Raw genomic sequence first — 43,178 nt, forward strand, 5'->3', positions numbered from 1 at the left:
CCTGGCCGGCCTTGGCCTGGCCGGGATGGCGTACGCCCTCGTCCGGTTCTGGCGCGACCTCGGCCTGCTGCGCCGGGGCGTACGGACGCCGGGTGAGGTGGTGGAGCTGCGTCCGGTCATCCGGGGGAACGGTCCCCGCACCTACTACCCGGTGGTGCGGTACCGGCCGACCGACGGTTCCGTGGTGACGGCGACGCCGGGGCGCTTCCGACAGACCCCGCTGTCGGCCGCGCCGGGGCCGGTCACCGTGGTGTACGAACCCGAGCGTCCGAACCGGATCCTCGTCGAGTCGCCGAGCGCGGCGGGAACGTCCTCGGTGCTGGTCCCGTTCGTCTCGCTGCTCACCGTCAGCGTTGTCGTGCTGGTGGTCGGCATCGGGGTCTTCGTGAAACTGGGCTGACCCGCCCTCCACAATGGTCCGGCCCCCCAGCTCCGGTTCGCGGTGGGTACCGTCGGCCGGTCAGACCGACGACGGCGGGAGGGGCACGATGAGCGGGCCGATCGGCGACACACCGAACCCGGACGTGATGGCGCAGTTGGCCGCACGGATGCGGGAGCAGTTGGGTCGCGGCGAGGAACTGCGCGGCCGGTTGACCGGGTTGACCGGTCATGCGGAGAGCGAGAACGGGTTGGTCCGCGTCACCTGCACCGCCGACGACCCGGCCCGGGAACTCCACATCGACCCACGGGCCCTGCGCCTGCCCGCCGCCGAGCTGTCGGAACTGGTCGCCGGCCTCCTGCGCGAGGCGCGGGCCGACCTGGCACGGGCGACCAGCGAGGTGATGCGTGAGGTGGGTGGTCCGGCCGGTCCGGCGACGCTCGTGCACGATCCGGCGGCGGCTCAGGCGAAGCTGGCGCAGCTCAACGACATGGTCAGCGGACCGCTCCGGGAGAGCACGGACATGCTGGAACGACTGCGGCGCCAACTGGGGGTGTGACAGTCGCCGGCCCGGAGCGGGTCAGTGGCTGCGCCGCACCCGCTTCGCGGCCGCCCGCAGATAGACGACGGCGAGCGCCACCATGGCGGCCAGCAGGGCCGAGCCCACCAGCAGCGGGGCGATGAGCCAGGCCATCAGGCTGACGGTGGCCCGGTCGCCGTTGGCCCAGCCGTCGACCCGCTCGCCGGCGCGAAGCGAGCCGCCGCCCACCGGGCCGCTGACCACCCTTCCGTCGGACATGTTCCAGGTGCCCCGGCACCGCTGGGTCCCCTTGGGACCACCGTTGTCACAGGACTCGACCTGGATGCTCACCCGCTCGGCGCCGATCAGATTGCGGCCGAGGCCGACGGGCAGTACCAGGAGGGCCAGGAGCAGCACGATTGGTATCGCCACCCGCTGCCAGCGCGGCCGGCGGGCCATCCGGGCCGCGTAGTTGTCGGGGGGCGTCGACGCGGACGGTCCGGCTGGCATGGGTCGCAGGCTACCAGCGACGGGCACTCACGCCCATCCATGATCCTGTTAGGCTGTCCGGGCTCCGGCAGCATGAACATCGATCGCGTACACGGGGAGAGTCGATGATCGAGGTTGATCCGCCGGCGATCCGTGCGCTCGGCGACACGATCGAACGTCAGGTCGGGCCGCCCCTCGACGCCTGCGCCGAACTGCTGGCCTCCGCCCGCCTCATCGAACACAGCAACTTCACCTCGGTGGTGCCACAGCTCGCTGTCGCCTACGTGGGCGCGATCGAGTTCGTCGAGGAGCAGCTGCGCACCAAGCGCGAGCATCTCGCCGAGGTCCGGTCCCGGTTGGCCCGCACGGCGGACAACTGGGAGGCCGCGGAGGCCGCCAGCACGATCGCCCCCCGCTGAGACCGTCGGAGACCGACATGGCAAACCCCAGCTACCCCGCGGCCGCCGCGAAGATCGCGATGGCGGAGATCAGCGTGGCCGCCTCGGTCATTCCCGCCGCCTGGCCGATCGCCCAGATCGTCTACTTCAACCAGTGCGACCCCGAGGCGATCATGCGCAGGGGCGGCGACTGGCTGGCCATGTACGACCAGCTCGGCACCGCCCACGGCAACCTCGACGACGCCCTCGCGACCCTGACCCCGGCCCAGTGGAGCGGCAAGGACCGCGACGCGTTCGGGGCGCACATCAACGCGTACGGCGTCCAGGTCGTCGGCACCCAGGTGCTGACGGTCACCGTGGGCGTCACGATGCTCTGCGTCGGCGCCGCCCTGCTCTGCCTCGTCGTGGCGTACGCGGTGGTATCCACGATCCTGCTGGCCTTCGCCACCTTCATCGTGGCGGCCTCGGCGACCGTCGTCGGAGCGCCCGCCGCGGCGTCGGCCGAGGCCACGGCAGCCTCCTTCGCCGCCTCGGCGCTCAGTTTCCTGAAGGGGATCGAGACGATGGCCGAGGCGGTCGCCACCGGCGGAGCGGCGGCCATCGCGGGCGCCGCCTCGTTCGACGTCGGCACCCACCTGGGCAGCGGCGACGTCGGGGTGCTGAAGGACCTGGTCCAGGCCACCGTCGACGGGCTCGACAACGTGGCCGCCGGGTTCCTGTCCAAGTGGGAGCGCGACTTCGTGGGCTACGGCATCCACAGCGGCGCCCGCCACGCGGTCGGTTCCCCGACCGGACCCGGCTACCTGGTCTACGGAGGCGGCACCCAGGTCGCGCCAGCCGGAACGGACGGCGACGGGGACACCGTCTGGGGCACCTCGGGCGTGGTCGACAACCTGTGGTCGAGGTTGTTCGGCAACGACGCCTGGAACCACTGAGGGCCCCGGGGCGGCGCGGTCACTCCCAGCGGTTGCCGGTGAGCTTCTCGTACACCTCGACGTAGCGGGCGCGGGTCGCCTCGACGACCTCGGCGGGTACGTCCGGCGCGGGCGGCAGCTTGTTCCAGCCGCCGCCGGTGGCCCAGTCCCGCACGTACTGCTTGTCGTAGGAGAACTGCACGCGGCCCGGCTGGTACGACTCGGCCGGCCAGAAGCGCGACGAGTCGGACGTCAGCAACTCGTCGGCGAGTACCAGGGTTCCGTCCGGCGCCCAGCCCAGCTCGATCTTGGTGTCGGCGACCAGGATGCCCCGGTCGGCGGCCAGCTCCGCGCCGCGCCGGTAGATGTCGATGGTGATCTGCCGGAGCCGTTCGGCGGTCGCCTCGCCCACCTTGTCCACCACGTCGGCGTAGGTGATCGGCTCGTCGTGCTCACCGGCCGGCGCCTTGCTCGACGGGGTGAAGATCGGCTCGGGCAGGATCGACGCCTCGTCGAGCCCGCGGGGCAGCGATACGCCGGAGACCGCGCCGGTGCGCTCGTACTCCCGCAGGCCGCCACCGGTGAGGTAGCCGCGGGCGACGCACTCGACGGGAACCATGTCGAGTCGCTGGCAGCGGATCGCCCGGCCGGCGAACTCGGCCGGCACGTCGGTGGCCGAGATGACGTGGTTCGGCACCAGGTCGGCCAGTTGCTCGAACCACCACAGCGACAGCGCGGTCAGGAGCCGGCCCTTGTCCGGGATCGGCGTCGGCAACGCCACGTCGTAGATCGAGATGCGGTCCGACGCGACCAGGATCAGGTCGTCGCCGTCGGCGTACACATCCCGGACCTTGCCCGAGTGCAGAAGTTCCACGCGCCCTAGTACACCACGTGACCGGGCAGCGCCTGTTGCGGCCACCCATCCGACCGGGGTGACCGGACGGACGTTGACACCCTCGTGCGCCGCCTGCGTGAATGGTCCGGCCCCCGTCCGTTGGTGCCAGGAGACCCCGTGCCCGCTGTTCGTCCCACGCTCGACCGGTTTGGCGCCGACCCGGGCCGACGCCGGGTGCTCAGCGCGCTGCTCGGCGCTCCCCTGCTGGCCACCGGTGGGCTGGCCGGGTGCAGCGACGGCGCCGACACCTCGACCGGGAACGCGCCGGTGGAGCTGTCGGTCTTCTGGTGGGGCGGAGCGAAGCGGGCCGAGCTGACGGAGAAGGCCCTCCGGCTGTACTCGGAGCGCAACCCGGGGGTCACCTTCCGGGTCACCTGGCAGGGCGCCGACGGCTACTACGAGCGGCTGGCCACCCAGGCGGCCGGTGGCAACGTTCCGGACCTGATCCAGCTCGACGACTCGATGTTGGCCGAGTACACCCAGCGTCAGATCGTCCTGGATCTGACCGATGCGATCGGCGATCACCGACTGGACCTGCGTGGTTTCCCGGAGGGTCTAATCCGCTACGGCACGGTGGACGGGCGGACGACAGGGGTGGCCGCCGGGCAGACACTCGCGGCTGTGGTCTTCAACCGCGACCTGCTGCGCGAGCTGCGGGTACCCGAGCCGCGCAGCGGGACGTCCTGGGCGGACTACATCGCGTGGGCACAGCAGGTCACCGAGGCCAGCGACGGTCAGGTGGCCGGCACGATGGACGCGTCCGGCGACTATCGCGCCCTCTGGCTCTGGCTCCGGTCCCAGGGCGGCGAGTTCTACCGGGGGCGGGAGCTCGGCTTCGGCGCCGACGAGCTGATCGCCTGGTTCGAGCTGTGGCAGCGCGCCCGCGCCGGGCGGGCCACACCGGGCGCGGCTCTGGTCGAGCAGGCCGACAGCGGGGAGCCGTCCCGGCAACCGGTGGTCACCGGGTTGACGGCCGCCTCCTTCGCGTGGTCCCACCAACTGCCGGAGCTGCAACGACTCACCGACTCCGAGCTGGGTGTGGTGGGCTTCCCCGGTCCTGCGGGCGCCCAGTGGCCGCGGGCGTCGATGTACTGGGCCGGTTTCCGGGGCACCCGCCATCCGGACACGGTGGCCGACGTGATCAACTTCTTGACCACCAACGGCGAGGCCGGCACGGTCCTCGGCCACGAGCGCGGCCTCAACCCCAGCCTCGCCGTCCGCCGGTACGCCCAGGGCAGCATCACCGACCCGGCGCAGCGGCGCGCCGCCGCCCTCGGCGACAGCCTGGCCGACCAGCTCGGGCCGGCGCCGGAGCCACCGCCGAAGGGTCATGCCAAGGTGCGCACCCTGCTGGTCACCGCCGCCGAGCGCGTCCGGGTCAAGCGGGACGGCACCCCCGAGGCCACCGCCCGCTTCCTGTCCCAGGCCATCGGCGCCCTCGCGGGCTGAGCCCGCCGGCCGTTCCGCGCGGCGGTCACCCGTCGAACGCGGTCCTGCGCCGGACGGCGCCGCCGCTCAGCGCGGCGGACCGCCACGGCGGTTGCGCGTCAGTCGCAGCACCAGGAACACGATGATCGCCACCACCACGAGGCAGCAGAGCAGCCCGAGGAAACCGAAGCCGCCACCACGGGAGCGCCGCCGCGCGGCCTCCACCACCAACTCGCCGGTGCCCGTGGACGCCCAGGCCGCGACCGGCACGAAGACCGCGAGAACAACCGCACCGAGGACCGCGCTGAACCGGCCCCACCACCTACCGAAAGAAGACATGCGCCCATCCTCGCCGAAGGGCGCAACGTCGGCACGGCGGTCCACGCCAAATTCACGGGGACCGGGCCCGACCGCCCGCGCAATGTGCCCGCAACCGCACGGTAAAGACGATGATCTTTACATGAATCCATTGAGGTGATCAGATTCGGCAACTGGTCACCTCAGGAGGCACTGTGCGGTTCTCTCCCACCCGAAGATCTGCGGCAGCAGCGGTCGGCGTCACCCTCGTCGCCGCTCTCGTCACCCCGACGACGGCCCACGCCGCTCCGGCGGCCCCGGCACCGCCGGCACCACCCGGTCGGGCCGCTGACGCCCACGCCTCTCCCGTGACGGTCACCCTCATCACCGGCGACCGGGTGACCGTGACCCCCGGGCGCGACGGTGCCACGCCCACGGTGGACGTCGCGCGCGCGTCGGGCGCCACCGGCTCCGTACGCGTCGCCACCGAGGGCGGCGACACCTACGTGTATCCGGACGAGGCGTTGCCATACCTGGCGACCGGCCGCCTCGACAAGCAACTCTTCGACGTCACGCAACTCATCGCACAGGGCTTCGACGACGCACGGGCCAGCGCGCTCCCGCTGATCGTCACCCGCGCCACGGACTCGGCGACGCTCCGGACCCGCACCGACCTGCCGGGCGCGGAGACCACCCTGGACCTGCCGTCGGTCCGTGGCCAGGCGATCCGTGCCCACCGCCCGCAGGCTGCCGACTTCTGGTCGGCCCTCACCGCCGGACGTTCCGACACAGCGGCGTCCACGACCCGCTCGGCCGACGCCGCGACGCCCTCCTTCGCCGCCGGCGTCGACAAGGTGTGGCTCGACAGCAGGGCGAAGGCGGCCCTCGCCGACACCACCGCGCAGGTCGGCGCACCGGCCGCCTGGGCCGCCGGTGGAACGGGCAGCGGCGTACGGGTGGCCGTGCTGGACACCGGAGTGGACACGACCCACCCCGACCTCGCGGACCAGGTCGTGGCGTCCCGCAGCTTCATCCCCGGCCAGGACGTCATCGACCGCAACGGGCACGGCACCCACACCGCGTCCACGGTCGCCGGGACGGGTGCCGCCTCCGACGGCCGGGAGCGGGGGGTCGCCCCCGGCGCCGACCTGGTCATCGGCAAGGTCCTCGACGAGTTCGGGAGCGGATCGACCTCGGGGATCATCGCCGGCATGGAATGGGCGGCGCGGACCGAACACGCCAAGGTGATCAACATGAGCCTCGGCGTCAGCACCTGGCACAGCCAGGATGATCCGCTGAGCCAGTCCGTCAACCAACTGAGCGCCGAGACCGGTGCTCTCTTCGTCGTCGCCGCCGGCAACGGCGGCCCGGACCCGTACACCCTGGGAGCGCCGGGGACCGCGGACGCCGCGCTGACCATCGGCGCGGTGGACGCCACCGACCACCTGGCCGACTTCTCCAGCGCCGGACCCCGGATGATCGACGACGGCCTCAAACCCGACCTGACCGCCCCGGGGGTGGACGTGCTGGCGGCACGCTCGCAGCACATCGAGTGGGGCGAGGGCTTCTACCGGCTGGACAGCGGCACCTCCATGGCGGCGCCGCACGTCGCCGGCGCCGCCGCCCTGCTGGCACAGAAGCACCCGACCTGGAGCGCCGGGCAGATCAAGGACGCCCTCATGAGCACCACTGTGCCCACGCCCGACTACAGCGCCTACCGGGCCGGCACTGGCCGGTTGAACGTCGCCGCCGCCTACCACCAGGACCAGATCATCGCGACCGGATCGGTCGACGCGGGTCTCGTCCGGTGGTCGCCGCGTACGCAGCCGCAGCGCATCACCCGGAAGATCACCTACACCAACACCACGAGCAGCGCCGTCACGTTGGCGCTCTCCGTCGACGGCACGGACGCCCCCGCCACGACCTTCACGGCGGGCGCCACCCGGCTGACGGTGCCGGCACAGGGCACCTCGACGGTGGACGTGGTGGTGGACCCGAAGGGCCTCGCCCCCGGCCGGTACTCGGCCCGGGTCACCGCCCGCCACGCCGCCGGTGTCGTGCACACGGCCGTCGGGATCGCGGTGGAGTCCAAGAAGTACGACCTCACGATCCGACTGAAGGACCGCGCCGGCCGGCCCATGAGTGGTGAGGTCGAGGTCGTCGGTGCCGACGGCGTCTCGACCTTCATGTGGGTACCGGACGGACAGCTGATCAGCCGCTGGACGCCCGGCTCCTACACGGTCGTCGGCGCCGTCGACGTCAAGGGTCTGCACGGCGACCGTTCGCTCGGCCTCGCGCTGCTGACCGTGCCCGAGGTGGAGCTGACGGCCGACCGGGTCGTCGACCTCGACGCCTCGAAGGCACGTGAGGTGAAGGTGGCGACACCCCAGCCGACCGCCATCACCAACAGTCGCATCGACGTCTACCGCTCGTTCACCTCTCGCGAGCCGACGCCCAGCGACACGAGCGCCCTGCACGAGACGTTCTGGCCCGGCGCCACCTACGACAGCCTCTGGGCACTGCCGACCAGGGGCACGGTGCGACAGGGCAGCTTCGTCTTCACGACCCGCATCCGGGCGGAGCAGACACCGCTGGAGATCAGCCACGAGGGCCGTCGCATCGGTGACCCCCTCGCACAGCCGGGCGCCCACCCGCTGACCGACGGCACCACGCGCCTCGACGCCGTCTTCGCCGGCACCGGCTCGACGGCTGACTACACCGGGGTGTCGGCCCGTGGCAGGGCCGTCGTCGTCCGGCGGGACGACGCCGTACCCCCGTCGGAGCGGGTGAAGGCGGCAACCGCCGCCGGCGCGGCGCTGCTCCTGGTCGTCAACGACCGCGAGGGCCGCGCCAGCGAGTGGTACGGAAACTCCGACGGTACGACGAACGGACCGCTCCCGGTCGCGTCGCTGATCGCGGGTGCGGGCGAAGACCTGATCAGCAGGATCACCGCCGCCGGCCGCAAGGGGGTACGCCTCACGGTCACCGCCCATCCGTCGTCGAGATACCTGTACGACCTGGTCGACTACCACCGCGGCGGGGTACCCGAGGATCCGTCGCCCAGGACGGACCCGAAGCACCTCGCCCGGATCGACCTCGTGTTCGCCCCGCCGCCCGGGCAACAGGCTGCCGAGACGCGGACCGACCTCCCGCCGTACGAGTGGGCGGCCGCCCGCGGTTTCCGCTTCCAGCCGGTGGCCCCGGGGCCGCGTACCGACTGGGTCTCGGCCGGCGACGGTGTCCGGTGGAAGCAGTTCGCGGACGTCGTCAACTGGGGACGGTCGAACACCGACGAGATCGCCTACCGGCCGGGCAGCGTCCAGAAGGACCGCTGGTTCGGGCCCATCACACGACCGCGCCTGCTGACGTACGACATCCCGTTCCGCAGCGACTTCGGGATGAGCGCCTACATCCAGGGATTCGGTGACGCGGGTGCCGCGCACAGCGGCGGCGCGGCCATGCTGCAACGGATCTCGTTCTACCAGGGCGACAGACAACTCGTGCAGTTCGAGAACTGGCCGGAGCTGTTCGCCGGTGACCTGCCGGCGCAGACGTCGCCGTACCGGCTGGTCGTCGAGACGGAGACCAAGCCCGAGTACAGCCCGTACTCCTCGAGCACGCGTACCGACTGGACGTTCTTCTCCGGTGCCGTCACCGAGGTGCAGGCGATGCCGCTGGTCCAGTTGGACTACGGCACCGACGTGGACCTGGCGGGCCGCGCACCGCGCAGGAGCGACCTCACCATCACCCCGGTGGTGGTGGGCAGCACCGCCGCGAAGGACGGGGTCTCCTCGCTCGCTCTGGAGGTCTCGTACGACGACGGGCGCACCTGGCAGCGGCAGAGCCTCAAGGAGCGCAAGGGCACCTGGACGGCGGCCCTGAACGCGCCGGGCCAGGCCGGGTACGTGTCGATCCGCGTCACCGCGCAGCAGCGCAACGGCGGTGGCGTCACCCAGACCGTCATGCGGGCCTTCGGCCTGAAGTGACGTCCGTGCGGGGGCCGGTCTGCGCCGGCCCCCGCGCGCGACGGCGGCGCCGTCGCCGGAACCAGAAAACCCGGCCCCCCATCAGGGGAACCGGGTTCTGTCGTGCACTTTCCGTGGTAGCGGGGACAGGATTTGAACCTGCGACCTCTGGGTTATGAGCCCAGCGAGCTACCGAGCTGCTCCACCCCGCGTCGGCTGTTCAAGCTTAACCCATGCAACCCGGCGATGATCAGCGGGGGTCACCGCCGGGCAACCGCGCGAGCGGACGCGACAATGACGAAAGCCCGCCCCCGGAATCCGGAGGCGGGCTTTCTCTTTCGTAGCGGGGACAGGATTTGAACCTGCGACCTCTGGGTTATGAGCCCAGCGAGCTACCGAGCTGCTCCACCCCGCGTCGGCTCGTTAACCGTAGCGCACCGACCCGGGGCACCGCAAAACGACTCCGATACCGCCGTCAGCCGAGCCAGTTCTCGATCGCCGCGACAGCCCGTCGGCTGTCGGCGTCGACCTGCGCGCGCTCGGCCGCGGTGTACTCCCAGCCCTGCTCCCAGAGCACCGTCACCACGTCGTCGACCCGGAAGGCCCGGACCAGCCGCACCTCGTACGCGCCCGGGTCACCCATCCCCGGCGGGTACGGGGAGCGCAGCTCGAACAGCACCGACTCGTCGCCGTACACCCCCGGGTCCAGCAGGCGCTGCCGCCAGGTCCTGCTGTCGTCGGGCATCTTCTGCTCGGGGCAGGCGCGCACGGCCTGCCGCAGCTCCCGAATCGCGTCGTCGGCACGGCCGGGCCGGTAGATGGTGATGCTGTGCCGGTAACTGCCAGCCGGCACGCTCCCCGCCGGGGCCCCCGGCGTCTTGTAGGCGATCGACCTGGCGCGGCGCTGCACCACCGCCGACTCGCTGGCGTATCGGGTGTCGCACAGCGGCGGCAGGATCGGGCCGCCGGCGGTCGACTCCAGGCCCGTCCGGTTGGCGGCGGCCAGGGCGAAGAAGGCGCGGTCCGGGATCGAGGTCGGCGGGTGGGCGTTCACCGCGCCGGTGGGTGTGGCGGGCCGCGTACCCCCCGGGGTGGTGCGCGACGGCGTCGGACCCGACGACCCGGCCGCGGACGACGCGGACGGCACGGGGGTCGGGGTGGGAGTCACCCCGCTCGGTGTCGGGGCCGGCGTGCCGGCCGGTGGCGGCAGCGGCGCGGACCCGTCCGCGGTGAACATCAGGCGTCCACCGACGGCCACCCCGCCGAGCAGCACCGCCACCGCGAGCGCGCTGCCGGCCATCCGGACGCGCGCCTGCCGGTCGGCGTGCCGCCGGACCACCTCGGGACGTGCCACCGTCACCTCGTCCGCGCTGACGGTGAGCGACCGGTACAGGTCGGAGATTTCAGCTGACATCGTTCGCCTCCAGCTCGTCGATGTGGACGTCGGGCAGCAGCGCGGCCAGCCGGGACCGGCCGCGGGACAACCAGGACTTGACGGTGCCGACCGGCACGTCGGCCTCCCGGGCGATCTCCTCCACCGGCAGGTCGAAGAGGTAGTGCAGGGCCAGCGCCTGTCGCTGTGCGGGCGGCAGTTGGCGCAGCGCGCCCACGAGTAGCACCGCGTCCTCACCCGGAGGGGGCGCGGTCGGTGGCGGCCCGCTGCGGCTCAGCAGCACCCGCCAGCGGTGCAGGTGCCGCCAACGGTCGTTCGCCAACCGGGACACCACCAGCCGTAGCCACGCCTCCGGCGCCGGATGCTCGGCCAGCCGCCCCCACTGCCGCCAGGCCCGCGCGAACGCCTCCTGCACGACGTCCTGCGCCTCGGTGTGGTCGCCGGTCACCGCGTAGCCGTACCGCATCATCCGCCGCGAGGTGCCGCGGTAGAAATCGTCGAAGCTCTGTGCGTCCCTCACGACTGCCTCCCCCTTGTCCGCGCCCCGATGCATCAAGGACGGCGGGGAGCTGGTGTGGGTTGCGGGTCGGCCGGACAAACCGTGTCGGAGAGGCGACAGGCTGGCATACGGTACGGACGCGACGGAGCCCCCGGCGTCCAGACCCGGGTGGGTCCGACGACGAGGGCTCCGGTGTGCTCCGCAGGCGGCCGGTCAGCCGCCCGGGGTGGCCGACGGCGACGGGGGTGCCCCGCCGTTCGGGTTGGCCGCCTGCTGCGCCTGCTGGAACGCGGTAAGCGCCTCGTCCAGCGCCTTCAGCGCGCGACCGTACCGCTCGAAGTCCCCGGACGTCTGCGCGGCGCGGACCTCGGTGATGGCGGTCTGCACCCGGTCCGCGGCGGCGGCCAGCGCGCCGGTCGGCGGCGGGGTCGCACTGCCCGGCGCCGGGGTCGTGCTGCCCGGCGTCGGCGGCGCGCTCGGCGACGGGTTGGTCGGGTTACCTCCCGTGGTGGGCGGGGGCGAGGTGCCCTGCCCGGCCTTCTTACCCTGATCGACCAACTGCTTGATGCCGTCGTTGATGTTGTCGGCGAGCGCCACGAACGAGCCGCCGTCACCGTAGGAGAGCAGCACCTTCTGCAGCAGCGGGTACGCGTCCTGCTGGTTGCTCTTCACGTAGACCGGCTCGACGTAGAGCATGCCGTCGGCGAAGGGCAGCGACAGCAGGTTGCCGTACTGCACCTGAGCCTGGTTGCTGGAGAGCAGGTTGAGCTGCTGTCGGATGTTCGCGTTGTTGGTCATCTGCTGGTGCACCTGCACCGGCCCGGAGATCCGGGTCTGGTCCGGCAGCTCCAACACCTCGAGCCGCGGCTTGCCGTCGACGTACGACCCGGAGATCAGCGCGGCCAGGTTCTGCCGGCCGTTCGGGGTGACCGCCGAGGTGAGCTGGAAGCGCGGGCTCTCCTGCCCCGGGAACTGGGTGAAGAGGTAGTACGGCGGCTGCTTCTGGCCGCTGTCCGGCGCGTCCGGCACGTTCGGCACCTGCCAGAAGTCCTGCGCCGAGTAGAAGTCACCCGGGTTGGTCACGTGGAACTTGGTGAGCAGGTTGCGCTGCACCTTGAACATGTCCGCCGGGTAGCGCAGGTGCTCGGTCAGCTCGGGCGGGATGTCCGCCTTCGGCTTGATCAGGTCACCGCCGAAGGCCTTGTTCCATGCCTTGAGCACCGGGTCGGTGTCGTCGTACTCGTAGAGCGTCACCGTGCCGTCGTACGCGTCGACGGTGGCCTTCACCGAGTTGCGCATGTAGTTGACGTTCTCCCGGGCCAACTGGAAGGTGCCCCGGTTGGTCAGCTCGTCGGTCGTCTCGACCTGGAGGTTGACGCGCTCGGCGTACGGGAAGGTCGCGGCCGTCGTGTAGCCGTCGACGATCCACTGCACCCGGCCGTCGACCACCGCCGGGTACGGGTCACCGTCGAGGGTGAGGAACGGCGCGACCTTCTCCACCCGGTCCCGCGGGTTACGCACGTACAGCAGCTTGGAGTCCTTGTTGATCGCCTCGGTGAGCAGGAAGTTCGACTCCTGCTCCTTGATGGCGTACAGCAGCCGTCGGCTGAAGGAACCGATCTTGACGCCGCCCTCACCGGTGTAGGTGTAGGACTCGCCGCCACCCTCACCGACCGGCCTGTCGAACTCGGCCTTCTTGTTCGGGTCGGACTGCCCGACGATCGCGTAGTCGTCGGGCGCCATCCGCTCGCCGTAGTAGATGCGCGGCTGCTTGGCGGGAATCTGCTCGGTCTGCGAGGAGCACGCCTCCTGGGTCCGCTCGCCGAGGAAGCCCGAGACGAAGAAGGGCTGCCCGCCGCACACCACCTGGTTCGCCGGGGCGGCCACCAGGCCGTACCCGTGGGTGTAGACGGTGTGCCGGTTGATCCAGGTGTTCTGCTGGTCGGTCAGCTCACCGTAGTTGATCTCCCGTACGCCGACGACGTAGTCGGAGGTCTTGCCGTTGACCCCGTACCGGTCGATGTCCAGCTTGGGGCCGAAGTCGTAGAAGCCCCGCACCTGCTGGAGCTGGGTGTACGTCTCGCTGACCAACTGCGGGTCGAGCAGCCGCACGTTCGACACGACGGACGTGTCGGTGGCCAGGTTCGCCGGTGGCGTCAGGTTGTTCGCCGCGTACGGAGTGGTCTCGGTGCCGCCCAACCCGAACGCCACACGTGTCGCGTCGATGCTGCGCTGGATGTACGGCGCTTCCTTGTCCTTGGCGCTCGGCTTCACCTCGAAGGTCTGCACCGCCCACGGGTAGATGCCGCCGATCGCCACCGCGGAGACGCCCAGCAGTGCGAGGGAGATGCCCGGCCACACCAGGTTCCGCATCCAGGCGTTGGAGAACACGATGATCGCGATGGCCACCACGACCGAGATGTACGCCAGGATCTCCTTCGCCGGCAGCAGCGCGTTGACGTCCGCGTAGCCGGCACCGTACAGCTTGGCGCCCTCGTTGTACTCCAGCAGCATCGCCCGGCGGTCCAGCACGTACGCGAGGGCCTTGAGCAGGACGAACACCGCGACGAGGCTGCTCAGGTGCGCGCGCGCCGCGTTGCTCATCCGGTCGCCGACGCCCTGTAGGCGAACCCCGCCGAAGAGGTAGTGCACCGCCAGCGCGCCGATCAGCGCCAGCACCACGGCGGTGAAGCCGACACCGAGCAGGTAGCGCCAGAACGGGAGCTGGAAGACGTAGAAGCCGATGTCGACCCCGAACTCCGGGTCCTTGATCCCGAAGTCACCACCGTTGCGGAACAGCAGCCACTGGTTCCACCGGCCCTGCGCGGACAGGCCGGCGAAGAGGCCGATCACGGCGGCGGCCAGCGCGATCCACGTGCCGAGGCGTGGGCTCAGCGCCATCCGGTAGCGCTCCAGCGTGGCCTGCTCCACCGAGTGCGGTCGCAGCCGCGGCCGCAGCCGGTACGCCAGCCACAGGTTGCCGCCGACGACCACCGCCATGCCGACACCGATGGCGAGGAACAGCAGCAGTCTGGTGACGAGCACACCGGTGAAGACCTCGGTGTAGCGCACCTCGTCGAACCAGAGCCAGTCGGTCCACGCCTGTACGCCCCAGCCGAGCAGGGTGAAGAGCACGAACACCCCGACCAGGACGGCGATCGTGACCCTGCCGCGCCGGCTCATCCTCGGCAGAGGGCTGCTGCTACGCATTACCACTGTTGGCTCCGCACGCTCGATGTGATCGGCTCCGATCAGGCACCCAGAGTACGGGGTGTTCCTGAGCGTGTCGGGGCACGGTCACACGGGTCAGCAGCGGGTCGGCTGACCACCCGCGCGCAGCGTGTCCAACGCGGTCAGCGCCTCGTCCAGCGAGCCCACCTTCAGCAACGGCAGGTCGGGCTGTGGGTTACGGACCGCCTCGGCGCAGTTGTCCGCCGGCACCAGGAAGACCTTGGCCCCGGCCCGCTTCGCGCCGACCAGCTTCTGGGCGATTCCGCCGATGGGGCCGACGGTGCCCTCGTCGTCGATGGTGCCGGTGCCCGCGATGACCTTTCCACCGGTGAGGTCGGCCGGGGTCAGCTTGTCCACGATGCCCAGGGCGAACATCAGGCCGGCGCTCGGTCCGCCGATGTCCTCCAGGTCGATGCCCAGGGTGAACGGGTGCGGCTGCTGCTGGTCGATCTCGACCCCGATCCGCGGCCGGCCGTCCTGCTCCCGACTGGTCACCGTCGCGGTGGCCGCCGCGCCGTCGCGCGTGTAGCCGATGGTCAGCGCCGTACCCGCCGGCTTGGCCCGGATCAGCTCGGTGACCTTGGCGGCCACCGGCACCGGCTTACCGTCGACCGACGTGACCACGTCGCCGACCCTGAGCACCCCGGCGGCCGGGCCGTCCGCCGCCACCGTCTTGATCACCACCTGGACCGGAAAGCCCAGTTCCCGCAGCGCGGCGGTCTCGGCGCTCGTCTGCGACACCTTGAAGTCCTCGGCGTTGCGCTGCTCGACCTGCTCGGTCGACTCTCCCGGCGGGTAGACCAGCTCGCGCGGTACCACCGCCTCGTCGTCGGAGAACCAGCCGGCGATCGCCGAGCGGAGCCGCACCGTCGGCTGCACCCCCACGGTCGTCAGTCGGAGCTGGCCCGCGGAGGTGGAGGTCTCCCGGCCGGTGACCTGGATGACCTCCTTACCGTCGGTCGTTCCGAGGGTGTTGACCGTCGGACCCGGGCCGAGCACCACGTACGGGATCGGCACCCGGAGCACCCCGATGCTCAGCAGGGCGGTGAACAGGGCACCGAGCAGGACCGTCAGGCCGCGACGTCTCATGCGCCAGAGCGTACCGATCGCTGCCGACCCGTCCGACGGATGCGCCACGCGACTTCGCCCTCAGCGCAACGCCAGCGGCGGCTACCTGGGGCGCGGCCCGCGTACCGTAGACGTCGTGCCTGATATTCCGTTCGGTTTCGCGCTCCCGGGTGGGCAACCACCAGACCCCAACGATCCCGCGCAGATGCAGCAGTTCATGTCGCAGTTGCAGCACCTGCTCTCGGCGCCGGGCAGCGGGCCGGTCAACTGGGACCTGGCCCGGCAGGTGGCCGCCAGCCAGCTCGCCGCCAGCGGCGACCCGGCCGTGTCGCCGTACGAGCGTCACGCGGTCGAGGAGGCGTTGCGCCTGGCCGACCTGTGGTTGGAGCCGGCCACGGCGTGGCCGTCCGGCATCCAGTCCCCGGTCGCGTGGAACCGCAACGAGTGGATATACAAGACGCTCGACGTGTGGCGCAAGCTCTGCGACCCGGTGGCCAGCCGGATGGTCGGCGCGATGGGCGACCTGGTGCCGCCGGAGGCGCGCGCCCAGCTCGGCCCGATGCAGTCGATGGTGGCCACCCTCGGTGGCGCGCTCTTCGGTGGTCAGCTCGGTCAGGCTCTCGGCTCGCTCGCCGCGGAGGTGCTCTCCGCCGGTGACATCGGCCTCCCGCTCGGCCCGGCTGGCACGGCCGCGCTGATCCCGGCCAACATCCGCGCGTACGGCGAGGGCCTGGAACTCCCCGAGGACGAGGTACGCCTCTACGTGGCGCTGCGCGAGGCCGCCCACCAGCGGCTCTTCCAGCACGTTCCGTGGCTGCGCGGGCACGTGCTCAGCGCCGTGGAGATGTACGCCTCGGGCATCCGGGTCAACCGGGAGGCGATCGAGGAGGCGATGGGCCGGGTCGACCCGACCGACCCGGAGTCGATGCAGGCGATCGCCCTGGAAGGCATCTTCACCCCCGAGGACAGCCCGGCCCAGAAGGCCTCGCTGGCCCGACTGGAGACCGCGTTGGCCCTGGTCGAAGGCTGGGTGTGCCACGTGGTGGACAGCGCCGCCAGCGACCGGCTGCCCAACGTCGTCCGGCTCGGCGAGGCGTTCCGCCGCCGCCGTGCCGCCGGTGGCCCCGCCGAGCAGACCTTCGCGGCGCTCGTCGGCCTGGAGCTGCGCCCGCGCCGGCTGCGCGAGGCGGCGGCCCTGTGGGCGGCGCTCACCCAGCACCGCGGCATCGAGGGCCGGGACGCCGTCTGGGGTCACCCGGACCTGCTCCCGTCGGACGACGACTTCGCCGACCCGGTCGCGTTCGCCATGAACGACATGGACCTGAGCGAGCTGGACAGCTTCGACTTCACGGCCCCGGGCGGCGCGCACGAGAAGGCGCCGGGCGAGGCCGACGACACCGAGGACGAGGGCGGCAACGACGGCAGCGGCACGGACGGCGGCACCAGGAGCTGACGCGGCCAGGCCGGACGCACGCGCCGATCCGGTGGCGGGCGTCCGGCACAAGCCCGGCTCGGTGATCCACTCGGCTTCCGGAAAGGCGGCTCGTCCGCGCGGCCTGGACGGCGCGGTTTCCGGGAACCCGGGTGGATCACGTCCGCGACAGCCCCGAGGTGCGGCGGACGCGTCGACGGCGTGGCGATCAGGCCGGGCGGCCCGATCCAGACAGCAGTGAGCGGGTGGCCTCCCAGCCCTCGAAGGCCGGATCCAGGGTGGCCAGGTCGGCCGCCCCGCGCTGTCGTCGCCAGCCGGTCGTCACGGCGACGTCACCCGGCCCGGGGGCACCGGCCCGCACGCCCGCCGGCATGGCGGTGTCCAGGTCCAGCGGGGGCAGCCACTCGGGCACGGGCAGCCGCACGGCCACCCCGAGCAGACCCGGGCCGCCACCCTCGACCGGTGCGACGGCGACCGACCGGGTGGTGAGCGGGCGCAGCAGCTTGCCGACGGTCAGTGCGGGCAGGTCGGGTACGTCACCGGCCAGCACCGCCGCCTGGTCGTAGCCGTCCAACCTGGCGAACACCGCGTTCGGCGTCGGCTCGGACACCTCGTGGACGGCGGTGCCGGGCCACACCAGCGCGTCCGCCAACGGACGGTCGGCCGGGGTCACCGCGACGGCGACGTCCACCTCGTTGAGGGTCGCGACCAGGTCGATGACGTCCTCGGCGAGCGCCGCCCGCCACTGTTCCCGGTCGATTCCCGGCGGCGACCACCGCACCGGCCCGAGCATCACCACCACCACCCGCCGCGCCATGCCCCGACCCTAGCGCCCCGACCCACCGCCTCACCCACCCCGGCCACCCTCGCCGAGCCACCCCAGCCTGCCGAACCCGGCGATCCCGGCCTGGCAGCACGGCCGCTGATCCACACTCCAGGTCGGCGACCGCCACATCGGCGAGCTGGTGTCGATCAAGCCGGGCGGATCAGGTGGGTACGGGGGCGCACGATGCGGCGGCGACGCCTTCCAGATAGCCGCGGGCGCGCTCCGACTTGGGGTACCGGCCGACGAGCGCCCAGAAGCGGGAGTTGTGGCTGGGCACGATGAGGTGGGTCAACTCGTGCAGCAGCACGTAGTCGATCACCCAGTCGGGCATGTCCTGGACGCGGTGGGAGATGCGGATGCTGCGGTCGGCGGGGGTGCAGGAGCCCCAGCGGCCGTTCTGGTTGGTGACCCACCGGACGCTGGCCGGCACCGCCCTCTCGCCGTACCCGCCGAGGTAGAGGTCGATCAGCCGGTTGGCCCGGGCGACGAGTTCGTCGTCGGAGCGGGCCAGTCGGCCCTCGCGGGCGGCGAGCCGCGCCAGCATGCGGTCCACCCACTCGCTCTCCTCGGCACGGGAGAACTGGTCCGGGATGAGGACGACGACCCGCTCACCGTCACGGTACGCGGACACCGTGCGTCGCCGACGCTGGCTGCGCCGCACCTCGACGACCGGCTTACGCGTCCCCGCCATCACTGGCCCGCGCAGCCTCGGCTACGTGTCACGAGGGAAAGCTAATGCGTACTGACCAGGGGTCCGCAAGAGTCAACCGCACGACACGCGCCCAAAAAATGGTGATTGGTCGTCCGGCGTCCCGAAAATTTCTTGACTGGACCACCACTGGAGTGCCGTCGCGCCATCTCGTCACCCACCGTGTACGGCGATGGCGGCGTCGCACGGCCCTCTCCCACACGGTAGGTGATCACGGCGTCCGACGCTGCCGCGGGGGCACCCGCAGGAGTGGCTGGGAGGGTTTGGTCGGCGTGTCCCCGCCAAACTGACTTATCCGACCTAATTCGCCATGCACACTCTCGACGTCGACTTGCTCACAGTGACGATGCACAGCTGACATGGAACTGCCCAGACCTGGGTAGGGTCCGCGAACCAGCGGTCACGAAGGTGGCCGTGGAGTAAGACCCAGCGCCGGCGCCCCGTGTGGTCCGCCGCCGGGCATTCCGCCGGAACCGTATTGACCGGCGGACGAGACGAGGAGGGCACCGTGGCCGACCAGGCCCAGACCTACAACGGTTACTGCGTGAAGTGCAAGGAGAAGCGGGACTTCGAGGGGCACGTGGAGGTCTCGAAGACCGGCATGAACATGGCAAAGGGCAAGTGTCCGGTATGCGGCACAACAGTGAACCGGATTCTCGGTAAGGCGAAGGTCTGAACCGTTCGGATCTGCGGGGGCGGGACGGCCACAGGGCCGTCCCGCCCCCGTTGCCGTCCAGGACATAGACCGGCTTGTCGGGTGGCCGACAGTACGCGTCGTGGTCTGTGGATAACCCGGCAGAACCTGTGGACAAGGCTGGATACGGCCCCGGCCGCCTGTGGACAACGATCGACCCAGCGCAGGGAAGCGGTCACGATTCGTCACCATGAGTCGTACCCCGCTGCCTCGCCCCACGCTCCTCCCCGGCCTCAGCCGGCTCTGGCGGGATCGACACACGCTGCAGATCGGCCTGGGCCCCGGCCCCGCCGCGCTGGTGGAGCTGACCAATCCGCGTACCGCTCACCTGCTCGATCTGCTGGACGGCAGCCGCAGCGAGCGGGACGTGCTGGTCGAGGCCAGCGCCGCCCAGGTCCCCGTCGACGACGCGCGTACGCTGCTGGACGCTCTGCGCACGGCGGGCCTGTTGGTGCCGGCGCACACCCTGCTCCCACGCGACCTGACCGGGCCGGTCCGGACCCGGCTCGCCGCCGAGGCCGGAGCGTTGGCCCTGGTCGCGGCCCGGCTACCCGGCACCCCGGCCCAGGTCCTGCGTCGCCGGCGGGTGGCGCGGGTGCTGCTCACCGGGGCCGGAGCCCTCGGCGCGCCGCTGGCCGTGGCGCTGGCCCAGGCCGGCGTCGGGCAGGTGATCCCGCACCTCAGCGGCCTGGTACGACCGATCGACCTCGTCGGGACGGGCATCCCGGCAGCCGAGTTGGGTCAGCCGTTGGCCCCGGCGATCCGGGCGGCGGTCGACCGCGTCGCGCCGGGCACCGGCACCCACCCGGTCCGGGCCGCCCGGGTGGACCTGGTGATCCAGTTCGGCGCGGACCGTCCACCCGCGCTGCTCGCCGCCGGCCTGGCCCAGCGTCGCCAACCGCACCTGGTGGTGACCCTTCGCGAGGGCGTACCGGTGATCGGACCGTTGGTGCGCCCACCCGCCGGGCCGTGTCTGCGCTGCGTCGAGCTGCACCGAGCGGACCGCGACCCGGCCTGGCCAGGGCTCGCCGCCCAACTGGCGGCGGCGCAGCCGGTGGCAGCGGGTGCGACAGGCACCCTGTTCGCGGCGATCGGGTACGCGGTGGCGGAGGCCCTGGCGCACCTCGACGGTGGCCAACCCGAGACGCTCGGGGGTGCCATGGAGATCTCCGGCGCGGGCCGGTTCCGTCGCCGGGGTTGGCCGCCGCACCCCGCGTGTGAGTGTTCGCGGAGCCGGGCGTCCGCACCAGCCCGGCCGCACAGCAGCAGTGGAGCCCTCCGGTCGGTAACAATGGCGAAGTGACCGACATCCCGCGCCGGGCCGTGTCCCGGACCGCCAAGCTCGCCGCTCTGCCGCTCGGCTTCGCCGGCCGGACCGTCCTCGGCATGGGTAAGCGCGTCACCGGGCTCGCCTCCGACGTCATCTCGGCGGAGATCCAACAGCGCACCGCCGAGCAGCTGTTCAGCGTGTTGGGGCAGCTCAAGGGTGGGGCGATGAAGTTCGGCCAGGCGTTGTCGGTCTTCGAGGCGGCCCTGCCGGAAGAGATCGCCGCGCCGTACCGGCAGGCGCTGACCAAGCTCCAGGAGGCCGCGCCGCCGCTGCCGGCCGCGAGCGTGCACAAGGTGCTGGCCGAGCAGCTCGGCCCGGACTGGCGCGACCGGTTCGTCGAGTTCAACGACACTCCTGCCGCAGCGGCGAGCATCGGGCAGGTGCACCGGGCACGGTGGCGGGAGCCGGGGTACGGCCCGGCGGGCGAGCCGAACAGCCGCGACGTGGCGGTCAAGATTCAATATCCGGGCGCCGGTGACGCGTTGCTCGCCGACCTCAAGCAGCTCTCCCGGCTGGGCGGGATGTTCCGGGCCATCCAACCCGGCCTCGATGTCAAGCCGCTCCTCGTCGAGTTGCGTGAGCGGATCACCGAGGAGCTGGACTACGAGCTGGAGGCCGAGTCGCAGCGCACCTTCGCCGCGGCGTACGCCGACGACGACGAGATCTTCATTCCGGAGGTCGTCTCCGCGTCGCCCCGGGTCCTGGTCACCGAGTGGGTGACGGGCACTCCGCTGGCCGACATCATCCGTGAGGGCACCGAGGAGCAGCGGGACGAGGCCGGCCGGCTGATGGCCACGTTGCACCTGTCCGCACCCCAGCGGGCCGGTCTGCTGCACGCCGACCCGCACCCGGGAAACTTCCGGCTCCTGCCCGACGGCCGGCTCGGCGTGATCGACTTTGGCGCGGTGGCCCGGATGCCGGAGGGCACACCGGAGCCGATCGGCCTCATCGCCGGGCGGGCTCTGCGCGGCGATGCGGACGGGGTGGTGGCAGGGCTCCGGGACGAGGGGTTCATCGGCGCCACCGACGAGATCGACGCCGAGGGAGTCCTCGATTTCCTCCGCCCGATGCTGGAGCCCATCGCCGCCGACGGGTTCCGGTTCAGCCGGGCCTGGCTGCGGGCCGAGGCGGCACGGCTGGCCAGCCCCCGCTCCCCCACCTACCAGTTGAGTCGACAGCTCAACCTGCCACCGTCGTACCTGCTCATCCACCGGGTGACGCTCGGTTCGATCGGGGTGCTCTGCCAGTTGGAGGCCAAGGCCCCGTACCGGAGCATCCTGGAACGCTGGCTGCCGGGCTTCGCGCCGGTCGCCTGAGGATGTGAGGAAGGGCGGGTGCCGGTCGGCACCCGCCCTTCTGCGTGGGGTGGTACTAGAGAATGCCCAGGTCGCGCGCCGACTGGTTGCGGCTGTTCATGGCGACGGTACGGGCGGATCGGGTTGCCTCAGTGCTCGTGGTGGTACGACCGGCCTGAGGCCGGCGCATTCGAGCCCTGGTCAACGCTTCGTGGAGTAGTTGCATCTCGAAGGCTCCACTCGGAACGTTCAACATCGTTTTCTCACTCACTGCCGGTGTGCCACCGGCGTAGTTGGAACGGGTCGGGAACATGTCAGGCTGCCAGCCGGACCGCGCCACGCACCTCGGACAGCCCACTGGCCGCCAGGCGCGCCTCGGCCTCGACCCGGAGCGCGGCGTCACGAGCGACGTCCTCCTTGCGCGGACGGCCACGGGGCCGCTTGCGCGGAACGACCGCGCCACGCTCGAAGATCTCGCCGCCCCAGACGCCCCACGGCTCCGCTCGCTCCACCGCTCCGGCCAGGCATTCGACGCGCAGCGGGCAGTCCCCGCAGAGCGACTTGGCCAGCTCGAGCTCGGCAGGCGAGTCGGAGAACCACAGGTCGGGGTCGAACTTCCGGCAGGGCAGGTTCGCCTCCAGCTCGACGCTCACATCGAGGGGGGCCAACGCCAGACTCATCTCCCGGTCACCTCTCTCTCACTTCGATCTCGTGGATCGCATTCCGACGTACTTCGGCGGGGCAAAAAATTGAGGCCGCGGATCCCGGTAGCGGGTTCCGCGGCCTCGAGGTGAGCCGGTGTCTGAGATTCAGACTGGTCTACCTCGAGGTGGAACGCCGCGGACATCCGTGCGCTTCTTCGCGCCATCGATGCCCATGCCCGTGATGCCACTGGTCCCCTCGACTCCGGCATTCGGCGCAACGGTCAGGTTCAGCTCGGCCTGAACCTGGTGCACCTGCGGAAGCGACGGTCGTGCGGCCGCAAGGGCCACCCGGACAGCCGACAGCGGAGCGTGGACAGACGGCATCGCCGTCAGACGCTCATAGGTGAAGATCTCCACGGTGGCCACCTCCCTCACGTTCCTCGAATCGACTGGACCAACCCCCGTGAGCAGCCGGAATGGCGCCGCTCGCGTGGTGTGTTCTGAGGCTATTCCTCGCCTGGGCGCGAGGGCAAACGAATTTACGACGAGATTTCGAAAGTTTTCTCCGGGCAGACGTCGTCCACCCCCGCGCCCCCCACGAGCGCCAGTACCGACTCGCCGTAGAGACCCAGTTTGCGAGGGCCGATGCCGGCGATGGCGATCAACTCCTCCGGTCGGCCGGGCCGCCGCTCGGCCAACGCGGTCAACGTGGCATCGGTGAACACCACGTACGCCGGGACCTTCTGCGCGCCGGCCACCCGCTGCCGCCACTCGCGCAGGCGTTCGTGCAGCTCGTCGTCGATGTCGGACGGGCAGGTGGGGCAGCGACCGAGCTTCCGGTCCGGGCCGGCGAGCAGGGTGGCGCCGCAGATCCGGCAGGACACGATCTGCGTCCGACGCCGCTCGGGACGGGGTGCGGGACCGGTGGAGGCACCGGCCCGCTCGGTGCCTCCGGAGCGGTCGAGCTGGGGCAGGAACCGCGAGGGCCGTCGGGCCCGCCCGCCCGGCGAGCGCGCGGCGGCGTACGACAGCCAGAGCCACTGCCGGGCCCGGGTGATCCCGACGTAGAGCAGCCGGCGCTCCTCCTCCACGTGCTCGACCGTCTTGGCGTACGTGGTGGGCAGCGTGCCCTCGGCGAGGCCGACCAGGAAGACGGCGTCCCACTCCAGCCCCTTGGCCGAGTGCAGCGATGCCAGCGTGACCCCGTCCACCGTCGGCACGTGCTGCTGGGCGGCCCGGCGTGCCAGTTCCTCGGTGAAGTCGGTGAGGGTGACCGCGCGCTCCACCGAGGCGGCCTCGCCGATCGGCACCACCTCGGGCGTGGCCGCGTACTCCTCGGCGAGCTGGACCAGCGCGGCCAGCGCCTCCCAGCGCTCGCGGGCGGCGCCGCCGGCCGGGGGCGTGTCCGGCGCCCAGCCGACGGCGGTGAGCGCCTCGACGACGGCGGTGGGCAGCGGCGTCTCCCCCGGGATGGATCGGGTGGCGGAGCGCAGGGCGACCATCGCCTGGCGAACCTCGGTGCGCTCGAAGAAGCGCTCGGCGCCCTGGACGACGTACGGCACGGCGGCCCCGGTCAGCGCCTTCTCGTACGCCTCGGACTGCGCGTTGGTCCGGAACAGCACGGCGATCTCCTTCGCCGGCGTTCCCCCGTCGATCAGCGACCGGCAGCGCGCGGCCACCGCGTTCGCCTCGGCCGGCTCGTCGGTGAAGATCCGCAGGTCGGGTTCCGGCCCCGGAGGGCGCTGTCCGCTCAACTCCAGTCGCAGCCGCGCCTCGGTGCCGCGAGCCTGGGAGATCACGGCGTTGGCGAGCCCGACGATCTGCGGGGTGGAGCGGTAGTCCCGGACCAGCCGGACCACCGTGGCGTTCCGGTGCTGGCGCGGGAAGTCGACCAGGTACGCCGACGTCGCCCCGGTGAACGAGTAGATGGTCTGGCTGGCGTCACCGACCACCGTCAGGTCGGTGCGGCCGCCCAGCCAGGCGTCCAGCAGCCGCTGCTGGAGCGGGTTGACGTCCTGGTACTCGTCGACCACGAAGTGCCGGTACTGGCCACGGACCTGTTCGGCGACGTCCGGGTGCTCCTCGATGCCCCATACCGCGGCCCGCAGCATGTCCTCGAAGTCGATCACCCCGTTGGAGCGTTTGAGCTGCTCGTACGCGGTGAACACGTCGGCGACCTTCGCCGGCTCGTGTGGCGTGTCACGCAGCGCGCGGGCCGCCGCCACGACGTAGTCGCCCGGTTCGACGAGCGACGACTTGGCCCACTCGATCTCGCCGGCCAGGTCCCGTGCGGCAGCCCGGTCGGTACGCAGACCGACCCGGGCGGCGGCGAGAGTGACCAGCCGCACCTTGCTGTCCAGCAGCTCGGGCATGGCTCGGCCGGCCAGCAGGCGGGGGGCGAAGTAGCGCACCTGGCGCAGTGCGGCGGCGTGGAAGGTCCGCGCCTGGACACCGTGCGCCCCGAGCACTGTGAGACGGTGTCGCATCTCGGCGGCGGCGCGGGCGGTGAAGGTGACCGCGAGCACGTGCCGGGGCGAGATCTCACCGGAGAGCGCCCGGTGAGCGATCCTGGAGGTGATCGCGCGGGTCTTGCCGGTGCCGGCCCCGGCCAGGATGCAGACCGGGCCGGCGGGTGCGGTCACCGCGGAGCGCTGCTCCGGGTCCAGCCCGGCGAGTACGCCTTCCGACGCTGAGTGAACCCCCACAACCAGGAATCATCTCAGCTCCCCCGGGCGTTGTAGCGGACAGCCTCGGCTTGATCGGCAAGCCGGCGGCCGGAGCAGCTGGAGGATCAGATCATGCTGACGATGTATTCCACTCCCTGGTGCGGCTACTGCCACCGGCTGAAGTCGCAGCTCGACCGGGAAGGCATCGGGTATGAGGTGGTCGACATCGAGCAGGACCCGAAGGCCGCGGACTTCGTGATGAGCGTCAACGGCGGCAACCAGACGGTGCCGACGCTGCGTTTCGACGACGGCAGCGCCCTGACCAACCCCTCGATCACACAGGTCAAGCAGCACCTGGCCACGCTGGGCGCCTGACCGCCCGGTACGACACTCCAACGGCCGCCCTCCGGGGCGGCCGTTCGTCGTTCCCGACATCCGTCACCGCCGGAACGGCCGCCGGGTGGCCGTGGTCACCGACCCGTCGATGCCGGCGTCGAGCGGGCGGCGCGGCCCCGGCAGGGCCGGCGGCCTCGACGTCGGCGCCCCGGACGGCGCGCTCAGGTGCCGGCCCCGCCAGAGGTAGGCGCCGGCGGCCAGCGTGGCCACCCCGACCAGCACGAACAGGGCCCGGTAGTCCAGGACGCCGACCAGGAGGGCGCCCGCGCCGATGGAGAGCGCCTGCGGTCCGCTGACCAGCGCCTGGGTGGCCGCCGCCACCCGTCCGACCAGGTCGGGTGGGGTGCGCCGCTGGATCAGCGTGTGCAGACCCACCATCGTCAGGGGCAGCGAGACGCCGGCCAGCAGCACCGCCGCGAACCCGAGCGGCAGTTCGGGATACGCGAGCGCGAGCGCGGCCGGCGCGAAGAACGCCACCCCGGCGGCCAGCGTGCCGACCTCGCCGAGCCGGCGGACCAGGGCCGGTGAGCAGAGCCCCCCGCACAGCCCGCCGACGCCCTGCACCATCACGAGTACGCCCACGAACGCGGCGTCCCGGTCCAACCCCTGGTCGACGTACGCGAAGATCAACGACTCGCTGAAGCCCATCACCAGCGACCCGAGCCCGTAGCCGACGAGGGCTCGGCGCAGCGCCGGCTCACCAGTCAGGTGCCGCAGGCCCGCGCCCAGCTCGGCGGGCCAGCGCAGCCGTACGGTGGGCGGCGACTGCGCCGGGCTCGGCACCGCGGTCACCACCGCGGCGGCGGTCACGAAGCCGACCATGCCGATGGCGGCCAGCGCCCACCCACCGAGCGCCGCGTAGAGCGCCGCGCCGACCAGCGGACCGATCAACCGCAACCCCTGGCGTACGGTCTGCAGCGCGCCGTTGGCCTCGGCCAGCAGGTCCACGGGCACCAGTTGCCGGATCAGTCCGCTGAGCGCCGCGCCGAGCGTGATGGACGACAGCCCGTACAGGGCGGCCACCAGATAGACGAGCCAGACGTCGTTCGCGTCGCGGACGGTGAACAGCGGCACGAGCAGCAGCGCGGTGACGACGTTCGCGGCCACGAAGAAGGGCCGGCGCGGGTACCGGTCGACGAACCAACCGACCAGTGGCGCCATCGTCATCGGAGCGACGACGGCGAAGATGATGCCGCCGGCGAGCCCGTTGGAGCCGGTCAGGTCCTTGACCCAGATGGCGAGCGCGAGCAGCAGGATCGACTCGGCGGTCATGCTGGCCAGCAGGCCGCCGAACAGCAGGCGGAAGTCGGGTCGGCGCAGGACGGTGCGCATGGGGTCCCTCCGGCAGGGTGGCGTGCCCGGCTGGGCGCGGTCGACGGGGCTGGGACCGCGGGTCCGTCATCGTCCGGCGTACCCGTGGTCCATTTTTGGTAAGACACGCCCCCGCCGGAACCTCCGACACCGGTCGCGCCGTCCATACTGACCGTGGGGGGCGAATTTCATACAGTTACCGTCGCGTCTGCGGCGGACGACGGGAAAGAGGACACTGTGCCTCCTGCCGCACCCAGCCCAATCATGCGTCGTCGACGGTTGGGCATCGAACTGCGCAGCCTGCGCGAGACCGCGGGCCTCACCGGCGACCAGGTCATCGAACGGATCGGTTGGGCGTCCGCGTCCAAACTGTCACGCCTGGAGAACGGCCGCAGCAGACCGGACCCGCAGGACGTCGGCGTCCTGCTGGACCTCTACGGCGCCGACGCCGCGGCGCGCGAGGAGTTGCTCGGGATCGCCGGTGAGGCCGGCGACATGCGCGGCTGGTTGAAGAACTTTCCGGTGATGACGCAGCAGCAGCGCAGCTGGGCCGAGTTGGAGGCGGGCTGCGCGGAGATCTCCGAGTACAACCCGGTGCTGGTGCCGGGCCTGCTACAGACCGCCGGGTACGCGCGGGTCCGCCTCCTCTCGGCGCGCCGGGTGGGCGAGGGCGCCGGCGAACCCGAGCCGGCGGACGAGCTGGAGACCGAGGTTCGGGCGCGGTTGGCTCGTCAGAGCCTGCTGACGCGCGAGCCGCACGCGCCGAGCTACACGGCCGTGCTGGAGGAGGCGACTCTGGGCCGTCGGGCCGGCCCGCCCGAGGTGCTGCACGAGCAGCTGCACCAGCTGTGCGAGCTGGCCCTGCTGCCGAACGTGACGCTGCACGTGCTTCCGCGGGACACCCAGGTCGGCGATTGGTACCTTCCGCCGACCGCCTTCTCCCTCTATCGGTTCGCCGATCCACTCGATCCGGAGACATTGGCCATCGAAGGGGGGTTCACCGACGTCATGTCGACCGAGTCAATCACGCTAAATCGCTATAAAGTAGTGTTCGAGTGGCTATGCACGGCGGCACTGAACGCCTCGGACACCCTCTCCTGGCTGATCGAGGCGACGGGACGGCTGACCGGGGCGGGCCCCGGATCCACAGTGGCGTTCGGGCCGGCAACGGCGCCGACCCAACGCCGCCGTGATTCGGGGCGGCTGACGGACCGGTGATCCACGGGGGACCATCCGTCGGGACGTGCGGCACCACTCGTCCCATTGGATCGGTTCACACCAGGAGCAGAGCCATGAACGACATCCACCACACGCCGTCCGTCTCCGCCAGTTCGCTGGCGGACGCCCCGTGGCGTACCAGCACACGCAGCCAGACCTCCAACTGCGTGGAGGTCGCACCGCTGGGCAGCGGCCCGTCGGCGGTCGCGCTGCGCGACAGCAAGGACCGGGGCGGCCCGGTGCTGCTGTTCAACCGGGCCGGTTGGCTCGGTTTCATCGCTGGAGCGAAGACGGGCCAGTTCGATCTGAACTGATCCTCCACTGAGGCGGGGCCGTCGGCACAATGCCGGCGGCCCCGCCGTCGTATCCGCCGGCGACCCCGCTGACCAGGCATCCGCCGATCGGACGAGGCTCGAAACCAATAGGCGCGTTTCACTTGCCGGGATGAACACGGGGCGTAACATGACCCACGAAACGTGGAACTTCCACACTGGCTCATCCGTCGCGGTTCATCCGGAGACCCTGATGCGGTTCCTGATCGTTCGCACCGACATCCGCACCGTCGCCGACGGGGACATCGCCGCCGCCTGGGCGGACGGCCATCGCCTCCGCGACGAGACGACCACGCCCGAGCCACGCCGGCAGACCGTCCACGCCGAGGACCGGGACGCCGCGTTACTGCTGGCCCGGGCCCTGTCCACAGTCGGCGCGGTACGAGCCGGCAAGCAACGGGTCAAGGTCCTTCCGCTCAGCGAAGTGCGGCCCGCCTTCCGGCGCAGACCCAGCCGGACCGGTACCTGACCCACCAGACGTCCGTCGTGGTCGGCTCGGCTCCCCCGCCGCGTCATTCGCTCCCACCGACCACGGCGGCCCGTGTTCCCGGCCCGTGACCGCCGCGGCAACGTCGGCCACGGGCCGGGACCGTGCTCAACGCCCGGCGTCCACCCAGCCGTCCAGCCAGCGGTGGATGAGGAACAACGCGATCGACGACGGCGGCGGCAGGATCAGCCGGGCGCCGTCCCCCACGTCCACCGTCCGCCCCGCGCACGCCGCCCCGATCTCGTCCCGCGTGAACCACCGGGCGTAAGCGATCTCGGACGGATCGACCCGCACCGGGTCCGCCGGATCGGCGGTGGCCAGGAAGCCCAGCATCAGCGAACCCGGGAACGGCCAGGCCTGGCTGCCGACGTACCCGATCCGCTCGACCCCGATGCCCACCTCCTCGCGGACCTCGCGCAGCACGGCGGCCTCCGCCGACTCCCCCGGCTCGACGTAGCCCGCCAGGCAGGAGTAGCGCCGTCCGCCCGGGGTCCCCGGCCAGCCGGCGTTGTTGCCGAGCAGGCAGCGGCCGTCGGGGCCGTCGACGCCGTCGTGCACCAGCACGATCATCGCCGGGTCGGTGCGCGGCCAGATCCGGCCACCATTGCGATCCACCCGCGACCAGCCGGCCTCGTCCATCACCGTCGGCGCGCCGGTCGCCGACGAGTAGCCGTGCCGGGTATGCCAGTTCAGCAGCGCGAGCGCGGTGGTGAAGATGCCGGCCTCCCGGTCGCCGAGCAGGTGGCCCACCTCCCGCAGGTTGACCGCTCGGGTGCCCGACACCGCCGGCAGCGGCGTGTCGAGCGCGAACACCGGCACCCCGTCCGGCTCGACACCGAGGAACATCGCGGTCGACTCGGCGCCGGCCGGCACGTCGGCGGCGTCGAACAGCACCAGCGTCGGGGGCGACACGTCGGTACGTGCGAGCGTCCGCCCGTCGTCGGTCGAGTCGAGCAGCAGCATCCGTCCGCGCAGCCATGCCTCGGTCAACCACTGCGCGTCACCCCGCCGGTGCGCGGCGCGATCCAACGTCGAACGCGCCAGCGGTGGCGCCGCCTCGCCGCTCACGTCGTCGCCCCGCTGGTCGCCGCCCAGCCGCGGCGCTGGGCGACACGGCCGGGCGTGCCGTGCCCGTCCCGCCTCACGGCTGCACCGGCTCGGTGTGGACCGGCATCAGCGCGGCCAACCCCGGGGTGATCCGCTCGGCGTCGCCGAGGACGACCACCGCCGCCCGGGCGGGCGCGAGGTAGTGGGCGGCAACCCGCGCCACATCGTCGACGGTCGCCTTCGCCAGTCGGGCCGCGTACTCCGCGAGGAACTCCAGACGCAGGCCGTTCCCGGCGTACGCGCTGGTCAGCGCGGCCAGACCCGCCTGGGTGGCCATGCCGAGCTGGAGGGTGCCCAGGGCGTACTGGCGGGCCTGCTCCAACTCCTCGAGCTTCGGCGGCAGTGACGCCAGCCGACCCAGCTCGTACATGGTCTCCAGTAGCGCCGGGCCGGTGACCTCGGTGGCCACCTCGGCGCCGCCGACCAGCACCGACCCGGCCACCGAATGCTCGACCACCGAGTGCGAACCGTACGTGTAGCCCTTGTCCTCGCGGATGTTCTCCACCCAACGGGACGAGAAGTAGCCGCCGAAGATCAGGTTGGCCAGTTGCAGCGCCGCGTGGTCGGGGTCGGTGCGCGGCACGGCGGGCAGCGCGACCCGCAGCGAGGACTGCACCGAGCCGGGCCGGTCGACGAGCAGCAGCGGCCCCGGCTCAAGCGGCGGGGTGGCCGGCAGGTTGGCCGTACGCCCGGCCCCGGTCCACCCGGCGAGCGCCCGTTCGACCGCGTCCAGCGCCTTCTCCGGCTGCACGTCCCCGACCACCACCAGCTGTGCACCGGCGGGGTGCACGCGCTCGGCGTGCAGGCTGCGCAGTGCCGCCGGGCGTACGCCACGGAGCTGGCCCGGCTCCGGGGTCTGCGTGGCGTACGGGTGCCGCCCGTAGATCCTCTTCAACAACGCTTCCCGGGCCAGGTGCGACGGCTGACTCTGCGCGACCTGGATCCGGTCGATCAGCCGGTCCCGTTCGGCGGCCACCTCGTCGCCGGGGTAGCTGGCACCGGTCAACACCTCGGCCAGCAGCTCCAACATCCGGTCCAGGCCGGTGACCAGGCCCGCGCCGGAGATCATCAGTCGGTCCGGATCGACGCCCGCAAAGAGCCCGCCGCCCACCTTCTGCAACTCGGCGGCGAGCTGCACGCTGGTCATCGACTCGGTGCCGGAGAGCATGGTCTGCGAGAGCATCGCGCCGCGCGCCGGGTGGGCGCGGCCGAACGGCACCCAGAGCCGCAGCTCCACCAGGGGCACGGCGGGCCGGCGTACGGCGATCACGGTCAGCCCGTTGCGCAGTGTGCGCTCGGCCTGCTTGGGCACCTTGATCTTGCGGGTGGGGCCGAGCGGGGGCAGCGTACGCGGCCCGGCGGTGGCGGTGGTCGTCATCGGGTACCTCCGGGGATGACTTCGACCATCGCCCGGCGCTCCGGGCGCAGGGTGGCCGCAGCGGCGCGGACCTGTTCCTCGGTGACGTCGCCGACCAGTCGGGGCAGGTCGTTGAGCAGGCCCGGCTCGCCGCGTTGCTGCTCCAGGACGGCCATCCGCAGCGCCCGGCCGAGCACCGCGTCGGTGTCGCGGAGCAGGTGGGTGGCCATCCGCGCCTGGGTGCGGGCCAACTCGCCGTCCGTCAGCCCGTCGGTCGCCAGCCGGTCCAGTTCCTCGTCGACGGTGCGCAGCACCTTGTCCACGTCGCCGCCGGGCGGCAGATGTGCCTGCAACAGCAACGCCGTCGGGTCACGCACGTCGAACGGGTCGCCAATGAAGCCGAGGTAGCCACCCAGGCTGGTCACCGTGCGGTCGCGCTGCACCAGGCGTTCGACCAGTCGGGACGCTTCGCCGTCGGTGAGCACCTCGGCCAGCACCACGTACGGCAGGTAGCCGGCGAAGTCGCCGATCGGGTCGGGTACCCGCCACGCGCCGGCCACCGCCGGCAGCGGCGCCAGGGCGTCCGTGTACGAGCTGCGCCGCTCGGCGGTCAGGTCGGGCTCGGTGAAGTCGGGCCGCTGTGGCGCGGGCCGGGCCGGCACGTCGCCGAAGTGCCGGGTCACCAGCTCGGTCGCCTCGGCCACGTCGATGTCACCGCTGACGGCCAGGACCGCGTTGCCGCTGGCGTAGTAGCGACGGAAGAAGTCGGCGGCGTCGGCGACGGTGGCCGACTCCAGGTCGTCGAACGAGCCGTAGCCGTCGTGGGCGTTCGGGAACGTGTCGAACATGACCGGCGGCAGGGTCAACCAGGGGAAGCCACCGTACGGCCGGCTGAGCACGTTGACCCGGATCTCCTCCTTGACGACGTCGACCTGGTTGCGCAGGTTCTCCTCGGTCAGGCGGGGTGCCCGCATCCGGTCCGCCTCGAGGAACAGGGCGCGCTCCAGCGCGTTGCTCGGCAGCGTCTCGAAGTATTCGGTGTAGTCCAGGTGGGTCGAGCCGTTGAACGTGCCACCAGCACCCTGCACGTGGCGGAAGTGGGCCAGCTTCTCCAGATTTTCCGAGCCCTGGAACATCAGGTGCTCGAAGAGATGCGCGAAGCCCGTACGCCCCTGGGGTTCGGATCGGATGCCGACGTCGTAGACCACCGCCACCCCGATCACCGGGGCACTGCGATCGGGGGTGAGGACCACCCGCAGGCCGTTGTCGAGTGTGAACCGCTCGACCGGATACTTCGTCGCTGGAATTCTGGATCTCCGCGCCGCCACGGGATCGACCCTAGCGCGTCGGCACGCCCGCCACCGGCGACCTTCGTGCAGCCGCCGCCACCGGGTGTGCTGCCACCCGGGGCAGCACCTCCGCGCCGACCCGCTCGGCCTCCTCACGGTGGGGCCAACCGGAGAGGATGAACTCATCGACGCCGAGCGCGGCGTACTCGTCGATGCGGGCGGCGACCTCGGCGTAGCTGCCAACGAGCGCGGTGCCGGCGCCCTCGCGGACCAGGCCGACGCCGGCCCAGAGGTTCGGCGCGACGGTGAGCCCGTCGGTGCGGCCGGCGTTCAGCGCGGCCATCCGGGCCTGCCCGACGGAGTCCATCCGGCGGAACCGGGTCTGTGCGGCGGCGATCCGCTCCGGGCTCATCCCGGCCATCAGCCGGTCGGCCTCGGCCCACGCCTGCCCGCTTGTGGGCCGGGCGATGACGTGCAGCCGCAGACCGGTGCGCAGGGTGCGGCCATGTTCGGCGGCGAGCGTCCGGATGCGGGCGACCCGGGCGGCGATGGCCGCGGGCGGCTCACCCCACATGAGGTACGTGTCGGCCTGCCGGGCGGCCACCGTCTCGGCGGCCGGGGACGCGCCACCGAAGTAGACCGCCGGCACCGGGACCAGTGGACTGGCCAGGCCCCCACCCTCGACTGTGTAGTGCGCGCCGGAGTAGTCGAAGGGGCGGCCGGCCCAGGCTCGGCGGAGCACCTCGATGAACTCGCCCGTGCGGGCGTAGCGGTCGTCGTGCCCGAGGAAGTCGCCATACGCCCGCTGCTCGGCCGGGTCGCCGCCGGTCACGATGTTGAGCGACAGCCGACCGCCGGTGACCGCCTGGAACGCCGCGGCCTGTTGGGCGATGAGGGTGGGCAGCGCGAAGCCGGCCCGGACGGCGACCAGCATGCCGAGTCGCTCGGTGTGCTGGGCGACGGCCGCGCAGACGATCCACGGGTCGGGGCAGCCGGCACCGACCGGCGTCAGGACGGCGGTGAACCCGTTCGCCTCCGCGGCCCGGCCGACCTCGGCCAGGTAGGCCACCGTCGCGGCCCGGTCGTGCCTCGCTGCCCCCGCGGTGACGGTGGCGGCACCGACCTGGTCGCCGTCGCCGGAAGTGGGGAGGAACCAGTGAAAGGTCAACGTGCCATCACCCTTCTAGCCGATCATCGGTGCCGAACACCCTATCAAGACGGTAGGAAATGCCGACATAACTGAGACGCCCCTTCCCGCCATGTGGATGGGCCTTGACGCTGCCCCTGGCCTGGCCCACTCTTCCTACCAAGTAAGTAGGAATACTGCGGATTGGATGGACGATGAGACGGCTCCCCCTGCGCCGGTTGGTCACCCTGGCCACCCTCGCCGCCCTCGGCGCGGCGACCCTGGGCAGCACCGCCGCGTGTGGCGACGACAGCGAGGGCGCGGGGGGCGGCTCCGGCCCGGTGACCCTGCGGCTCGGCTACTTCCCCAACATCACCCACGCGCCGGCCGTCGTCGGCGTGGAGAAGGGCATCTTCGCCGAGAAGCTCGGCGCCGACGTCAAGCTGGAACCGAAGACCTTCAACGCCGGCCCGGCCGCCATCGAGGCCGTCTTCTCCGGAGCGCTGGACGCGACCTACATCGGCCCGAACCCGACCGTCAACGCGTTCTCGAAGTCCAAGGGCGAGGCCGTCCGGGTGGTCTCCGGCGCCGCCTCCGGAGGCGTGGCGCTGGTCGTCAAGCCCGGCATCAACGGGCCGCAGGACCTCAAGGGCAAGAAGGTCGCCACCCCGCAGCTCGGTAACACGCAGGACGTGGCCGTCCGCTACTGGCTCAAGCAGCAGGGGCTGACCACCACCAAGGAGGGCGGCGGCGACGTGAAGATCGTGCCGCAGGAGAACGCCCAGACGGTGGAGACGTTCAGCAGCGGCGCGATCGACGCCGCCTGGGTACCCGAGCCGTTCGTGTCCCGGCTGGTCAACGCCGGCGGCAAGGTGCTCGTCGACGAGCGGGACCTGTGGCCGGACAAGAAGTTCGTCATCACCAACCTGCTGGTCAGCACCAAGTTCCTCAAGGCGCACCCGGACGTGGTGCAGAAGCTGGTCGACGGCCAGGTCGCCGCGAACGAGTTCGTCAACAGCAAGCCGGACGAGGCCCAGCAGGCCATCTCCGACGCGATCGGCAAGATCACCGGCAAGCCGCTGGACCTCAAGCTGATCAAGCAGGCGTGGCCGACGTTGGAGTTCACCAACGACCCGATCGCCACCTCCCTCAAGGCCGGACTCGACCACGCCGTCGAGGTCAAGCTCACCGAGCCCGTCGACCTCAAGGGCCTGTACGACCTGACCTACCTCAACAAGTCGCTCAAGGCGGCCGGCAAGCCCGAGGTCACCCAGCCATGACGTCGACCACGACGACGCCGCAGAGCGCGACCACCTCGGTCGCGCTCTCCGGCGTGACCAAGGTGTACGGACGCGGCGCGAACGCCGTACTGGCCCTGGACGGGGTCTCCCTCGACGTGGCGCCGGGCGAGTTCGTCTGCCTCGTCGGCGCGTCCGGCTGCGGCAAGAGCACGCTGCTCAACCTGGTGGCCGGCCTGGACCGTCCCAGCGGCGGCGAGATCGGCATCGCCGGTGGCGCCAGCCCGGGGCTGATGTTCCAGGAGCCGGCGCTGTTCCCCTGGCTGACCGTCGAGGCCAACGTGGAGGTGCCGCTCAAGTTACGCGGCCTTCCCCGCGCCGAGCGCCGCGACCGGGTGGCCGAACTGCTGCGCACGGTGCACCTGGCCGAGTTCGGCCGCAAGCGTCCGCACGAACTGTCCGGCGGGATGCGCCAGCGCGTCGCGCTGGCCCGCACCCTGGCCCTGGACACGCCGGTGCTGCTGATGGACGAGCCGTTCGGCGCCCTGGACGCCATGACCCGCGACATCCTGCACGACGAGCTGGAACGGATCTGGTCCGAGCGCCGACTCTCGGTCCTGTTCGTCACGCACAACGTCCGTGAGGCCGCCCGACTGGCCGACCGCATCATCCTGCTCTCCAGTCGCCCCGGCCGGATCATCTACTCCGCCGAGGTGGACATCCCTCGTCCACGACGGATCGACTCTCCCGAGGTCGCCGCCATCGCCGCCGAGGTCACCGAACGACTGCGTACGGAGGTGGGCCGCCATGGCCAGTGACACCCTCACCAGCACCGCGCGTAGCGATGCGGAGATCACCGGACTGGACGCGCTGGAGATCGCCGGCCGGGAGAAGGAGGTCTCCCGGGGCACCCGGCTCTGGGCCGCCACCTGGCCCAAGCTCGCCGCGCTGGCCATCGCCATCCTCGCCTGGCAGGTGGTGGTCTGGTCGGGCTGGAAGCCGCCGTACTCCCTGCCGGGCCCGCTGGTCGTCGGCCGCGAGCTGCTCACCCAGGCCCAGGGTCCGCAGCTCTGGGAGGGCCTGCTCACGACGCTGCGCCGAGCGGCCCTCGGGTACGTCTTCTCGGTCGCCGTCGGCCTGCTCCTGGGTCTCGCGGTGGCCCGGTCCACGGTGCTGCGCGCCGCCATCGGCTCGATGATCACCGCGTTGCAGACCATGCCGTCGATCGCCTGGTTCCCGCTGGCCATCCTGCTGTTCGAACTGAGCGAGAAGGCGATCTTCTTCGTGGTGGTGCTCGGCGCTGCGCCGTCGATCGCGAACGGCGTGATCTCCGGCGTGGACTACGTGCCACCACTGCTGCTGCGCGCCGGTCGCAACCTGGGCGCTCGCGGGCTCAACCTCTACCGGTACGTGATCGCACCCGCCGCGCTGCCGGCGATCGTCGCGGGCCTCAAGCAGGGCTGGGCGTTCTCCTGGCGCAGTCTGATGGCCGGCGAGCTGCTCGTGGTCGGCATCTCGCAGACCTCGCTCGGCGCGCAGCTCACCTACTCCCGCGAGCTGTCCGACGCGCCGTGGCTGCTCTCCACCATGATCGTGATTCTGGTCGTCGGTCTGGTCGTCGACGCCGCGTTCGGCGCGGCGGACAAGGCGATCCGCCGCCGTTGGGGCGTACTGGACCAGGCTGGTCAGTGAGGTGTACGTCTCCGCGCGCAGTGACTACGCGCTCCGGGCGATGCTCGCCGTCGCCGCCGCCGCACCGGGCGGCGACGGTGTCGGCGAGCTGGTGAAGGCGGGCAACCTGGCCGAGGTACAGGAGATCCCGCTCAGCTTCCTGCAGGGCATCCTGCTCGACCTGCGCCGGGCCGGCCTGCTGTACAGCCACCGCGGCGCCGACGGCGGGTACGCGCTGACCAGGCCGGCCACCGAGATCACGGTCGGGGACGTGCTGCGCGCGGTCGGCGGCTCACTGACCACCGTGCGCGGTCTGCCGGCCGAGCGGGCCGTCTATCACGGGGTGGCCGCCGGGCTCACCGACGTCTGGCTGGCGGTGCACGGGGCGATCGCCACGGTCGTCGACAGCACCACCCTGGCAGACCTGCTGGCCCACAACCAAACCCCCGCCACCCCCTGACCCACCCCGCCCCGCCCCGCCCCGCCGCCGCGATCTTGCACTTTCTGCGGCGACAAAAGGGGTGTATCACGGCAAATCGGCGACCGAAAGTGCGAGATCGACGAGTTGGTTGACCCGCGTTGACCCGCGCACCCGCGCACCCGCGCACGAAGGCGGTGTGGTCGGGCCGGTGCCCCGCCGGCCCGACCACACCTCGTTTCGATCCTGTCCCTCCGCCGGCACCGGTCGGCCGTTCGCTGTTCAGCCCCGGTGCTCGACCGTCGGGCCGGAGCCCGGATCGCCAGGACTGCGCAGCTCCACCAGACCGGCGGGCGCGTGGCCCGCCGTGGTGGCATGCCAGGGTCCGAAGGCCGCGACCATGGCGAGGAGCAGCCCGGCGAGCCCGACCGCGACCACCAGGATCAATTCGCGTAGGGCCCCCGAGCCGACTTCCCCCGCCATGGTCACTCCTCCCCCGTGCCGGGTCCCCCGCCCGGCTCCCCCCGCTGGTCAGCTTCGACCACCGTGCAGCGGGGCACAGTCGGCCAGCCGACCCATTTGAGGCTGATTACCGATTCAACCGAACGGCCAGCCGGCGGAAGTATCCCGAGGTGAACGGGCTGCGGCGGTGGGGCAGAAACGAACCGACCCGCCCAGCCGAAGCGGGACGGGTCGGTGACGTGCGGGAGGGATCAGACCGTACGCGGGCGGCGCGGGCGACGGGACCGGCCCGACGCGCGGTGCGCCGGGCGGGCGCCGCCGTCCGAGGTCGAGCCACCGGCGGTACGTCCCCGGCTGACAGCCACCGGCGGCGCGGCGATGGTGACCGGCACACCGGACGGCTCACGGGCACCGGTCACCCGGGCCAACGAACCGTCGCCCGGGCGCACCTGGACCGACTCCGGCCGGATGCCGGCGACGGCCATCAGGCGGGACATGTCCCGACGCTGCTCGGGCAGGACCAGCGTCACCACCGAGCCGGACTCGCCGGCACGGGCCGTCCGGCCACCCCGGTGCAGGTAGTCCTTCGCCTCGGTCGGCGGGTCCACGTTGACGACCATGTCGAGGCCGTCCACGTGGATGCCCCGGGCCGCCACGTCCGTGGCGACCAGGGCGGTCACCTGACCGTTGCGGAACTGCTCCAGGATGCGGGTGCGCTGCGGCTGGGACTTGCCACCGTGCAGCGCGGCGGCGCGTACACCCTTGGAGAGCAACTGGCGGGCGAGCCGGTCGGCCCGGTGCTTGGTACCCATGAACAGGATGGTGCGGCCCTCACGGGCGGCGATCCGGGTCAACGCGTCGGGCTTGTCGAGCGCGTCGACGTGCAGCACGTGGTGGGTCATCGCGGTGACCGTGGCGGTGCCGGGGTCGACCGAGTGGGTCACCGGGCTGCTGAGGAAGCGGCGGACCAGCCGATCCACACCACCGTCCAGGGTGGCGGAGAAGAGCATCCGCTGCCCCTGCGGGGCGACCTGCTCCAGGAGCTTGGTCACCTGCGGCAGGAAGCCCATGTCGGCCATCTGGTCGGCCTCGTCCAGCACGGTGATCTCGACCTGGTCGAGCCGGGCGTCGCCGCGGTTGATCAGGTCGTGCAGCCGGCCGGGGGTCGCCACGACCACCTCGGCGCCGGCGCGCAGCGCGTCCGCCTGGCGCTGCAACGACAACCCGCCGACGACCGTGGCGCAGCGCAGACCGACGGCGCGGGCGTACGGGGCGAGCGCGGTGGTCACCTGCTGCGCCAACTCCCGGGTCGGCACCAGCACCAGGGCCAGCGGGCGACCCGGCCGGGCCTTGCGGCCGGCGGTGCGCGAGAGCAGGGGGAGCCCGAAGGCGAGCGTCTTACCCGAGCCGGTACGACCCCGGCCGAGCACGTCCCGACCCGCGAGCGAGTCCGGAAGAGTCGCCGTCTGGATCGGGAACGGCTCGGTGATGCCCTGCGCGGTCAGCGCGCTCAGCAGTGCCGGCGCCAGACCGGTGTGGGCGAAAGACGGAATAACTGTGGTCACGCAGAAGCCTTCCTCGACGCGGCACGTGTCGAGGGAGGGCGCCGAAGTCGGCGCTGTCAACCGGCGGCGCAAGGCAGCCAGGACTCACAAGCACGAACCGATTGGAGTACGGGCCGGCCCGCCGCCGGGCCGCCGCCTGCGGAGGCAGGCGGCGGCGAGGCGGGCCGGTCCCGTCACCGTCACACCCGGAGGGCGCGACAGGTAACGCTGACCGATCCGAAGATCAGATCGGGCGGATGTTCTCCGCCTGCGGGCCCTTCTGGCCCTGGGTCACCTCGAACTCGACCCGCTGGTTCTCGTCCAGGCTCCGGTAGCCGGAGGACTGGATCGCCGAGAAGTGGGCGAAGACGTCAGCGCCGCCGTTGTCCGGGGTGATGAAGCCGAAGCCCTTGTCAGCGTTGAACCACTTCACGGTGCCAATAGCCATGTGTTTCGTCTCCTTGACGGAACGTCGGACGCGCACTTGTTGCGTGCCCGAAGAGGAGCGCTCCGCGCGGGGATGCGCGAATCGCCTGTCGCTTCTGGTCGCCCCGCCCGGAGAACTCCGGACACAACAAAGAGCGCCTGGGGCCACAATCCCGCCAGGCGCACACAGAGTCTCTGGTAACCAAAACTGCAACCCAGTCAACGTACCACGGATTTCCCCGTGATGGTCAAACTCGGGTGGAATCCACGGGCAAATGGGCGATCATGGCGGTGAGCCCGGTCACGTCCAGCAGATCGGTCGGACGGACCGTGACCCCGTCCCGCACGTAGTGGAACGCCGCGCCCACCCGCTCGACCGGGACGCCGGCCAGCTCGGCCCAGGCCAGCCGGTACACGGCCAACTGCACCGCCGCCACATCCGCGGCCGGTCCGGCGGGACGCGCGCCGGTCTTCCAGTCGACCACGTCGAACCGGTCGCCCGGACGGGCGAAGACCGCGTCCATCCGCCCCCGGACCACCACACCCGCGATCACCGTGGCGAACGGCACCTCCACCTCGACCGGCACCCGGTTGGCCCACTCGCTGGCCAGGAAACGCTCCTGAAGCTCGACCAGCGCCTCGTCCGGCGCGGCGTCCGCGTCGGCCGCGCCCGGCAGCTCGTCCAGGTCCAGCAACCGGTCGGCGCCGAATCGCTGCTCCAGCCAGGCGTGGAAGGCGGTGCCCCGGCGGGCGTACGGGTTGGGTTCGGCGGGCACCGGGCGGCGCAGCGTACGCGCCAGCGCCGCCGGGTCACGCCGCAACGCCACCAACTGGGTGACGCTCAGCTGCCCGGGCAGGGCCACCTCGACCGCGCCGGAGAGCCGGGTCAGCTCGGCCCGCTCGGCCAGCAGCAGGTCGGCCTCCTGCCGCCAGCGCGCCACCTCCGGATCGGCCTCCGGGCTGGCCTCCGGGCCGGTCGGCTCGACCTGCTCCACCGGCTCGGCGTCCGACCGCGACGGCACCGGCCCGGCCAGCACCGGCCCCCCCGGCCCGAGCGCCGCCGAGGCCGAGCCGTCGGTCATCAGCCGGCGGACCAGCCCGGCGGCCTCGGCCAGCGCGGGCCGGCGGCCACCCAGCGGGTCGGCCGGCCACTCCGCGCGGAGCACCACCTCGGCCGTCGGGTTCGTGGTGTCCGGGGTGGGCTCCGGTGCCCACGCGTCGATCAGGTGACCGGGGCCGCCGTCCAGGCAGGCGTCGTACACCTCGCGCAGGAAGACCGACGGACCTCGCGGTCGCTTCGTGCCCTCCCCCCACCAGTAACCGGAGCAGAGCAGCAGCCGGCGTGGCCGGGTGACCGCGACGTACGTCAGCCGGCGCTCCTCCCGCTCGTCGTGGGCCCGCCACGCGTCGGTGAAGTCGGCCACCGCCCGCGCCACGGCACGCTGGTCGGCCGCCTCGTCGAGCGCCAGCTCCGGCAGCCCGTCGGCGTCGCCACGCAGCGGGAACGGCAGTACGCCCAGACCGCCCAGCCAGTGGTCGGAGTTGCGCACCGGCCCGGGCCACGACCCGCGGCACAGACCGGCCACCGACACCACGTCCCACTCCAGCCCCTTCGCGGCGTGCGCGGTGACCACCTGCACCGCGCCCTCCACGACCTCGACCTCGCCCGGGGCGAGGCCGCGCTCCTCGTCCTCGGCGGCGGCCAGGTAGGACAGGAAGCCGGACAGCGTCGCGCCGGGCGTCTCCCCGCTGAAGCGGGCCGCCACGTCCGCCAGGGCGTCCAGGTGACCCCGCGCCAGGCCGGCGTCGCCCGCGCCATCGCGGCCGGCACGCACCGCGACCTCCACGTCCAGGCCGATGGTCCGCTCGATGTCCGCGATCAGATCCGGCAACGCCTGATCCAACCGGTAGCGCAGCAGCGCCAACTCCATGCCGTACGCCCGCAGCCGCGCGAACCCCTCCGCCGAGTACGCCTGCGCCGGCCCGAGATCGGCCAACGCCTCCACCAGGGTCGCCTCGTCCAGCAGGTCGGGGCTGATGTCCGAGTCCTCGTCGGCGGCCACCTGTTGGCGGGCCTTCGCGATGCCCCGCGCCCGTCGGTGCAGCGCCACCAGGTCCCGCGGCCCGATCCGCCACCGGGCGCCGGTGAGCAACCGCAACAGCGCGGCCCCGTCGGTCGGGTCGGCCAGCACCCGCAGCGTGCACACCACGTCCCGGACCTCGGGGGTGTCGAGCAGGCCACCCAGCCCGACCACCTCCACCGGCAGGCCACGCTCGCGCAGTGCCGACTCGATCGCCGGGATCTGGCTGCGGACGCGGACCAGCACGGCCGTCGTCGGGCGTTGCGCCACCGGGATGTGCTCCGGTGCCGCGCCGGGCATCCGGGCAGCGCCACGCCAGGCCGCGAGCACGCTGTCGGCGATCCACGCGGCCTCGTCGGCGTACGTGTGCAGCAGCGCGCAGTGCACCGTGCCACCGGCCGCCCCGCCGGGGCTGCGGTGCGGAATCGGCTCCCGGACGGTCAGCGCCGACCGCAGCTCCGGCACCCGCGCGCCGGCCGCGCGCAGCGGCGTCGACAGCGCGTTCGCCACCCGCAGGATCTCCGGACGGTTACGCCAGCTGGTGGTCAGCCCGAGCGCCGGCGCGGGCTCGCCGTCGGTCCTGGCGAACTCGGTGGGGAACCGGTCCAGGGTGCCGGCACTGGCCCCGCGCCAGCCGTAGATGGACTGGCACGGGTCACCCACCGCCGTCACCGGGTGCCCGCCGCCGAACAGCGCGTTGAGCAGCACCACCTGAGCATGGCTGGTGTCCTGGTACTCGTCGAGCAGCACCACCCGGAAACGGTCCCGCTCGATCTCGCCGACCGCCGGGTGATCCCGGGCCACCCGGGCCGCCCGGGCGAGCTGGTCGGCGAAGTCCATCGCCTCGAAGTCCACCTTGCGTCGGGCGTACGCCCGCACCAGCGGGAGCAGACGCAGCCGGGTCTGTTGCAGGGTGAGCGCCTTGCGTACGTCGGCGTACACCCGGCCGGGACGCGACTGCACCTCGGCGAAGAACCGGCCGGTCCAGGCCGCCAGTTCGTCCGGGGCGACCAGGTGCTCGTCCAACTCCCCGGCGAGCGCCAGCACCGCGTCGGTGATGGTGCTCGGCATCCGGTCCACCTCGGACATGTCGCCGTCGTAGTTGCGCACCAGCAGATCGACCAACTGCCAGCGGGACGCCTCGGTCAGCAGCCGGGTGGACGGCTCGTAGCCGGCCCGCAGACCGTGCTCGGTGACGATCCGCCCGGCGTACGAGTGGTAGGTGGAGACGGTGGGCTCACCGGCGAGCGGGTCGTCGAGCCGGTCGCGGTCCTGCCGGCCGACCCTGCGGATCAGTTGGTCGAGCCGGGTACGGACCCGGTGCGCCAGCTCACCGGCCGCCTTGCGGGTGAACGTCAGCCCGAGGATCTGCTCCGGCCGCACGTACGAGTTGGCCACCAGCCAGACCACCCGCGCGGCCATCGTCTCGGTCTTGCCCGACCCGGCGCCCGCGACCACGAGCAGCGGCTCCACCGGGGCGGCGATGATCGCGGCCTGTTCCCGGGTGGGCGCCGGCAACCGCAGCAGCTTGGCCAGCTCCACGGGCGTGTACCGGGGGCCGGAGTCCGCGAGCCGGGGCGTCGGCGCGGGACCCGCGCCGAACAGGGTGGGCTGGGTCACTGTGTCGTCTCAGTTCGGGACTG

The 43,178-nt window shown here is 72.0% G+C and carries 39 protein-coding genes and 2 tRNA genes (1 of these 41 running past the window's edge); 18 read left to right on the top strand and 23 right to left on the bottom strand.

Translation table 11 applies throughout. The annotated features are described in order from the left end of the window. Together ACGFH9_RS00815 and ACGFH9_RS00820 are read left to right on the top strand one after the other, a co-directional pair. On the top strand, positions 1-400 hold the 3' portion of the coding sequence (locus tag ACGFH9_RS00815; RefSeq protein WP_393213334.1) for a DUF3592 domain-containing protein. The gene continues 23 nt to the left of window position 1, outside the view; only the last 400 of its 423 coding nucleotides appear in the window; its start codon lies off the left edge, out of view; its stop codon occupies positions 398-400. An 88-nt stretch (positions 401-488) separates the two neighbouring features. Next, on the top strand, positions 489-938 hold the full coding sequence (locus ACGFH9_RS00820; protein WP_393213337.1) for a YbaB/EbfC family nucleoid-associated protein: 450 nt from the start codon (positions 489-491) through the stop codon (positions 936-938). Between the two features lie 21 nt (positions 939-959). On the opposite strand, the gene ACGFH9_RS00825 is transcribed toward ACGFH9_RS00820, so the two are convergent. Then, positions 960-1,409, bottom strand: coding sequence for a hypothetical protein (locus tag ACGFH9_RS00825; protein WP_393213340.1), 450 nt, complete (start codon positions 1,407-1,409; stop codon positions 960-962). Positions 1,410-1,513: 104 nt separating this feature from the next. Between ACGFH9_RS00825 and ACGFH9_RS00830 the strand changes: the two genes are divergently transcribed. Both ACGFH9_RS00830 and ACGFH9_RS00835 read left to right on the top strand, forming a co-directional pair. Beyond that, a complete protein-coding gene (locus ACGFH9_RS00830; protein WP_393213343.1) occupies positions 1,514-1,807 on the top strand; it encodes a hypothetical protein in 294 nt (97 codons plus the stop codon). 17 nt (positions 1,808-1,824) lie between these two features. Then, positions 1,825-2,721 carry a hypothetical protein gene (locus ACGFH9_RS00835; RefSeq protein ID WP_393213346.1) on the top strand — a complete coding sequence of 299 codons (897 nt, stop codon included), beginning with the start codon at positions 1,825-1,827 and terminating at the stop codon, positions 2,719-2,721. A 19-nt stretch (positions 2,722-2,740) separates the two neighbouring features. Here the strand turns inward: ACGFH9_RS00835 and ACGFH9_RS00840 are convergent, their stop codons facing one another. Then, positions 2,741-3,574, bottom strand: a complete 834-nt coding sequence (locus ACGFH9_RS00840; protein ID WP_393213349.1) for a phosphoribosylaminoimidazolesuccinocarboxamide synthase — start codon at positions 3,572-3,574, stop codon at positions 2,741-2,743. 138 nt (positions 3,575-3,712) lie between these two features. Between ACGFH9_RS00840 and ACGFH9_RS00845 the strand changes: the two genes are divergently transcribed. After that, entirely contained in the window at positions 3,713-5,044 is a 1,332-nt protein-coding gene (locus tag ACGFH9_RS00845) for an ABC transporter substrate-binding protein (RefSeq protein WP_393213352.1), read from the top strand. A 66-nt stretch (positions 5,045-5,110) separates the two neighbouring features. Here the strand turns inward: ACGFH9_RS00845 and ACGFH9_RS00850 are convergent, their stop codons facing one another. Continuing rightward, entirely contained in the window at positions 5,111-5,362 is a 252-nt protein-coding gene (locus tag ACGFH9_RS00850) for a hypothetical protein (RefSeq protein WP_393213355.1), read from the bottom strand. A gap of 173 nt (positions 5,363-5,535) precedes the next feature. On the opposite strand from ACGFH9_RS00850, the gene ACGFH9_RS00855 reads away from it, so the two are divergent. After that, complete coding sequence (locus ACGFH9_RS00855; RefSeq protein WP_393213358.1) at positions 5,536-9,306, top strand: S8 family serine peptidase; 3,771 nt, start codon at positions 5,536-5,538, stop codon at positions 9,304-9,306. A 114-nt stretch (positions 9,307-9,420) separates the two neighbouring features. Here the strand turns inward: ACGFH9_RS00855 and ACGFH9_RS00860 are convergent. The 6 genes from ACGFH9_RS00860 to ACGFH9_RS00885 form a co-directional block, all read right to left on the bottom strand. Further along, positions 9,421-9,497, bottom strand: a tRNA-Met gene (locus tag ACGFH9_RS00860). Between the two features lie 129 nt (positions 9,498-9,626). Beyond that, a tRNA-Met gene (locus ACGFH9_RS00865) sits at positions 9,627-9,700 on the bottom strand. Between the two features lie 60 nt (positions 9,701-9,760). Beyond that, on the bottom strand, positions 9,761-10,699 hold the full coding sequence (locus ACGFH9_RS00870; RefSeq protein ID WP_393213361.1) for a hypothetical protein: 939 nt from the start codon (positions 10,697-10,699) through the stop codon (positions 9,761-9,763). Continuing rightward, entirely contained in the window at positions 10,689-11,198 is a 510-nt protein-coding gene (locus tag ACGFH9_RS00875) for an RNA polymerase sigma factor (RefSeq protein ID WP_393213364.1), read from the bottom strand. Before ACGFH9_RS00875 ends, ACGFH9_RS00870 begins: the two co-directional genes overlap by 11 nt. A 192-nt stretch (positions 11,199-11,390) precedes the next feature. After that, positions 11,391-14,387, bottom strand: coding sequence for a UPF0182 family protein (locus ACGFH9_RS00880; RefSeq protein WP_393214202.1), 2,997 nt, complete (start codon positions 14,385-14,387; stop codon positions 11,391-11,393). 96 nt (positions 14,388-14,483) lie between these two features. After that, positions 14,484-15,497, bottom strand: a complete 1,014-nt coding sequence (locus ACGFH9_RS00885) for a PDZ domain-containing protein (protein WP_355237177.1) — start codon at positions 15,495-15,497, stop codon at positions 14,484-14,486. A 115-nt stretch (positions 15,498-15,612) separates the two neighbouring features. Between ACGFH9_RS00885 and ACGFH9_RS00890 the strand changes: the two genes are divergently transcribed. Continuing rightward, positions 15,613-16,929 (top strand): zinc-dependent metalloprotease, encoded by a 1,317-nt coding sequence (locus ACGFH9_RS00890; RefSeq protein ID WP_393213367.1) that lies wholly within the window; start codon positions 15,613-15,615, stop codon positions 16,927-16,929. Between the two features lie 187 nt (positions 16,930-17,116). On the opposite strand, the gene ACGFH9_RS00895 is transcribed toward ACGFH9_RS00890, so the two are convergent. Together ACGFH9_RS00895 and ACGFH9_RS00900 are read right to left on the bottom strand one after the other, a co-directional pair. Beyond that, positions 17,117-17,725 carry a hypothetical protein gene (locus ACGFH9_RS00895; RefSeq protein ID WP_393213370.1) on the bottom strand — a complete coding sequence of 203 codons (609 nt, stop codon included), beginning with the start codon at positions 17,723-17,725 and terminating at the stop codon, positions 17,117-17,119. 169 nt (positions 17,726-17,894) lie between these two features. Continuing rightward, complete coding sequence (locus tag ACGFH9_RS00900) at positions 17,895-18,425, bottom strand: M48 family metallopeptidase (RefSeq protein WP_393213373.1); 531 nt, start codon at positions 18,423-18,425, stop codon at positions 17,895-17,897. Between the two features lie 526 nt (positions 18,426-18,951). Here ACGFH9_RS00900 and ACGFH9_RS00905 point away from each other — a divergent pair. From ACGFH9_RS00905 to ACGFH9_RS00915, 3 genes are all read left to right on the top strand, one after another. Continuing rightward, entirely contained in the window at positions 18,952-19,119 is a 168-nt protein-coding gene (locus ACGFH9_RS00905; protein ID WP_007464795.1) for a DUF5679 domain-containing protein, read from the top strand. Positions 19,120-19,327: 208 nt separating this feature from the next. Beyond that, positions 19,328-20,440 carry a hypothetical protein gene (locus tag ACGFH9_RS00910; protein ID WP_393213377.1) on the top strand — a complete coding sequence of 371 codons (1,113 nt, stop codon included), beginning with the start codon at positions 19,328-19,330 and terminating at the stop codon, positions 20,438-20,440. Further along, entirely contained in the window at positions 20,437-21,783 is a 1,347-nt protein-coding gene (locus tag ACGFH9_RS00915; RefSeq protein WP_393213380.1) for an ABC1 kinase family protein, read from the top strand. The genes ACGFH9_RS00910 and ACGFH9_RS00915 overlap by 4 nt, the downstream gene beginning before the upstream one ends. A 293-nt stretch (positions 21,784-22,076) precedes the next feature. Here the strand turns inward: ACGFH9_RS00915 and ACGFH9_RS00920 are convergent, their stop codons facing one another. From ACGFH9_RS00920 to ACGFH9_RS00930, 3 genes are all read right to left on the bottom strand, one after another. Next, positions 22,077-22,442 carry a WhiB family transcriptional regulator gene (locus tag ACGFH9_RS00920; RefSeq protein WP_139582271.1) on the bottom strand — a complete coding sequence of 122 codons (366 nt, stop codon included), beginning with the start codon at positions 22,440-22,442 and terminating at the stop codon, positions 22,077-22,079. Positions 22,443-22,571: 129 nt separating this feature from the next. Next, complete coding sequence (locus ACGFH9_RS00925) at positions 22,572-22,823, bottom strand: hypothetical protein (protein WP_393213384.1); 252 nt, start codon at positions 22,821-22,823, stop codon at positions 22,572-22,574. 122 nt (positions 22,824-22,945) lie between these two features. Continuing rightward, positions 22,946-25,111 carry an ATP-dependent DNA helicase UvrD2 gene (locus tag ACGFH9_RS00930; protein ID WP_393213387.1) on the bottom strand — a complete coding sequence of 722 codons (2,166 nt, stop codon included), beginning with the start codon at positions 25,109-25,111 and terminating at the stop codon, positions 22,946-22,948. 93 nt (positions 25,112-25,204) lie between these two features. Between ACGFH9_RS00930 and ACGFH9_RS00935 the strand changes: the two genes are divergently transcribed. Continuing rightward, positions 25,205-25,447: a mycoredoxin gene (locus ACGFH9_RS00935; RefSeq protein WP_355050572.1), complete on the top strand. Its 243-nt coding sequence runs from the start codon at positions 25,205-25,207 to the stop codon at positions 25,445-25,447. Positions 25,448-25,510: 63 nt separating this feature from the next. Here ACGFH9_RS00935 and ACGFH9_RS00940 read toward each other — a convergent pair whose 3' ends face one another. Next, positions 25,511-26,800, bottom strand: coding sequence for an MFS transporter (locus ACGFH9_RS00940; RefSeq protein WP_393213391.1), 1,290 nt, complete (start codon positions 26,798-26,800; stop codon positions 25,511-25,513). A 216-nt stretch (positions 26,801-27,016) separates the two neighbouring features. On the opposite strand from ACGFH9_RS00940, the gene ACGFH9_RS00945 reads away from it, so the two are divergent. The 3 genes from ACGFH9_RS00945 (at position 27,017) to ACGFH9_RS00955 (ending at position 28,798) form a co-directional block, all read left to right on the top strand. Beyond that, positions 27,017-27,997: a helix-turn-helix domain-containing protein gene (locus ACGFH9_RS00945; RefSeq protein WP_393213394.1), complete on the top strand. Its 981-nt coding sequence runs from the start codon at positions 27,017-27,019 to the stop codon at positions 27,995-27,997. A gap of 74 nt (positions 27,998-28,071) precedes the next feature. Beyond that, positions 28,072-28,311 carry a DUF397 domain-containing protein gene (locus tag ACGFH9_RS00950; protein ID WP_355237147.1) on the top strand — a complete coding sequence of 80 codons (240 nt, stop codon included), beginning with the start codon at positions 28,072-28,074 and terminating at the stop codon, positions 28,309-28,311. Positions 28,312-28,522: 211 nt separating this feature from the next. Further along, entirely contained in the window at positions 28,523-28,798 is a 276-nt protein-coding gene (locus ACGFH9_RS00955; protein WP_393213397.1) for a hypothetical protein, read from the top strand. A 126-nt stretch (positions 28,799-28,924) separates the two neighbouring features. Here ACGFH9_RS00955 and nudC read toward each other — a convergent pair whose 3' ends face one another. From nudC to ACGFH9_RS00975, 4 genes are all read right to left on the bottom strand, one after another. Then, positions 28,925-29,884 carry an NAD(+) diphosphatase gene (gene nudC / locus ACGFH9_RS00960; RefSeq protein WP_393213400.1) on the bottom strand — a complete coding sequence of 320 codons (960 nt, stop codon included), beginning with the start codon at positions 29,882-29,884 and terminating at the stop codon, positions 28,925-28,927. Positions 29,885-29,957: 73 nt separating this feature from the next. Then, entirely contained in the window at positions 29,958-31,301 is a 1,344-nt protein-coding gene (locus tag ACGFH9_RS00965) for a M16 family metallopeptidase (RefSeq protein ID WP_393213403.1), read from the bottom strand. Next, positions 31,298-32,608 (bottom strand): M16 family metallopeptidase, encoded by a 1,311-nt coding sequence (locus ACGFH9_RS00970; protein ID WP_393213406.1) that lies wholly within the window; start codon positions 32,606-32,608, stop codon positions 31,298-31,300. The genes ACGFH9_RS00965 and ACGFH9_RS00970 overlap by 4 nt, the downstream gene beginning before the upstream one ends. A 10-nt stretch (positions 32,609-32,618) precedes the next feature. Then, entirely contained in the window at positions 32,619-33,737 is a 1,119-nt protein-coding gene (locus ACGFH9_RS00975; protein ID WP_393213409.1) for an LLM class flavin-dependent oxidoreductase, read from the bottom strand. A 173-nt stretch (positions 33,738-33,910) separates the two neighbouring features. Here ACGFH9_RS00975 and ACGFH9_RS00980 point away from each other — a divergent pair, with 173 nt between their 5' ends. From ACGFH9_RS00980 to ACGFH9_RS00995, 4 genes are read left to right on the top strand one after another with little or no spacing between them, the layout of a single operon-like run. Next, complete coding sequence (locus tag ACGFH9_RS00980) at positions 33,911-34,975, top strand: ABC transporter substrate-binding protein (protein ID WP_393213412.1); 1,065 nt, start codon at positions 33,911-33,913, stop codon at positions 34,973-34,975. After that, positions 34,972-35,751 (top strand): ABC transporter ATP-binding protein, encoded by a 780-nt coding sequence (locus ACGFH9_RS00985; RefSeq protein ID WP_355237130.1) that lies wholly within the window; start codon positions 34,972-34,974, stop codon positions 35,749-35,751. The genes ACGFH9_RS00980 and ACGFH9_RS00985 overlap by 4 nt, the downstream gene beginning before the upstream one ends. Next, positions 35,741-36,625, top strand: a complete 885-nt coding sequence (locus ACGFH9_RS00990) for an ABC transporter permease (RefSeq protein WP_393213416.1) — start codon at positions 35,741-35,743, stop codon at positions 36,623-36,625. The genes ACGFH9_RS00985 and ACGFH9_RS00990 overlap by 11 nt, the downstream gene beginning before the upstream one ends. Before the next feature lies 1 nt (position 36,626). Then, entirely contained in the window at positions 36,627-37,064 is a 438-nt protein-coding gene (locus tag ACGFH9_RS00995; RefSeq protein ID WP_393213419.1) for an RrF2 family transcriptional regulator, read from the top strand. A 240-nt stretch (positions 37,065-37,304) separates the two neighbouring features. Here the strand turns inward: ACGFH9_RS00995 and ACGFH9_RS01000 are convergent, their stop codons facing one another. The 4 genes from ACGFH9_RS01000 to ACGFH9_RS01015 form a co-directional block, all read right to left on the bottom strand. After that, positions 37,305-37,505: a hypothetical protein gene (locus tag ACGFH9_RS01000; RefSeq protein ID WP_393213422.1), complete on the bottom strand. Its 201-nt coding sequence runs from the start codon at positions 37,503-37,505 to the stop codon at positions 37,305-37,307. Positions 37,506-37,735: 230 nt separating this feature from the next. Further along, on the bottom strand, positions 37,736-39,049 hold the full coding sequence (locus tag ACGFH9_RS01005; RefSeq protein WP_393213425.1) for a DEAD/DEAH box helicase: 1,314 nt from the start codon (positions 39,047-39,049) through the stop codon (positions 37,736-37,738). Positions 39,050-39,272: 223 nt separating this feature from the next. After that, complete coding sequence (locus ACGFH9_RS01010) at positions 39,273-39,476, bottom strand: cold-shock protein (RefSeq protein ID WP_393213428.1); 204 nt, start codon at positions 39,474-39,476, stop codon at positions 39,273-39,275. 226 nt (positions 39,477-39,702) lie between these two features. Further along, positions 39,703-43,155 (bottom strand): ATP-dependent helicase, encoded by a 3,453-nt coding sequence (locus tag ACGFH9_RS01015; RefSeq protein WP_393213431.1) that lies wholly within the window; start codon positions 43,153-43,155, stop codon positions 39,703-39,705. Positions 43,156-43,178 lie beyond the last annotated feature (23 nt).

The sequence above is a fragment of the Micromonospora sp. NPDC049102 genome (assembly GCF_043197485.1).
Classification (GTDB): Bacteria; Actinomycetota; Actinomycetes; order Mycobacteriales; family Micromonosporaceae; genus Micromonospora.

Bases quoted from the DNA above. Each gene is read 5' to 3' on its own strand.
- ACGFH9_RS00950 (WP_355237147.1), top strand. From the start codon at position 28,072: ATGAACGACATCCACCACACGCCGTCCGTCTCCGCCAGTTCGCTGGCG.
- ACGFH9_RS00880 (WP_393214202.1), bottom strand. From the start codon at position 14,387: ATGCGTAGCAGCAGCCCTCTGCCGAGGATGAGCCGGCGCGGCAGGGTC.
- ACGFH9_RS00835 (WP_393213346.1), top strand. From the start codon at position 1,825: ATGGCAAACCCCAGCTACCCCGCGGCCGCCGCGAAGATCGCGATGGCG.
- ACGFH9_RS00920 (WP_139582271.1), bottom strand. From the start codon at position 22,442: ATGAGTCTGGCGTTGGCCCCCCTCGATGTGAGCGTCGAGCTGGAGGCG.
- ACGFH9_RS00940 (WP_393213391.1), bottom strand. From the start codon at position 26,800: ATGCGCACCGTCCTGCGCCGACCCGACTTCCGCCTGCTGTTCGGCGGC.
- ACGFH9_RS01010 (WP_393213428.1), bottom strand. From the start codon at position 39,476: ATGGCTATTGGCACCGTGAAGTGGTTCAACGCTGACAAGGGCTTCGGC.
- ACGFH9_RS00870 (WP_393213361.1), bottom strand. From the start codon at position 10,699: ATGTCAGCTGAAATCTCCGACCTGTACCGGTCGCTCACCGTCAGCGCG.
- ACGFH9_RS00910 (WP_393213377.1), top strand. From the start codon at position 19,328: ATGAGTCGTACCCCGCTGCCTCGCCCCACGCTCCTCCCCGGCCTCAGC.
- ACGFH9_RS00900 (WP_393213373.1), bottom strand. From the start codon at position 18,425: ATGGCGGGGACGCGTAAGCCGGTCGTCGAGGTGCGGCGCAGCCAGCGT.
- ACGFH9_RS00850 (WP_393213355.1), bottom strand. From the start codon at position 5,362: ATGTCTTCTTTCGGTAGGTGGTGGGGCCGGTTCAGCGCGGTCCTCGGT.
- ACGFH9_RS00895 (WP_393213370.1), bottom strand. From the start codon at position 17,725: ATGGCGCGGCGGGTGGTGGTGGTGATGCTCGGGCCGGTGCGGTGGTCG.
- ACGFH9_RS00965 (WP_393213403.1), bottom strand. From the start codon at position 31,301: ATGACGACCACCGCCACCGCCGGGCCGCGTACGCTGCCCCCGCTCGGC.
- ACGFH9_RS00820 (WP_393213337.1), top strand. From the start codon at position 489: ATGAGCGGGCCGATCGGCGACACACCGAACCCGGACGTGATGGCGCAG.
- ACGFH9_RS00990 (WP_393213416.1), top strand. From the start codon at position 35,741: ATGGCCAGTGACACCCTCACCAGCACCGCGCGTAGCGATGCGGAGATC.
- ACGFH9_RS00985 (WP_355237130.1), top strand. From the start codon at position 34,972: ATGACGTCGACCACGACGACGCCGCAGAGCGCGACCACCTCGGTCGCG.
- ACGFH9_RS00825 (WP_393213340.1), bottom strand. From the start codon at position 1,409: ATGCCAGCCGGACCGTCCGCGTCGACGCCCCCCGACAACTACGCGGCC.
- ACGFH9_RS01000 (WP_393213422.1), bottom strand. From the start codon at position 37,505: ATGGCGGGGGAAGTCGGCTCGGGGGCCCTACGCGAATTGATCCTGGTG.
- ACGFH9_RS00885 (WP_355237177.1), bottom strand. From the start codon at position 15,497: ATGAGACGTCGCGGCCTGACGGTCCTGCTCGGTGCCCTGTTCACCGCC.
- ACGFH9_RS00955 (WP_393213397.1), top strand. From the start codon at position 28,523: ATGCGGTTCCTGATCGTTCGCACCGACATCCGCACCGTCGCCGACGGG.
- ACGFH9_RS00830 (WP_393213343.1), top strand. From the start codon at position 1,514: ATGATCGAGGTTGATCCGCCGGCGATCCGTGCGCTCGGCGACACGATC.
- ACGFH9_RS00980 (WP_393213412.1), top strand. From the start codon at position 33,911: ATGAGACGGCTCCCCCTGCGCCGGTTGGTCACCCTGGCCACCCTCGCC.
- ACGFH9_RS00935 (WP_355050572.1), top strand. From the start codon at position 25,205: ATGCTGACGATGTATTCCACTCCCTGGTGCGGCTACTGCCACCGGCTG.